Consider the following 56,057-nt stretch of genomic DNA (forward strand, 5'->3'; position numbering starts at 1 on the left):
ACGTCACCGCCGGCCGTCGTCGGCACGGCCTCCGTGACCGCGTCGACGTTCGCCGTGTCCAGGGCGGTCAGGCCGCCGAGGTTCGGGGTGGCGGGCAGCCCGGCGGGCGCCGCGCTGGCGGAGCCGGCCGCACCGACCCCGGCTGCCGCTCCCGCTGCGACGAGCAGCGCTGCACGGGCGATCCGGCGGGTCAGGGGGAGGGACATGATGCTCCTGAGTGTCGGTTGACTGTTGATCGTCCGGACTCGGACGCAGTGACTACCGCTCGAAGGCCCCTGAAGGTTGCGGCGCCCCGACGTAAAGAGTTGGCAATGCGTCGCATTATCGGCTGCGGATAAAAACGGGCAAAGGCCACCCGGTCCGAAAGTCGGGTGAATCCTTGTGGCCGGTGAGAACCCTTTGTTCGCAAGGGTTCTGACGGACAGTGCGCGGATGTGGGGGCGACCCGGCGAAAACCTGCGCAGACTCCCGCCGGGACCCGTCAGGAGTAACCCTCCCGGGTGACGATCCGTACTCCTGCCCGTACTACTGGGCGGTGACGATTCGGACCGCTTCCGTGCCCTTGTCCGTGACCTTCGCCGCCTCGACCGGGCGCCACTCGCTGTCGGTGTTGCCGGCCGTCCAGCGGCGCCCCGCGTACGAGACGTTCTCGATGTGCAGCGCGGAGGCGTTGGCCACCGCCCAGTGCGCCAGCTGCCAGCCGCGCTGACGAACTGTCGTCCCGGCGGCCGTGTCGGTGTCCGAGGGCACCGGAATCGTCACGGTCCGCCGCTCGGCCGCCGTCGTCGCGTCGGGGGAGGGGGTGGGGGTGGCGGGGGACTTGAGGGTCACGGTGGCGCCGGCCGTGGTGAGCACCTCGCGGCCGAAGTCCCGTACGAGCGCTGCCCGTACGGCGTCCGGGCCGCCGGTCGGGGTGGCGCCCGGGCGCCCCTCACAGGTCAGGGTGGCCGCCGCGCGGCCGGTCAGAGCCGCCGCCAGCAGCGTGGCGTCCTGCTCGTGCTTCGCGTACGCCTGCGGATAGCCGCTGCGCTGCACGCGCTGTGCGGCCACGGTGAGGGGCAGGCGCGAATAGCCGGAGACCTTGACGAGATGGTCGTAGAACTCGCCCGCCGCGTAGGTCGGGTCCTGGATCTCCTTCGCCGTTCCCCAGCCCTGGGAGGGCCGTTGCTGGAACAGGCCCAGTGAATCCCGGTCGCCGTGGGCGATGTTGCGCAGCCCCGACTCCTGGAGAGCGGTCGCCAGCGCGATGGCCACGGCCCGCTCGGGCAATCCGCGCGCGGTACCGACCGCGGTGATCGTCGCCGCGTTGACCGCCTGCTCGGGGGTGAACTCGTACGTGGCTCCGTCGCCGCCCGCCGAGACGACCTCGCAGGCCGGATCACCGGTGCCGCCGGTGACGTACTGCACCGCGAGATAACCCGCGACGGCGAGCAGGACCAGGAAGGACGCCCCGCGACGGAGGAGGCGGCCACGACGCGTCTGGGTGGGGGACGACTCCGGCATCCGTACAAGGTACTGGAGAGTAGGGAGTGCGGCTTGCGTGTCGGGTGAGGAGAGGGGTCGGAAGAGGGTGAAAGGACGGTGTGCGATGACGCGGTGGGGCGGCGCGTTAGGGTCGTCGGCATGGCCGATACCCCGCTTGACCTCACGTTGGACGCCGCTCGCCTGACCGCGTGGCTTGTCGACTTCCCCTCGGAGAGCGGTGGCGAGAAGCCGCTCGCGGATGCGATCGAGACGGCCCTGCGTGGACTGTCGCACCTCACCGTCGAGCGGTACGGCAACAACGTCGTCGCCCGGACGAACCTGGGCCGTGCGCAGCGCGTGATCCTGGCCGGCCACATCGACACGGTCCCGATCGCCGACAACGTGCCGTCGAGGCTGGACGACGACGGGGTCCTGTGGGGCTGCGGCACCTGCGACATGAAGTCGGGGGTCGCGGTGCAGCTGCGGATCGCGGCCACGGTCCCGGAACCGAACAGGGACCTCACGTTCGTCTTCTACGACCAGGAAGAGGTCGCGGCCGAGCTGAACGGCCTCAAGCATGTGGCCGAGGCGCACCCGGAGTGGCTGGAGGGCGACTTCGCGGTACTGCTGGAGCCGTCCGACGGCCAGGTGGAGGGCGGCTGCCAGGGCACGCTGAGGGTGCTGCTGAAGACGACCGGCGAGCGGGCCCACTCGGCGCGCAGCTGGATGGGCTCCAACGCGATCCACGCGGCGGCCCCGATCCTGGCCAAGCTGGCCTCGTACAAGCCGCGTTACCCGGTCATCGACGGCCTGGAGTACCGGGAGGGCCTCAACGCGGTACGGATCGGGGGCGGAGTGGCGGGCAACGTCATCCCCGACGAGTGCGTGGTGACGGTCAACTTCCGCTACGCGCCCGACCGTTCGGAGGCCGAGGCCCTCGCGCACGTACGGGAGGTGTTCGCGGACTGCGGAGTCGCGGAGTTCGTCGTCGACGACCACAGCGGCGCCGCCCTCCCGGGTCTCTCCCATCCCGCGGCGGCGGCCTTCATCGAGGCGGTGGGCGGCACCCCGATGCCCAAGTACGGCTGGACGGACGTGTCGCGCTTCAGCGCGCTCGGCATCCCGGCGGTCAACTACGGCCCGGGAAACCCCCACTTGGCGCACAAGCGGGACGAACGGGTGGAAACCGGGAAGATTCTCTCGGGCGAGGAACGGCTGCGGGCCTGGCTGACGTCATGAACCGACACGGGGTCGCGGCGGCGCTTCACGGCGGACATGCTCACGTCCCCCGTCCGTAACCGGCGGAGATCTAGGCTGAGGTGGAACGACAGTAGGTGGAGGAAGGGAGCGGCCATGGCTAACGGCAACCCCGAGGACAAGAAGCAGCCTCCGGAGGAGCAGCGGCTCGGGCCGGTGCTGCGCAGGCGCGATCAGGTCCAGGCGAGCACCACCGATCAGCGTCTCCTCGACGCGGGCGGCCCCTCCGACTGGGTCCACACGGACCCGTGGCGGGTGCTGCGCATCCAGTCGGAGTTCATCGAGGGCTTCGGCACACTGGCCGAACTCCCGCCCGCGATCAGTGTGTTCGGCTCGGCGCGGACGAAGGCCGACTCACCGGAGTACGAGGCGGGCGTCCGTCTCGGCCGGGGCCTGGTGGAGGCCGGGTTCGCGGTGATCACGGGTGGCGGCCCAGGGGCGATGGAGGCGGCCAACAAGGGCGCTTGCGAGGCGAAGGGCGTCTCGGTGGGGCTGGGTATCGAGCTCCCCTTCGAGCAGGGGCTCAACCCCTACGTCGACATCGGCCTGAACTTCCGCTACTTCTTCGTCCGCAAGATGATGTTCGTGAAGTACGCGCAGGGCTTCGTGGTCCTGCCCGGAGGCCTCGGCACCCTGGACGAGCTCTTCGAGGCGCTGACCCTGGTCCAGACGCAGAAGGTCACGCGCTTCCCGATCGTCCTCTTCGGCAGCGAGTACTGGGGCGGCCTTGTCGACTGGCTGAAGAACACGCTGATCGCCCAGGGCAAGGCGTCGGAGAAGGACCTGATGCTGTTCCACGTCACGGACGACGTGGACGAGGCGGTGGCGTTGGTGTCGAAGGAGGCGGGGCGCTAAGCGCTTGGCTTGAGCGGACAGGTTCTCGCCGTGACTGGGGGCTGCCGCCCCCAGGCCCCCGCTTCGGCCCTGAAGGGGCCTCGTCCTCAAACGCCGGACGGGCTGAACAACTCAGCCCCTCCGGCGTTTGAGGAGCGGGGGTTCGGGGGCGGAGCCCCCGAGGATGGGACGGGTAGGGGCGGCGGGGGCGAGGAACTCCTACGCCAGCCCCCGCCGGGCCACCGCCGGAGGACGATGCCCCGCGATCGACGTCACCATGTCCAGTACCTGCCGCGTCTCCGCGACCTCGTGGACGCGGTACACCCGCGCCCCCAGCCACATCGACACCGCCGTCGTCGCCAGCGTCCCCACCAGCCGCTCCTTCACCGGCCGGTCCAGCGTCTCGCCCACGAAGTCCTTGTTGGACAGCGACACCAGCACCGGCCACCCCGTCTCCACCATCTCCTCCAGCCGCCGCGTCGCCTCCAGGCTGTGCCGCGTGTTCTTCCCGAAGTCGTGCCCGGGATCGATCATCACCGACTCCCGCGGCACCCCCAGCGCGACCGCCCGCTCGGCCAGCCCGACGGTCACGCGGAGGATGTCGGCCATGACGTCCTCGTACGCCACCCGGTGCGGACGCGTCCGCGGCTCCGCACCGCCCGCGTGCGTGCACACCAGCCCCACCCCGTACCGCCCCGCGACCTCCGCGAGCCGCGGATCCACGCCGCCCCACGCGTCGTTCAGCAGATCCGCGCCCGCCTCGCACACGGCCTCGCCGACATCGGCCCGCCAGGTGTCCACGCTGATGATCACCTCGGGGAAGCGGCGCCGTACCTCCGCCACGAAGCCGACCGTCCGCCGCGCCTCCTCCGTCGCGGTCACCTCTTCGCCCGGCCCCGCCTTCACGCCGCCGATGTCGATGATGGCGGCGCCCTCCGACACCGCCTGCTCCACGCGCGCGAGCGCCGGCTCGTCGCGGAAGGTGGCTCCCTGGTCGTAGAACGAGTCCGGGGTCCGGTTCACGATCGCCATGATCACCGGCTCGTGCGTGCCGAACTCACGCCTGCCCAGCCTGAGCATCCGCTGTGACCTCACCGTGTGCGTCTCCCAGTACGTTCCTGTGCCCGGCCCGGCAATCAGCCCTGTATTCGGCCGCCTGCGACCATAACTGCCAGACTCGCATGGCACGATCGGACCCTGCCGCATTCGGCACAGGCACTTCGATCAACCCGATCAACCCGATCCGTCCGAATCCCGTGGGGACCCAGCGATGTTGATGTTCTTGTTCCTGGTCGTCGCGCTCGCCGTCGTGGTCACCGCGGTGACGCTGGCCGTGGTGGGCGGCGGCGAGAGCGCCGTTCTGCCGGAGGTCGCGCCCGAGCGGCTCCAGGACCTGCTGCCGCCCGACCGCCCGGTCGGCCGCGACGACGTCGAGTCCCTCCGGTTCCCGGTCTCGGCCCGCGGCTACCGCATGTCGGACGTCGACGACGCGCTCACCCGCCTCGGCGCGGAACTCGCCGAGCGGGACGCGCGTATCGCCGACCTGGAGTCCGCGCTGGCCGGCGCCCAGGCCGCGCCCCGGATCACCATGGACAAGCCGGTCGAGAGGAACGACCAGTGAGCGACGTCGGCGTGGCCCTGGCGGGCCCCGACGGTGCGCTGCGCTGCCCCTGGGCGCTGTCCACGGAGGACTACGTGGCGTACCACGACGAGGAGTGGGGCCGCCCGGTGCACGGCGACGACGCCCTCTTCGAGCGGCTCTCCCTGGAGGCCTTCCAGTCCGGCCTCTCCTGGATCACCATCCTGCGCCGCCGCGCGGGCTTCCGGACCGCCTTCGCCGACTTCAAGATCTCGTCCGTCGCGGTCTTCACGGACGCCGACCGCGAACGGCTCCTCGCCGACGCCGGCATCATCCGCAACCGCGCGAAGGTCGACGCGACGATCGCCAACGCGCGCGTGCTGGCCGAGTGGGCCCCCGGGGAACTGGACGAGCTGATCTGGTCCCACGCCCCGGACGCGGCCTCCCGGCCTGCCCCTCGGACCCTCGCCGACGTACCGGCGGTCACCGACGCGTCGACGGCCCTGTCCAAGGCCTTGAAGAAGCGCGGGCTGCGTTTCGTGGGTCCCACGACCGCGTACGCGCTGATGCAGGCCTGCGGGCTCGTGGACGACCACTTGGAGGCATGCGTGGCGAGGAGCGCCCCGTAAGGAGCGCCCGGTGAAGGGCGCTCCCCATGGCGCTCCCGCCCCGGCTAGCGACCCAGGTACTTCGGCTTCTCCTTGTTGACGAACGCCTGCACCGCGATCCCGTGGTCCTCCGACGCGCCCGCCCGTGCCTGGAGTTCGTCCTCCTTCTCCAGGGTCTGGGCCAGGGTGTGGGTGAACCCGTAGGCCACGGACTCCTTGAGGGCCGCGTACGCCACCGTCGGGCCGTCGGCCAGGGCACGTGCCGTCTTCTCGGCCTCGGCCCGCAGCTCCGCCGCGGGGACGACCCGGTTCGCGATGCCCAGGTCGTACGCCTCCTGTGCCTTGATGCTGCGCGGGAACAGAAGCAGGTCGGCGGCGCGGCCGGGGCCCACCACGCGCGGGAGCGTCCAGGAGACGCCCGAGTCGGCGGTCAGCGCCACGCCCGCGAACGAGGTGTTGAACGCGGCAGTGTCCGCCACGACCCGGTAGTCGGCGGCGAGCGCGAAACCGAAGCCGGCCCCGGCCGCGACGCCGTTGACGCCCGCCACCACCGGCTTGGGCATGCTCGTCAGCGCCCGCACGATGGGGTTGTAGTGCTCGCGGACCGTCGTCATGGTCTGGCCCGTGCCGGCCGCGCGGTCGGCGGCCAGGAGCCCGATGTGCTCCTTGAGGTCCTGGCCCACGCAGAACGCCCGGTCACCGGCGGCGGTCAGCAGGACCGCCCGTACGGCGTCGTCCGTGGCCGCCGCCTGCACCGCCTCGCGGAGCGCGACCTTGGTCGCGATGCTCAGCGCGTTCATCGCCTCGGGGCGGTTCAGCGTGATCGTCGCCAGCCCGTCGTGCACCTCGTAGAGCACGGTGTCGGCCATGGGGGTCCCCTCCGGTGTCGCGGCTGCGTCGTCCTGCGTACTGATCGGTACGTAGTCGTCCCATGACAGCATGGCGGAGATCACGCGCCGAGGAGAGGACCGGTCATGTGACCTGCGTCAAAGAATTCCGGTCCGGTCGCGGTCGGCCGAGAGCACGCGCGGCGGCGAAGTATCGCAGTCGCACCGCCGAATTGGGTGGTTTTGATCGCGCGCGTTGCCCAAGCGATGCCGACTGATGTTGGTCATAGGGTCCTGAGATGCGGGATAATGGCTGGGAAGCAATGTGTTCGATGCCGGTGACGTGCCTCTCATGAGGGGAAGCGCGTGCCCTCCCAAGGGGCCGTCGGCGACGATGAGCTGGTTTCAGGAAGGGGAACGAGCATGGCGGCCATGAAGCCGCGGACGGGCGATGGCCCGCTCGAGGTGACAAAGGAGGGGCGGGGCATTGTCATGCGAGTTCCGCTCGAAGGCGGCGGTCGACTCGTCGTCGAGCTGACCCCTGACGAGGCCGACGCGCTGGGCGATGCCCTCAAGAAGGTCGTCGGCTGACGCGCGGACGCGTCCATACCCTTTCAGTCGCCCCGGCACCGTGAACATACGGTGCCGGGGCACTGTTTTGCCGTTCGTACGCCGCAGGCCGCAAGGGCTCAGCGCTTGACCGCGCAGAGCAGGCCGTCGCCCACGGGCAGCAGGGACGTCACCAGTTCCTGGCTCTCGCGCACCGCGCGCAGCAGCTCCCGCAGCCGTATGACCTCGGTGGGCTGGGGCCCCGAATCGACCGTCCTGCCATTGGCGAAGACGCCCTCGAAAACCACCAGACCACCCGTACGGAGCAGACGCAACGATTCAGCTAGATAGTCCAGGCTCTCCAGCCGGTCGCCGTCGCAGAAGACCAGGTCGTAACCGGCGTCCGCGAGCCGGGGCAGCACGTCCAGGGCGCGGCCGGGGATGAAGCGGGCGCGGTTGCTGGCGAAGCCGCACGCGCGGAAGGCCTGGCGGGCGAACTGCTGGTGGTCAGGCTCGGGGTCGACCGTCGTCAGGACGCCGTCCGGGCGCATGCCGTGCAGGAGATACATCCCCGAGACGCCCGTCCCGGTCCCGATCTCCGCCACCGCCTTCGCGTCCACCGAGGCGGCCAGCAGCCGTAGCGCGGCGCCCGTGCTGGGCGCCACCGAGCGCAGCCCTGCCTCGCGGGCCCGGTCACGGGCCCAGCGCAGTGCTTCGTCCTCGGCGACAAAGGCGTCGGCGAACGCCCAGCTCGTCTGCCGGTTGCCGGTAATGACCCTCTCCTGTCCCCGCGGTTGCCTGGGCGTGACTGTATCCGTTGCGCCCGGGAACCCGCAGATGGGACCAGTCGTTTAGAGGGGTGCGGGACGAGGTGGTGCAGACAGGGCGACTACATGGGGGATCAGTGGATCAGCGGATGGGCCGGTACACGGAGCAGACGAACAACGCGGAGCGCACGAACAACACCGAGAACTCGGTGCAGGTGCTGGAACGGCCGCGTGAGCCGGGCCGGCACCCATCAATTCCAAGGAAAACCGCTTATCCGGAGCTAACGGGCGAGGTGGCTATGGTAGGGGCTCCACTGGACACCACCAGAGCCGACAGGGGAGGTGCGGCTGCGCCTGTGGATCGGGGAGGAGCGCTGCGGCGCCTTCTCGGATCAGCGGGTAGGCCGAAATCCGTGAACAACACTGCTGCTGACCCGAGCCACGCCGCTGACCGAGCCCAGACCGCGACCTTCTCCACCGACGCGGACGGGCAGGCGTGGACTCCGCCCTCGTGGGAGGAGATCGTCAGCACGCACAGCGGCCGCGTCTACCGCCTGGCCTACCGCCTGACGGGCAACCAGCACGACGCCGAGGACCTCACGCAGGAGGTTTTCGTCCGCGTCTTCCGCTCGCTGTCGACGTACACGCCCGGCACCTTCGAGGGCTGGCTGCACCGCATCACCACCAACCTCTTCCTGGACATGGTCCGCCGCAAGCAGCGCATCCGCTTCGACGCCCTCGGCGACGACGCGGCCGAGCGCCTGCCCAGCCGTGAGCCGTCCCCGCAACAGGTCTTCAACGACGCGCACTTCGACGCGGACGTCCAGCAGGCGCTGGACACGCTGGCGCCGGAGTTCCGCGCCGCCGTCGTCCTGTGCGACATCGAGGGACTGTCGTACGAGGAGATCGCCGCGACTCTCGGCGTGAAGCTCGGCACGGTCCGCTCCCGTATCCACCGAGGCCGCTCCCAGCTCCGCAAGGCCCTCGCGCACCGCTCTCCGGAGGCCCGTGCCGAGCGCCGCTTCGCGGTGCCACGGGTGGCCGCGCTGGGAGGAGGGGGCGCGACCGCGTGAGTGCATCACGGCCGTACTCTGCCGAGCGTCGTCTCGCCGAGCAGCATCTGGGAGACCGGCTCTCCGCCCTCGTGGACGGAGAACTCGGTCATGAGACGCGTGAGCGCGTCCTGGCGCACCTGGCCACCTGTGCGAAGTGCAAGGCCGAGGCCGACGCGCAACGCCGTCTGAAGAACGTCTTCGCGGAGATGGCCCCGCCACCGCCCTCCGAGAGCTTCCTGGCCCGACTTCAGGGCCTACCCGGAGGCGGTGATCCCGGCTCCGGCGGCTCCCCGCTGGGCGGAGGAGGATTCACCGACGGACTCTCCGGATACCCCGGAAGCCCAGGAGCCGGCTCAGGAGTCTTCGGGGTGAGGGGGGAGGGGTTCGGGTACGTTCCCGCCCGGCCGCACACCTCCGTGCTCCCGCCCGCTCCCGGCCGGGGCTTCCGTATCCACGACGTCGGCCGTCACTATGCCGACCGGTCGTCCTCACGCAGTCTGCGGTTCGCGTTCGCCGCCGCCGGTGCGGTGTCGCTGGCCGCGATCGCGCTGGGCGGGGTGTCGACGGGCGTTCCCGGTGACACGGCGGACGCCCGGGGCGCCACCGGGGGCAGCAATGTGACGCCGATGCGTCCGCAGGGCGGTGGGACCTCCACCGCTCCCGACAGCCAGCGGCGCCGGTCGGTCGGTCCGCTGTTCTCCCAGGGACTGGGACAGGGGACGTTCGGACAGACACCGGCGGCGTCGACGGAGGCGTCCGCACCCCTGCTTCCGGGCATCCCGGCACCGCCCTCCAGGGCCCGGGAGCGTGAGGCCATGCATCAGCTGACCACGCCGGTCGTGGCCGCCGCCGCAGTACTGTCCCCGCTCATACGTCCGCTGGCGGCCCCGCAGGTCGCCCTGACCTCCTGGTCGACGACGCCCGAGGCAGCGGTCCAGGGCCTGCTCATGGCACCGACGCCCGACTCGTCCCCTTCGCCGTCCTCGTCCACGTCGGACACCGTCCGCTGACCCCACGAACCTGGTTGAATCCGAGGTGCGGACCGCGCACCGGCGGTCCGCACAACAGCGGTCGGCGGAGCGGTGGTTCGCGGCGTCGGCGGTTCTCGGTCGCCGCCGACGAGCCGTCAGGCGGGCCAGGTGTGGGGAGAGCATGGACGAGGGGAAGCCCGCGAAGGCCAACAGGTGGAGTCGGCCCAGCGGGGAATCGGCGCCCGGCCAGGAGGCGCCTGTCTCCGGCCGCGAGGCCTCGGCCTCCGCTCCGGCTCCTGGTGAGGGAGCGGCCGTGGAGAGCCCGGCCGGGGCGGGTACTGGAACCGACGCCGGGGGCGACTTCGAGTTGGAACGGCCCCGGACGGTGCCCGGTCGGGCCGAGGGCGGTGCCGATGGGGACGTCGGCGGCGAGGGGGACTTCGAGCTCCCGCTGCCCCTGGCGGCACCCGAGCCCGTGTCCGCCGTCGAGGCGGACCCCGCGCCCCTGCACGACCCCGATCCCTACAGCACCCCGCCGTACGGCCATCCCGGCCCCTGGGCGCCCGCTCCGCCGGTCCAGCACCCCGCGGTGACCCCGGCGCACGGTACGGCCGTACCGGAGCCCCTGGCGCCCGCCGAAGACCCCTGGCGCCGTTACGACCCATGGGCGCCCGTCGCCTCCCCCCTCCAGCAGAACGGGGCCGCTCCCGCCGACGGCCGGCCGGGAGCGCGCAGGCGCGGGCTGGTCGTCGGCGCCGTGCTGCTCGCGCTGCTCTCCGGGGGCATAGGCGGGGCCGTCGGGTCCTATCTGGAGCGCCATGACGGGGACGGCGACCGTATTCAGCTGTCGCAGGCGGGAAAGGACGAGTCCGTCGGCCGGGCACCGGACAGCGTGGCCGGGATCGCCGCGCGGGCGCTGCCCAGCGTGGTGACCCTGCATGTGCGCGGCGGCGGCGCGGAGGGCACCGGCACCGGGTTCGTGCTCGACGGCCGGGGGCACATCCTCACCAACAACCATGTCGTCGAGGCCGCCGGTGCCGACGGCAAGGTGACGGTGACGTTCAGCGGCGGCGAGACCGCCGAGGCCGAGATCGTCGGACGTGACGGCGGCTACGACCTCGCCGTCGTCAGGGTGACCGGCGTCGACGGTCTCAGGCCCGTGGTCCTCGGGAACTCCGACAACGTGGCCGTCGGTGATCCCGTCGTCGCCATCGGAGCCCCTTTCGACCTCGCCAACACCGTCACCTCCGGCATCATCAGCGCCAAGGAACGGCCCATCACCGCCGGGGGCGACGGCGCAGACAGCAGCGACGTGTCGTACGTCGACGCGCTCCAGACCGACGCGTCCATCAACCCGGGCAACTCCGGCGGGCCGCTGCTCGACGCCGAGGCGAGGGTCGTCGGCATCAACTCCGCGATCCGTTCCGCCGACAGCGGCTCGGGGCTGGACGGCACACAGGCCGGTTCGATCGGGCTCGGGTTCGCCATCCCCATCAACCAGGGCAAGCGCGTCGCCGAGGAACTGATCAACACCGGCAGGGCGACCCATCCCGTCATCGGCGTCACCCTCGACATGGACTACACCGGCGACGGCGCGCGCGTGGGCACGCAGGGCAACGACGGCGGGGCTTCGGTCACCAAGGGCGGCCCCGGCGACCGGGCGGGCCTGCGGGCCGGCGACATCATCACCGGGGTCGACGGACGGCGTGTCCACTCCGGCGAGGAACTGATCGTCAGGATCCGCGCCCACCGACCCGGCGACCGGCTGGAACTGTCCCTGCTGCGCGGTGGCGGGCAACGGACGGTCTCCCTCGTCCTGGGCTCCTCCGGCGGCAAGTGACAGAAACTTCACAGGCGGTGGGCTCTCACCGGCCCCCACTAGGCAAACATCCCGGAAAACCGGTCGCGTACACCCACTCTTGGGCTCCAGGACGGTACCGGTGGGACAGGATGGCCGGGTACCGTGGAACCGGCCCGGACCACGGAAGACCGCGAAGACCGCACGGACCACCGAGGGCCGAGGACCGAGGACATCGCAAGGAGCTTCAGGTGTTCAATGACATAGGACCGCTCGAGCTGGTGACGCTCGTGCTCCTCGCCGTGCTCGTCTTCGGTCCGGAGAAGCTTCCGAAGATGATCCAGGACGTCACGCGCACCATCCGTAAGATCCGGGAGTTCTCGGAGGGTGCGAAGGAAGACATCCGTTCGGAGCTGGGCCCCGAGTTCAAGGACTTCGAGTTCGAGGACCTGAACCCCAAGACGTTCATCCGCAAGCACCTGGACAACGACGAGCTGGGGCTCAAGGAGATCCGCAACGGCTTCGACCTGAAGAAGGAGATGGCCGAGGTCACGGACGCGGTCCACGGCCGCGAGTCGGACACGTCGTCGTCCGGGTCGTCCTCCTCCTCCTCCTCCGGTACGTCGGGCTCCTCCGGTGGCACCGTCGACATGACGAAGAAGCCCGAGCCGGACGAGCGCCCGCCCTTCGACGCGGACGCCACCTGACCGTCGTAGGTCCGCACGTGACGTGTTTCATACTCCGACCGGGCCTCTGAAGGCCCGATCCGGACGTCTGCGCGGCCCGCGCGCCGGGCGCTTTCCCTGCTGCTCGGAACGGTGTGGCTATGCTGCCGAGTTGTTGTGGGGCCGTACATGGGCGAACAACGCCGCCCGAAGGGGGGCGGGCCGCTCCGGTCCGACGAGAACGAGGAGGCGTCCGGGTACATGGAGACGACAAGTCGGGTGGGCGCGCAGGCGCCGGCCGCGGAGGGCGGACAACAGGTCCCCTCCGCCCGGCGCACGGTCGACGGCTATCTGCTGGCGCCCTTCCCGTGGTACGGCCTCGACGAGGCCTTCACGGGACCGCGCTGGCTGATGCAGGTGGGTACGGCGGCCGACGGCGCCGTCGAGCACGGTTCGATCGGGCACGGCGACGAACCCTCCGTACGGCACGAGGCCATGGGGGAGGACAGGGAGCGGTTCGCGGTGGTGGTCACCGTGGCCGCGAACCCCGTACGGCGCAGTGCGGACGGCACCGGGCTGCTGGAGGCCACCTCGGTCTCGTCGGCGGCCTGGCTGGCCGGTGTGGGGCTGCTGTCCTTCACCTGGCCCGGCCAGATGGACCACACCCTGCGCGACGACTGGCTCGACCAGCAGACGGAGACGGCGTGGGTCCTCGCGGACGATCTCGGCGGCGATGACTGGTCCACCCTCTCCCTGCCGGTCGACGGGGTGCCTACGCCCTTCCACTACCGGGAGTCCGAGTTCGGCTGGGTTCTCGCGGGGTCGACCCAGGAGGGCGTGCACGTGGGTGCGTACGGGCGGGGGATGAGCGCGTACGGGCTCGGCTTCGCCGTGATCAAGGATATTGGTGTGTACGCGTGAGTGAAGGGGCGCCGTTTGTTTTCGGCGCCCCTTCGTTGTGGGGCTTCAGGTACGTGAGCGACTGCGGGCCCGGTGGGGGCTGGTCGCGCAGTTCCCCGCGCCCCTCAAGGCAAAAAGCCCCGGCTGACCTCCGTCAGAACTTGTTCCTCGGGGTGATTCCCAGGGACATGCCCGACAGGCCTCGTGCCCTGCCTCCCAGCTTGCCCGCGATCGCGCGCAGCGCGGTGCCCGCCGGGGAGTCCGGGTCCGTCAGGACGACCGGCCTGCCGTCGTCGCCGCCCTCGCGCAGGCGGACGTCGATCGGGATGGAGCCGAGGACCGGCACCGTCGCTCCCGTCGTCCTGGTGAGGCCGTCCGCGACGCTCTGGCCGCCGCCCGTGCCGAAGACGTCGACCATCTCGCCGCAGTGCGGGCAGGGCAGGCCGGCCATGTTCTCGACCACGCCGACGATCTTCTGGTGGGTCTGCACGGCGATGGCGCCCGCGCGCTCGGCCACCTCGGCCGCCGCCTGCTGAGGCGTCGTCACGACCAGGATCTCGGCGTTCGGGACCAACTGGGCCACCGAGATCGCGATGTCGCCCGTGCCCGGCGGGAGGTCCAGCAGAAGCACGTCCAGGTCGCCCCAGTACACGTCCGCCAGGAACTGCTGGAGGGCCCTGTGGAGCATCGGGCCACGCCAGACGACCGGGGCGTTGCCCGGGGTGAACATGCCGATGGAGATGACCTTCACGCCGTGTGAGGACGGCGGCATGATCATGTTCTCGACCTGGGTGGGACGCCCTTCGACACCCAGCATGCGCGGCACGCTGTGGCCGTAGATGTCGGCGTCGACCACGCCCACCTTGAGGCCGTCCGCCGCCATCGCCGCCGCCAGGTTGACGGTCACCGACGACTTGCCGACGCCGCCCTTGCCGGACGCGACCGCGTACACGCGCGTGAGGGAGCCCGGTTTCGCGAAGGGGACCTCGCGTTCGGCCTGGCCGCCGCGCAGGGCGGACGCCAGGTCCTTGCGCTGGTTGTCGCTCATGACGTCGAGTTCGACGTCGACGCGCGTGACGCCCTCGACCCGCGAGACCGCCTCCGTCACGCTCTTCGTGATCGTGTCGCGCATCGGGCAGCCGGAGACCGTCAGGTACACCGCGACCGCGACCGCCCCGTCCGCGCCGATGACCACCGACTTCACCATCCCCAGCTCGGTGATGGGTCGCTGGATCTCGGGGTCGTTCACCGTCGCCAGTGCTTCACGCACCGCGTCTTCCGTAGCCATGTCCCCGATGGTACGGGGCCGCACAGGGCCTCCGGAAAGCCCGTCACCGGTCTTCTACGTCACGCACCCGCGGCCGTTCTGTCAGGAATGTGGCAGTTTTGTCGGAGTGGTGCCCGTTCTCGTGCCGTTCCGCGTACCGCTCCTCCAGCTCCTTGACCAGGTCCTGGAGCTCGGATCGGATCCAGTCCCGCGTCGCGACCTCGCCGAGCCCGGCGCGCAGTGAGGCGATCTCGCGGGTCAGATACTCGGTGTCGGCGATCGACCGCTCGTTCTGTTTGCGGTCCTGTTCGAGGTTGACGCGGTCCCGGTCGTCCTGCCGGTTCTGCGCGAGCAGGATCAGCGGGGCCGCGTAGGAGGCCTGGAGCGACAGCATCAGCGTCAGGAAGATGAACGGGTAGTGGTCGAAGCGCAGGTCGGCCGGCGCGGACACGTTCCACACCACCCACAGGATGATGACGACCGTCATCCAGACGATGAACCGTCCGGTCCCGAGGAAACGCGCGATGCGTTCGGACATCCGCCCGAACGCCTCCGGGTCGTACTCGGGCCACAGCCGGCGCCTGGGCGCACGCGGCTGGTCGAGGCGCACCCGTGGACGGGAGGCCGCCGTGGCGCCGCTCACCGCGCGCTCGCGGGTGCCGGTCTCACGCTCAGGAGTCATGGCCACCCGCTCTCTCGGACTCGCTCTCGTCATCGTCGTCGATCTCACCGTCGGGTTCGCTCTCGGCGAGGTGGAACTCCGTCTCCCGCCAGTCCTCGGGCAGCATGTGGTCGAGTACGTCGTCCACGGTCACCGCGCCGAGCAGCGACCCGCTCTCGTCGACCACCGGTGCCGCCACCATGTCGTACGTCGCGAAGAAACCGGCGACGACCGGCAGTTCGGCGTCCGGGGAGAGCGGTTGCAGATCGTCGTCGACGAGCGAGCCGACCAGCGTGTACGGCGGGTCGCGCAGCAGTCGCTGGAAGTGGACGGCGCCCAGGTACTTGCCCGTCGGCGTCTCGTCCGGCGGACGGCACACGTACACCTGGGCGGCGAGCGCGGGGGAGAGATCGGGGTTGCGGACCCGGGCGAGCGCGTCGGCGACGGTCGCGTCGGGGCGCAGCACGATCGGCTCGGTCGTCATCAGACCGCCCGCCGTGTCCTCCCGGTACGCCATCAGCCGGCGCATGTCGGCCGCGTCGCCGGGCTGCATCAGGCTCAGCAGCCGCTCCTGGTCGTCCTCGGGCAGTTCACCGAGCAGGTCGGCGGCGTCGTCCGGGTCCATCGCCTCCAGGACGTCGGCGGCGCGCTCCTCCTTGAGCTTGCCGAGGATCTCGATCTGGTCGTCCTCGGGCAGCTCTTCGAGTACGTCGGCCAGCCGGTCGTCGTCGAGGGCGGCGGCCACCTCGGCGCGCCGCTTGGGGGAGAGGTGGTGCAGGACGTTGGCGAGGTCGGCGGGGCGCAGCTGCTCGAAGGTGGCGAGGAGGCTCTCGGCGCCCTGTCCGTCCTCCTCCAGGGAGAAGCCGGTGACGGCGGACCAGTCGACGGTCAGTGTCTCGCCGGTGTTGCGCCGGAAGGCACCGCCGCGGCCCTTCCTCCGTACGAAGACCCGCTCGATCTCCCAGTCGCGGCGGGCCGGCAGCTGTCGTACCGCCACATCCAGGACGGTGACCTCCTCGCCGGTCTCGCCGAGGGTGACGCGCCGGTCGAGGAGTTCGCCGAGGACGAGTCGCTCGGTGGGGCGCTGTTCGAAGCGCCGGACGTTCAGCACGCCCGTCGTGATGACCTGGCCGGACTCGATGCCGGTGACGCGGGTCATGGGCATGAAGACGCGGCGCCGGGTGGTGAGTTCGACGACGAGGCCGAGCAGCCGTGGCGGACGGTTGCCGACGCGCAGCATCGCGATGAGGTCGCGCACGCGGCCCACCTGGTCGCCGTTCGGGTCGAAGACGGCCATACCGGCGAGGTGCGAGACGAAGACACGGGGTGAGGCTGCCGCCATGCCATGCCTCCTGCTTCGGTGTGCGCTGCGGGGAGCGCGTCGGATTGCGTCCTGGGGTTCCGAATTGCCTGCTCGGGTGCGCTTCAGGCTAGCCCGTCCGGTTCGGCCGTGCCTTGGTGGGGGGTCCGGACGGACTGGCTCCGCCGGGGGCCGACGGCACCGGTACGCTGCCGTCCACACTCCTCAGGACACTCGTACGAGAGGCAGCCCCACCTGTGTCTGCGAATCCCCGTGGCCGTACCCGCAGCGCCGGCCTGGTGAGCGCGATGTGCGCACTGCTCGTGACGGGGACCGGGCTGACAGGATGCGGCGCCGACCCGGACGAGGGCACGAACGGGGTCGGCAAACTGCCCGCCGACACCATCCAGACGAAGACCCGCACGGCCGCCCGGTCCGCCGACGCCGTACGCCTCTCCGGGACCGTGGTGACCAGCGGGACCACGTACACCCTCGACATGAGCCTCAAGGACGACGGCGGCACCGGCTCGGTCACCGCGAAGGGGTCGACGTTCCGGCTGCTGCGGGTCGGGGAGCACCTGTTCCTGAAGGCCGACGCGGCGTTCTGGAGCCACGAGGACGGCGGCAAGGGCAAGGGCGGCGAGTCGGACGCGGCAGCCGCCGCGAAGCTCGGGGGCCTCTTCGTGAAGGTGCCGACCGGCGACCCCTCGTACAAGAAGTTCAGCGGCTTCACCGACAAGGACGTGCTCCTGGACGGACTGCTCACCCTGCACGGCAGCCTCGCCACGGACGGCCACCACGAGCAGTCGGGCGTCCGCACGATCCGCATCACCGGCGACAAGGGCGACGGCGGCACCCTGGACGTCTCCCTGGAGGGATCCCCCTACCCCCTGCGTCTGGTCCGCGCGGGCGGCGCGGGCACGCTGCTGCTGAGCGACTGGGGCAAGGACTTCCCCCTGGAGGAACCGGCGAAGAACGAGACGGTGGACTACGGCCAGCAGCTCCCGTCGTCCTGAAGAGGCGGAGCCCCTCTCAGGGGCGCGGGGCTGTGCCGGATCTGCGGCTCCGCCGCGGGGCGCGACCAGCCCCCACCGGGCCTGCGGTGAACGAACCACCTACCCCACAGACCGCCTGCGTTTCTTGAACAGCAGCCGAGGCAACCCCTCCGGGATCGGCTCCCTGGTAGTCGCCGACGTAGGCAACGGCGGCGCAGCCAACGACCCCTCCGGCAGGGGGCGCGAGCCCCCCGCGCGCGGCACCAACCGCACCACCCTGCATTCCCGTGCCCACCGATCCGTCATCGCCTCACCGTCCGGCGCGTTCAACCGCTTCCCCTTCAGCTCGGCGACCGCGGCCTCCCACTCCGGGGAGTGCGGGGCCAGCTCCACCACCGTCGCCGGCCAGGTGACGAGCCGCCCGCCCTTGTCCTTGCTGCGGACGGTGACCTCCGCGTCTGCTCCCTCGACCAGGCCGGGCAACGGCTGCTCCCCGGGCCCGTCGCCGACCAGGACGGCCGCGCCCTCGTGCCAGACGTGCCACATCGCACGGGCCGGGATGCCATGGCCCGCGACGTGCAGCGCGGGCACACCGTTGCCCTTGACCCAGATGAGGCCGGACTTCTTGGTGGCCTCCTCGACGAGGGCCCGGTCGAGCAGCGTGTCAGTCATGGGCAGAAGGGTAGCGATGCCGTCCGCCGCCCCGGGCGCCGTCAGAGCCAGCCGTTGCGCTTCAGCGTGCGGTGGATGCCCACACACATGCCGATCATGGCCGTCATGACCACGGGGTAGCCGAACTTCCAGTGCAGCTCCGGCATGTAGTCGAAGTTCATGCCGTAGACACCGCACACCATCGTCGGAACGGCGATGATCGCCGCCCAGGACGTGATCTTCCGCATGTCCTCGTTCTGCGCGACGGACGCCTGGGCGAGGTTGGCCTGGAGGATCGAGTTGAGCAGTTCGTCGAAGCCGATCACCTGCTCCTGGACCCGGGCCAGGTGGTCGGCGACGTCACGGAAGTACTTCTGGATGTCGGGGTCGATCAGCCGCATCGGACGCTCGCTCAGCAGCTGCATGGGCCGCAGGAGCGGCGAGACGGCCCGCTTGAACTCCAGGACCTCACGCTTGAGCTGGTAGATCCGGCCGGCGTCCGTACCGCGCGGGGTGCCCTTGCGGCCCGGCGAGAACACCTCCGTCTCGACCTCGTCGATGTCGTCCTGCATGGCGTCCGCGACCGCGACATAGCCGTCGACGACGTGGTCGGCGATGGCGTGCAGCACGGCGGAGGGGCCCTTGGCGAGCAGCTCGGGGTCGTCCTGGAGACGGTGGCGCAGCGCACGCAGGGAGCCCTGGCCGCCGTGCCGGACAGTGATGAGGAAGTCCCGCCCGGTGAAGCACATCACCTCGCCGGTCTCCACGACCTCGCTGTTCGCGGTGAGTTCGGTGTGGTCGACGTAGTGGATGGTCTTGAAGACGGTGAAGAGCGTGTCGTCGTACCGCTCCAGCTTGGGTCGCTGGTGGGCCTGGATCGCGTCCTCGACGGCGAGCGGGTGGAGCCCGAACTCGCTGGCGATACCGGAGAACTCGCCCTCCGTCGGCTCGTGCAGCCCGATCCACACGAAGCCGCCGTCGCGGCGCACCTTGCGCATCGCCTCGTGCGGGGTCAGCGCCCTCGGGGTTTCGACCCGGGCGCCGTCGCGGTAGACGGCGCAGTCGACGACGGCGGAGGGCGTCGAGGGGTCGCGGGTGGTGTCGTAGCCGCTGCCGTCCTTGCGCAGGGAGGGACGGGACGGACGGACGGCGGCACGCAGGTTGTTGATCATCGACATTGGCAGGTTCCTTCGCTACAGGCAACGAAAGACCGCCGACGACGGTTGGAACTGCCCGGAATGGGGACGTCCTGGCTGAGGATGTTTGGCACGTCCACAAAGCGGGGAGCACCGCACCGTCGCGGTGGTGAGCTTTCGCTGCTGATTCAGAACTGACGCAGATCACATGGATCAGGCAAAACGAAACCAAGTGCTCTTCCGCGATGACGCGAATGCGAGAGGTGACAACCAGCCGGAGAAGACCGGAGCAACTACATCAACGGGCGGAAGAGCGGGTGCTACTGCACGGATGACTTCGATCCATTGCAGCCCCACCTCCTCCGGCCGGTCCCTCGTGAGGGACGATCCATTCCCCTTCAAGGGGAGCCCCCTAGGGGGAACTTCAGCGGTGCCGGGACTCGATCGCTACTCCCCCAGTGCCTTAAAGGCCTGGGTGGTACCCCCATCTGCGTGCTGCCCCGGACCCGGCCTAGGGTAACAGCCGACCGAACTGTCAAGGTGCGCGTTTGCCCGTAACTGACGAGTTCTATGCTCGGCGCATGTCTGATGTTCTTCCTCTGGTCGAGGCCCGGCTGTGTACGGCGCTGGGCGAACCGGACGCGCGCGCCGCGGTCACCTTCCTCGGTACGGACCGCGTCGAGGTACTGCGTTTCCAGGGCCAGGACCGGGACGGAGAGGACGGGGAGATCGTCCGCTACGCCACCCTCGGCATGTCCGCGCTGCCGATGGCGGACCCCACCGCGGTGCTCGCCGACCCGGTGAAGGGCCCGCGCGCCGAGCTGATCATCTCCGTCCGGGCCGGCGTGGCCGACACCGACAAGGTGCTGCGCCCGCTCGCGGTTCTCGCCGCGTCCCCGCAGGTCGAGGGTGTGATCGTGGCCCCCGGTGCCTCGCTCGACGTCGGTGAGCCGCTGTGGCCGGGGGCGTCCTTCACCTCGGTCCTGGTCGCGGAGCCGGGCGGCCTGGTCGAGGACCTGGAGCTCGACGCGCCCCTGGACCCGGTGCGCTTCCTGCCCCTGCTCCCGATGACCCCGAACGAGGCAGCCTGGAAGCGCGTCCACGGCGCACAGGCCCTCCAGGAACGCTGGCTCACGAACGGGACGGACCTACGGGACCCGGCCCGCAGGTCCGTCCCGCTGGACTGACCCCAGTACATTCCCGCGGAGTGACTGATATCACCAACCGGCCCCAGAAAGAAGCCAGTTGGGCAGCGCCCCCTTAGGGGCGCGGGGAACTGCGCGACAAGCCCCCACCGGCCCGCAGGCAGGCCACCGCGCTCAACTCGCGAAGACACCGACACTGTCCTCCGCGGCGTGCCGAACCTCCAGCTCCTCCACCTCGTGGGTGAGCGACTTCCGCCGCACGACAACCACCACCGCGCCGAGCACGGCGGTCACCGCCGCGACCACGAACGGCATGTGGATGTCGCTCCACTCCTCGATCTTCGGCGCGAAGTACGGGGCCGCGGCAGCCGCGAACCAGCGCACGAAGTTGTAGCCGGCGCTCGCCACCGGGCGCGGCGCGTCCGAGACGCCCAGCGCCAGCTCCGTGTACACCGTGTTGTTCACACCGATGAACGCACCGGACAGGACTGTGCAGACGACGGCGACGGTGTGGCTGCCGTAGCCGAGGACCAGCACGTCCGCGGCGAGCAGCACCAGCGAGCCACCCAGCACCGTCAGCGATCCGAACCGCCGCTGCAACCGCGGAGCGACCAGCACCGACGAGACGGCCAGCAGCAGACCCCACGCGAAGAACACGGCCCCGGACCTGTACGGAGTCATGTCGAGCACGAACGGGGTGAAGGCCAGCACGGTGAAGAACGTGTAGTTGTAGAAGAAGGACGAGACCGCGGCGGAGGCCAGGCCCCCGTGGCCGAGCGCCTTGATCGGGTCGAGCAGTGACGTCTTCCGGGCCGGCTTCGGCTGTTCCTTCAGGAACACCGTGATGCAGAGGAAACCGACGGCCATCAGGAACGCGGTGCCGAAGAAGGGATAGCGCCAGCTGGCGTTGCCGAGCAGCGCGCCCAGCAGGGGACCGCACGCCATGCCGAGGCCCAGGGCGGACTCGTACAGCAGGATCGCGGCGGCGCTGCCGCCGGCCGCGGCCCCGACGATGACCGCGAGGGCCGTCGAGACGAAGAGCGCGTTGCCCAGGCCCCAGCCGGCCCGGAAGCCGACCAGTTCGGCGACCGAGCCCGAGGTGCCGGCCAGGCCCGCGAAGAGCACGACGAACGCGAGGCCGAGCAGCAGGGTCTTCTTGCCGCCGATCCGGCTGGAGACGAATCCGGTGACCAGCATCGCCACGGCGGTGATCAGGAAGTACGACGTGAAGAGCAGGGAGACCTGGCCGGCCGTGGCGTCCAGGCCCTTGGCGATGGAGGGGAGGATCGGGTCGACGAGTCCGATGCCCATGAAGGCGACGACGGACGCGCCGGCGGTCGCCCAGACGGCCTTCGGCTGCCGGAGGAGTCCGCCGGCTCCCATGTCGAAGGGGTCCGCTTCGGCCGGGCCTCCCGTGCTTCCCGGGCCGGTGCTCGTTGCGCTGCTGTGCATGCCTGCTCCTTCACGACTCGCGGGCTCAACCCGCGGAGAGGTCGTTGGTGTATGCACATAGTAAGTTAGCTCAGCTAATTAATGCAAGCTACATCTAATTTCACCTGATGGAAAGGACGGAGGTGTGTCACTCCGGACGGGTGATCGTCCTTGACGGGAGGGGGGACGGGGAGGACCGTGGGGCTTTATGAGGGGCGAACCCAGTTGCCCGAAGTGTGGTGGCCGGGTCAGGGCTCCCGGACTCTTTGCCGACTCCTGGCAGTGCGATGCGCACGGGACGGTGCATCCGCTGCAGCCCGTGATCCCGCCCAGTGTCGACGCCCTCAGTGTCGTGGTGCATCGCACTCAGGTGCCGGTGTGGATGCCGTGGCCGCTGCCGGTCGGCTGGCTCTTCACGGGCGTGGGCTGTGCGGGCGACGACCGCAGTGGCGGCCGTGCGACGGCGGTGGCCTGTACCGGTCCCGGTCCGCTCGGCGGTATGGGTGAGCTGATCCTGGTCGCCGAGGAACTCGGCGTCGGCCTCGGTGCGCGGTACGCGGGCATCGACGGGCCCGATCCGGGGCCGTACATGAACGTCGAGAAGCCGGCCGAGGCGAAGGTGCTGGCGGCGGGGCGGCCCACTCCGTTGTGGCATGTCGCGGGTGGGCCCGACGACCGCGCGGTGTTCGCCGGTGAGGCGCTCGGGTTGTGGTTGTGGGCGGTGGTGTGGCCCGAGCAGTCCGGGCTGCTGATGTACGACGAGCTGGTGCTCACGGATCTGCGGGATGCGGGGGCCGAGCTGGAGCTGGTTCCCTGCGGGGCGTTGTCGCCCCGGCTGCTCCAGCCGTAGCGCTCGGCTGGGTCGAGGGTGTCTGGTTCGTTGTTGTGCGCGGGTCCGCGGAGGTCGGTCGTGCGGTTCCCCGCGCCCCTGGGTGGGCTTCCGTAAGGGTTGGTCAAGGGTTTCAGGTGTGACAGGTTGCCCTCTGGGGCCGCTATGCTTGGCGCGTCTTGCTCGTTCCCGTTCCCGTTCTCGTCGTCGCCTGGAGTCCGCATCGTGCGCATAGATCTGCACTGCCACTCCACCGCCTCCGACGGTACGGACACGCCTGCCGAGCTGGTGCGCAACGCTGCCGCTGCCGGGCTCGACGTCGTCGCGCTGACCGACCACGACACGACCCGTGGGTACGCCGAGGCGATCGCCGCGCTGCCCGCCGGGCTCACGCTGGTCACCGGGGCCGAGCTGTCCTGCCGGCTCGACGGGGTCAGCATGCACATGTTGGCCTACCTGTTCGATCCCGAGGAGCCCGCGCTGTTCGCGGAGCGAGAGCTGGTGCGGGACGACCGGGTGCCGCGCGCCCAGGGGATGGTGGCCAAGCTTCAGGAGCTGGGCGTGCCCATCACCTGGGAGCAGGTCGCGCGGATCGCCGGTGACGGATCCGTGGGCCGGCCCCATGTCGCCACCGCGCTGGTGGAGCTGGGTGTCGTACCGACCGTGAACGACGCCTTCACCGGGGACTGGCTGGCCGACGGCGCCCGGGCCTACGTACCGAAGCACGAGACCGACCCCTTCGAGGCGCTGCGGCTGATCAAGGGGGCCGGTGGAGTCGCCGTGTTCGCGCACCCCGCCGCGAGCAAGCGGGGGCTGACGGTTCCCGAGTCCGCGATCGCCGAGCTGGCCGCCGCCGGGCTCGACGGCATCGAGGTCGACCACATGGACCACGAACCGGCGACCCGGGCGCGACTGCGCGGCCTCGCGGCGGAGCTGGGGCTGCTGGGCACCGGTTCCTCCGACTATCACGGCAGCCGCAAGACCTGCGTGCTCGGGGAGTACACGACGGATCCCGAGGTGTACGGCGAGATCACGCGGCGGGCCACCGGGGCGTTCCCGGTGCCGGGGACCGGCGGAGCCTGAGCGCTCGGCGCAGGCGCCTCTGCCCCTCCCCGCTCACCGTCTCTCCTCCCCGCCTCCCCTCCTCGTATCTACGCAAGGCTCGCTCACCCATGTTCGACATCGCCGTCTTCGGCTCGCTCTTTCTCACCCTTTTCGTGATCATGGATCCCCCCGGGATCACGCCGATCTTCCTCGCGCTCACCGCAGGCCGGCCCGCCCGTGTGCAGAAGCGGATGGCGTTCCAGGCCGTGTGTGTGGCCGGCGGTGTGATCACCGTGTTCGGGCTGCTCGGGCACCAGATCCTGGACTATCTGCACGTCTCCGTGCCGGCCCTGATGATCGCCGGTGGGCTGCTGCTCCTGCTGATCGCACTCGACCTGCTCACCGGCAAGACGGACGAGCCCAAGCAGACCAAGGACGTGAACGTCGCCCTCGTCCCGCTCGGCATGCCCCTGCTTGCCGGGCCCGGTGCGATCGTCTCGGTCATCCTGGCCGTCCAGAAGGCGGACGGCGTGGCCATGCAGGTGTCGGTGTGGGCGGCGATCCTGGCCGTCCATGTCGTGCTGTGGGTGGTCATGCGGTACTCGCTGCTGATCATCCGCGTCATCAAGGACGGCGGCGTGGTCCTGGTGACCCGGCTCGCGGGGATGATGCTGTCCGCGATCGCCGTGCAGCAGATCATCAACGGCGTCACCCAGGTGGTCCAGCAGAGCTGACGGCTGTGGCACACGCCCGGGGGCTCACCTCGGCGGTCCATGAGCGGTGGTCCACAAGCAGAACCCCCGTACGGCATGGTTGCCGTACGGGGGTTCTGAAGTCTGCTCGTCGTGGGCGAGCGTCGTCCGCGCGTTATGAGGCCGAGGTGTCGGCCGGGCGGATCCAGAGGCGCTGCCCTATCGAGGCTGCTTGCTGCACGATCCGGTTGACGGAGGCGGCGTCCACGACCGTACTGTCAACGGGGGTTCCGTCGACGTCGTCAAGACGCATGATTTCGAAGCGCATGGGCTTCTCCCTTCGTCTGGTCATCCTCCTGAGGAGAACTACTCGGGACTGCTTGGTTACGTATCAAGTCAACTACCCGCATGTTACAAACATTCCCTACGCTAAGGAAATTTTTCGAACGTCTAACTACCGCCCGGTTAACGCGGACGTCCCGAAGGGGTCGCAGGAGACTGACCGGGACCGGTTGTGTTCGAAGCGTGACCGCCGAGACAATGGAGGTATATGAACAACGACGACCACGCGGAGCTGAGCGCCCGCATCGACCGCACGAACGAACTGCTCCACCGCATGCTCACCGAGGTCGCGAAGACACCCTCGACGCACGCGATCTTCGTCGACGCGGGATATCTGTACGCGGCGGCGGGACGGCTCGTCGCCGGAACCGAGGACCGCCGCTCCTACGAGCTGGACGCGGAAGGTCTCATCGAAGCGCTCATCGACAAGGCTCGCACGATCTTCGCGGACAGTCGGCTGCTGCGGGTCTACTGGTACGACGGTGCCCGGCGCCGCATCCACACCATCGAGCAGCAGTCCATCGCGGAACTCCCCGATGTGAAGGTCCGCCTGGGCAACCTCAACGCCAACAACCAGCAGAAGGGCGTCGACTCGCTGATCCGCACCGACCTGGAGTCCCTGGCCCGGCACCGCGCGATCAGCGACGCCGCGCTCATCGGCGGCGACGAGGACCTGGTGTCGGCGGTCGAGGCCGCGCAGGGCTACGGGGCACGCGTCCACCTGTGGGGCATCGAGGCGCCCGAGGGTCGCAACCAGGCCGAGCCGCTGCTCTGGGAGGTCGACAGCCAGCGCACCTTCGACCTCGACTTCTTCAAGCCGTACGTCGTCCGTCGCACGGTCACGTCGTACGAGTCGTCGTCGGGGACGCGTCCCACGCGCGAGGACGTGCGGTTCGTGGGCGCCCAGGTGGCGGCGAAGTGGCTGGCCGCGCGGGGGCGCGAGGCGCTCGTCGAGCTGCTGCCCGGGCATCCCTACCTGCCCGGGTCCGTCGATCAGGACCTGCTGGTCGAGGCGGAGGGGCTGCTCCAGTACTCGCTGCGAGGACAGGCCGAGCTGCGGCGGGCGCTGCGGGACGGCTTCTGGGAGCACCTGCAGACGCAGTACTGAACGATCAGTGCGCGAGGGTGTCCCAGAAGTCGGCAAGGGCGCGGGCGGTCTCCAGCGGGCGATCCGTGTTGGGGGAGTGCTCGGCTCCGGCGATGACCGTCCGGTGCGCGTGCAGTCGTACGGCCATGTCGTCGAGGAGGGGAACGGCCCAGGTGCCGTCCTCCGTGCCGGACAGCACATGGAAGGGCAGCGGTACGGCGGCGAGTTCCGCGACCCGGTCCGGCTCGGAGCACAACTGGCGCCCCGTGGCGACGAGTTGGGCCGGACTGTTGCCCATCCAGCGACGGCGCAGATCCTCGTGGTCGTCGAGTCCGGCGTCCAGGGCGTCCACCGAGTCGAGGTCGCCGCCGGCCTGGGGGTCGTCCATGGCCTGGATGGCCTCCCAGACGTCGGCCATGCTCATCACGGCGAGCGCGTCCCGCAGCAGTTTCGCGCGCTGCTGCTGCGCCTCGGAGATCTCGGCGGGGCCCGAGGAGATGAGGGTCAGCGAGAGGAACGGGGAGTGGTCCAGGAGGACGGCGGCCCGGGCGATCTGCCCGCCGAGCGAGTGCCCGACGAGATGTACGGGGGTGCCGACGGCCGCCGCCTGCGCGAGCACGTCCTGCGCCAACTCGGCCTGTGCGTAAGCAGATTCGTCGTCCCGGGGGCCGGGCGACTCGAACTGTCCGCGCCCGTCCACGGCGACGGTACGGTACCCGCGCGCGGCCAGCGGTTCGTGCGTCGAGATGAAGTCCTCCTTGCTGCCGGTGAACCCCGGCAGCAGCAGAACGGTCCCCTTCGGCTCGACGCCGGCCGCCACGGAGGCATCGACGACGGCGAACTCGCCACGCGCGGTACGCAGGGCGTACGCACGGGCGCCGGGGGGCGGGGCGAAGGTCGAAGGCCTGCTCATGTGCCGAGGTTATCCGGCGCACCTGAGAAAACGGGCGGTGAGGGCCCTTGGGTCGGGCCGAGGGCGCGGCTGAGACCGGCCCTGGGGATCCGGCCGAAGGAAGTCGGCGGCGCAGCTTCGGCGCGGGGGAGCGGGGTGCGGTGCGTGCGGCCGAGGACCGCGGGAGCCGCCGGCGGTGGGCGGTGGGGCGTCCGCCGCCGGTGAGGGCCAGGGTGAGCGTCCACGGCCGGCCACCTGGACCGGCGTGCCGGGTGTGGTGCGGGCAGTCGCACGCCGGGGAGACGCGACTTCCGTAGCTGCCGTGGTGGGCGACAGGCGTGAGCATGGGCCGAGGTCTGCGACCGGTCGGGCCGCGGTGGAACGCCGACGGCCCGGCCACCTGGTGGGGTGGGCCGGGCCGTCCGGGTTCGGCCGGTGGTGCCGAGGGCCGGGGCCCTCGGGGTGATCAGGCCTCCACGGAGTCCGCGGTCGGCGCGGTGACCGTGGCCTTGCGGGTGGCGCGGCGCCTGGGCTTCGCCTCGGCGGCCACCGGTGCCGCCTCCACGACGACCACCGGTTCGGCGGCCTTGCGTGCCGTCCGGCGGCGCGGCTTGGCCTCCGCCTCGTCCGCCGCCTGGGCGGGGATGTCGGCGACGACCTCGACGGCCTTGCGTGCCGTGCGGCGGCGGGGCTTGGCCTCGGTCGCCTCGGCGGTGTCGACGGCGGCTTCCGCGGCCGGTGCGGCTGCGGTCGCCTTGCGGGTGGCGGTCCGACGCGTCGGCTTGGCCTCGACGGTGTCGACAGCGGCCTCCGCGGCCGTCGTCGTCGCCTTGCGGGCCGTACGGCGCGGCTTCGGCTCCGTGGCTTCCGGCTCCGCGACGACCGGGGCCTCGGCGGCCTTGCGTGCCGTCCGGCGGCGCGGCTTGGCCTCGACGCCTTCCGCGGTGTCCAGGGCGGCTTCCGCGGCCGGGGCCGTCACCTTGCGCGTCGCACGGCGCTTCGGCTCCGGGGTCTCGGCCGGCGTCGGCTGGGCCGGGATGCCGGCCGTCTCCGCCACGACCGCCGGTTCGGCGGCCTTGCGGGCACGCCGACGCGGCTTCGCCTCGACCGCCTCGGCGGTGTCGAGAGCTGCCTCGGCGGCCGGTGCGGTCGCTGCCGTGGCCTTGCGGGTCGCCCGACGCGGCTTGGCCTCGGTCGCCTCGGCCGTCTCCACGGCGGCCACCGCGGCCTTGCGCGTCCGGCGGGGCTTCGTGGCCTCGGCCTCCGGAGCCTCCGGGGCGGCCTCGACCACGGCCACCACGGGCTCGGCGGCCTTGCGTGCCGTGCGGCGGCGCGGCTTGGCCTCGGTCGTCTCGGCCGTGTCGACGGCGGCTTCCGCGGCCGGTGCGGCTGCGGTCGCCTTGCGGGTGGCGGTCCGACGCGTCGGCTTGGCCTCGACGCCTTCCGCCGTGTCCACGACGGCTTCGGCAGTCACCGTCGCCGCCGGTGCCGTGGCCTTGCGGGGGGCGCGGCGCGGCTTGGTCTCCGTGACGACCGGGGCCTCGACGGTGTCGACGACCGGCTCCGCCGTCCTGCGGGTACGGCGACGACGCGGCTGCTCCTCCGGCGCCTGGGCCTCGGGGGTCGCCGGGGCCTCGGCCGGGACGACCTCGACCGGGGTGACCGGCGTGAGCTCCGCCGTCCTGCGGGTGCGGCGGCGGCGCGACCTCTCCGTGGCCTCGGGGGCCGGGGCCGTGCCCTCCGCCGTCGCTACGGTGGCCTCGGCCGCCGGCTCGACGAACGTCGTCGTGGGGGCCGTCACCGGCTCCGGGGCGGCACCGCGCGTACGGCGACGACGGCGCGGCGTACGGCGCTCGGTGGGCTGCTCGGACGAGGCGAGTGCCTCGCTGACCGGAGTGGTCGACGCGACCGGAGTCGTCGTCGCGTCCGCGGCGGCACCGCCACGGGTACGGCGGCGACTGCGCGGCGTACGTGCCGGGCGCTCACGCTCCGCCGCCGGGGCAGCGGCAGCCGCCGGGCCGGAGGAGTGGCCGCCGCGGCCGCCACGACCGCGCGGGCCACCGCGTCCGCCCGTCTCACCGAGGTCTTCGACCTCTTCGGCGCCCAGGCCGGCGCGCGTGCGCTCCGAGCGCGGCAGGACACCCTTGGTGCCGGCCGGGATGCTCAGTTCCTCGAAGAGGTGCGGAGAGGTGGAGTACGTCTCCGGCGGGTCGTTGAAGTTCAGCTCCAGCGCCTTGTTGATCAGCTGCCAGCGCGGGATGTCGTCCCAGTCGACCAGCGTGATCGCGATGCCCTTGGCACCCGCGCGGCCCGTACGGCCGATGCGGTGCAGGTACGTCTTCTCCTCTTCGGGAGACTGGTAGTTGATGACGTGCGTGACGCCCTCGACGTCGATACCGCGCGCGGCCACGTCCGTGCAGACGAGGACGTCGACCTTGCCGTTGCGGAAGGCGCGCAGCGCCTGCTCGCGGGCGCCCTGGCCGAGGTCGCCGTGGACGGCGCCGGAGGCGAAACCGCGCTGCGCGAGCTGGTCGGCGAGGTCCGCGGCCGTGCGCTTCGTACGGCAGAAGACCATGGCCAGTCCCCGGTCGTCGGCCTGCAGTATGCGCGCCACCAGTTCGGGCTTGTCCATGTTGTGCGCGCGGTACACGTACTGCGCGGTGTTCGCGACCGTCTTGCCCTCGTCGTCCGGCGCGGCGGCGCGGATGTGCGTGGGCTGCGACATGTAGCGGCGCGCCAGCCCGATGACCGCGCCCGGCATGGTCGCCGAGAACAGCATCGTCTGACGGCGGGCCGGCAGCATGTTCATGATCTTCTCGACGTCGGGCAGGAAGCCCAGGTCGAGCATCTCGTCGGCCTCGTCGAGGACGAGCGCGCGGACGTGGCCCAGGTTGAGCTTCTTCTGGCCCGCGAGGTCGAGAAGGCGCCCGGGAGTGCCGACGACGACGTCGACGCCCTTCTTGAGGGCCTCGACCTGCGGTTCGTACGCCCGGCCGCCGTAGATGGCGAGAACGCGCACGTTACGGACCTTGCCGGCCGTCAGCAGGTCGTTCGTCACCTGCTGGCACAGCTCTCGCGTCGGGACGACGACGAGGGCCTGCGGGGCCTCGGTGAGCTGCTCGGGCTTGGCGCGGCCGGCCTCGACGTCGGCGGGGACGGTCACGCGCTCAAGGAGCGGGAGGCCGAAACCGAGCGTCTTGCCGGTGCCGGTCTTGGCCTGGCCGATGACGTCCGTGCCGGTGAGGGCGACGGGGAGCGTCATCTCCTGGATGGGAAAGGGGGTGATGATGCCGACGGCTTCGAGCGCCTCGGCGGTCTCGGGAAGAATTCCGAGATCCCGGAAAGTCGTAGTCAGGGCAATGCCTCTTCTGTGTACGCGGTGCGAGGCGAGCGTGGGGGTCGTGTCGGGACCGGGCCGGGAACTTCGGCCGCCTCACGGGCGGGCCGAGTGGCACGGGACCACTGCCGACGCTCGAGCGCTCGTACCGCTGAGGGTCCCTCCGAATTCCGTACGCATCGTGCCGTACGGACGAGGAGAGCTGTCGGGTCGGAGCCGATCGGGCCACCGACCGGGCATCCTCATTCGTGTGGCCCGTCGAGCTACGTCTTTCAACTCAGCGGGCGCATTACCACCATACCCCGGAATCGCGCACATGCGATGGCCGATTCGGTCACGTAGTGGTCGTCACACTGATTGAGCAGGGACTTCCGCCTTGCGGTCAGCGGGCTATTGTGCGCTTCATGACGACGCCTGACAATGCCTCCGGTACCCCCGCGACCGCCGACGAAAGCGCGACAGAGACGGCGGCCGACGCCGCTCCCGTACCCACCGGAATCGCCGCCCAGGACTGGGCACAGGCCGCCACCGACCCGCAGTACCGTGCCGCGGTCGTGGACCTGCTCGGCGCGCTGGCGTACGGCGAACTGGCCGCGTTCGAGCGGCTCGCCGAGGACGCCAAGCTTGCGCCGACCCTCGTGGACAAGTCGGAACTGGCCAAGATGGCGTCGGCGGAGTTCCACCACTTCGAGCAGATCAGGGACCGTCTCACCGAGATCGGCGCCGACGCGACGCAGGCGATGGAGCCGTTCGTCGCCGCGCTCGACGGCTTCCACAAGCAGACGGCGCCCTCCGACTGGCTGGAGGGACTCGTCAAGGCGTACGTCGGCGACTCGATCGCCAGTGACTTCTACCGTGAGGTCGCGGCGCGCCTCGACTCGGACACCCGCAAGCTGGTGCTCGCGGTCCTCGACGACACGGGGCACGCGAGCTTCGCCATCGAGAAGGTGCGCGCGGCGATCGACGCGGAGCCGCGTGTGGGCGGGCGGCTCGCGCTGTGGGCGCGGCGGCTGATGGGCGAGGCCCTGTCACAGTCGCAGCGGGTCGTGGCCGACCGGGACGCGCTGTCGACGATGCTCGTCGGCGGCGTCGCGGACGGGTTCGACCTCGCGGAGGTCGGCCGGATGTTCTCCCGGATCACCGAGGCGCACACGAAGCGGATGGCCGCGCTGGGCTTGGCCGCATAGTTGTCGCGCAGTTCCCCAGGGCCCCTGCAGGGGCCCTGCAGCTACGCCGTCGCCGATGACCGGCGGAGTCTCGCCTTAGGGCGGAGCAGCAGGGAGAGGGAGGCGGCCGAGACGGCCGCCGCGCCCAGCAGGATCAGCACGAAGTGGCCGGAACTCAGCGCGCTGTGCGTGATCAGGGCCCCGAGAAGGGCTCCGGCCGCACCGGTCGACAGCACCAGGGGGCGTGCCGGGAGGCGGTCGGGCAGCCGGTGGGCCGCCGCCCATGCCAGGGCGAGGCCGAGGATCGCGGAGCCGAGTGCTTCCAAGAACATGTCGGGGTCCCTCCCACAGCCTGCCTGCGCGTGACGTTCTCAGCCCGTCATACCCGTGACCTGCGCAGGGCAACCCATTTGTAAGGGTGACGTGTGGTCAACCTGTGAATTCGGAACACGGGCGCGGACGTTGGTACGGGCATGGTGGCGGACACGGGGACGGGCACCGGGACGGACATGGGTGGGGCCCGACGGTTCGAAACCGCCGGGCCCCACCCGCATGCATGTCCTTACGTGTCCTACAGCGCGCTGAAGCCCACCTTGCGGACCGTCGGCTCGCCCAGCTCGACGTACGCGAGACGGTCTGCGGGGACCAGGACCTTGCGGCCGTGGTCGTCCACGAGGCTCAGCAGTGCCGACTTGCCGGCCAGCGCCTCGGACACGGCCCGCTCGACCTCCTCGGCGCTCTGACCGCTCTCCAGAACGATCTCGCGGGGCGCGTGCTGCACGCCGATCTTGACCTCCACGGCTATGTCCCTCCGACGGTCAGTGAAGTGCGCGGGCGTCCGCGCTGTACCCAGCACACATTAGCCCGGTGAGGGGACGTACATGTTCCGCCCGGGAACGCCAGGAGCGAACAGCCGACGGGAACAAACGGGCGGTCAGTGGTGATCGGTGCCGTGCAGCGGGAAACCGGCGATGCCGCGCCAGGCCAGTGAGGCCAGCAACTGGACCGCCTGATCGCGCGGCACACTGCGGTCGCTGTGCAGCCAGGACCGCGCCACCACCTGGGAGAGGCCGCCCAGACCGGAGGCCAGCAGCATCGACTCCGAGGGCGAGAGACCGGTGTCCTCGGCGATGACCTCGGAGATCGCCTCCGCGCACTCGTTCGTGACCTTGTCGACGCGTTCGCGCACGGCGGGTTCGTTCGTCAGGTCGGACTCGAAGACCAGACGGAAGGCACCGCCGTCGTCCTCCACATACGCGAAGTACGCGTCCATCGTCGCCCGGACGCGCTGCTTGTTGTCCGAGGTCGACGCCAGGGCGGCGCGGACGGACTCGATCAGTGCCTCGCAGTGCTGGTCCAGCAGCGCGAGGTAGAGGTCGAGCTTGCCCGGGAAGTGCTGGTAGAGCACCGGCTTGCTGACGCCGGCCCGTTCGGCGATGTCGTCCATCGCGGCGGAGTGGTAGCCCTGCGCCACGAACACTTCCTGGGCGGCGCCCAGCAGCTGGTTCCGTCGGGCGCGACGCGGCAACCGCGTGCCCCGCGGGCGTGCCGCCTCAGTTTGCTCGATGGCTGTCACGCCGCCTCCCAATTTCGTCCACATGCGGTGTGCGCCGCGCCGCCATCGTACTTTTCGGTAACCCTGGTGTGCGCGGTGCGAGCATAGAAATTCCTCGACCGAGCGACTGTATGTTCCGGGCTATCTGCTCAAATAGCAACAAATCCTGTGCTCGGTGCGGAGTGCGGTGGCGGCTATCGGTAGTCGTCCTCGTCCAGTTTCACGACGCGGGCCTGTTCCACGAGGTCGGCCTCATCGGCGCGGTCGGTGTTCTCGCCGGTCAGTGGGGCGTCGTGCTGCGGGGTGACGTCCGTGCGCTGCTCGGTGGCGTCGGCCTCGGGGGTTTCGACGTCGAACTCGGCGCTGTCCTCGCCCTCGTAATCCTCAGGGTCCTTGATTTCCTCGAAGATCTCGGGGTCGGTGGGGTCGACGGCCATGCTGGGCTCCCTTCCCGGGGTTCGGTTTACTGCGGGTGCCCTGTTACGAGCGTAGGAGACACGGGATCGGGACGCCATGTGATGGGAGTGCCGGATGAACGGGACACCGGCCCTGTGATGCCGAACACACGAACCACTGCGTGATCGTCTCGTAACATTGCCGCATGTCTTCGACCGAGCCGCCGTTCGTGCCGGCCACCAATGTGCTTCCGAAGGTGGCTCCTGTCAGGGTCGCGGAGGGCGAGCGGCTGCGCTCGGTCGGTCTGCCGGGGATCACCCTGACCGTGCGTTCGCGGCCCCCCGCGCGCGAAGGACTGCCGCCCGCGCTGTACGTCCATGGCCTGGGCGGTTCCTCGCAGAACTGGTCGGCGCTCATGCAGCTGCACGACGAGCTCGTCGACAGCGAGGCCCTCGACCTGCCGGGCTTCGGCGACTCCCCGCCGCCGGACGACGGCGACTACTCGGTCACCGGGCACGCGCGTGCCGTCATCCGGTACCTCGACGCCTCCGGGCGCGGTCCCGTGCACCTGTTCGGCAACTCGCTGGGCGGCGCGGTCTCGACCCGTGTCGCGGCGGTGCGGCCCGACCTCGTCAGGACGCTCACGCTCGTCTCGCCCGCGCTGCCGGAGATCCGTGTGCAGCGCAACGCGGTGCCGACCGGGCTGCTCGCCCTGCCCGGTGTGGCCCGTCTGTTCACCCGGTTGACCGCGGACTGGAGCGCCGAACAGCGCGTCCGCGGGGTCACGGCGCTCTGTTACGGGGATCCTGGGCAGGTGACGCCAGAGGGATTCCGCAACGCGGTCGAAGAGATGGAAAGACGGCTGCAACTGCCGTACTTCTGGGACGCGATGGCGCGTTCCGCGCGCGGGATCGTGAACGCGTACACGCTCGGCGGACAGCACGGGCTGTGGCGCCAGGCCGAGCGCGTGCTCGCTCCGACGCTCCTCGTCTACGGCGGCCGGGACCAGCTGGTCTCCTACCGCATGGCCCAGCGTGCGGCGCGCACCTTCCGCGACTCGCGGCTGCTCTCGCTGCCCGACGCCGGGCACGTGGCGATGATGGAGTACCCGGAGACGGTCGCGTCGGCCTTCCGTGAACTGCTTGAGGACAAAGGTGAGTTGCAGGCGGATGCCGGTACTGTGGCGGCGAGGACGGTCGGCAGTCGGGCCGACGCCGCGAACGCGGGGAGCTGAGACGCGAGGTGGGACGTCACAGCCGCCGCGGACGAACCGGCGGCAGCGCCGGTACGGGCGACAAGGCGAACATCCCTGTGGTGCCACAGGGGAAGCAACCTCAACAGGGCCGGAGCCAGGGACAACAGGGGCAGGGCGCGCCCCGTTTCACCGTTCCTGAGGGCACGCCCGCTCATGGGTTCCCGCGTCTCCCGGAGGGCACCCCCGTTCATGGTTTTCCCCGTGTACGGGGAGGCGGGCACCCCGAGCAGCGTGAAACCGGCGGTGGCTGGGGCGAGTTCGGCGGGCGGGCCGGAGTCGGTCCGGCCATACCGCGTCAGCGTCCCGCGCCTCCGAACGCTTCCGGGCCCCGGCAGGCGTATGTCGATGCCTTCGACGGAGCCGGTCTGCCCGGCACCGCCGTCGAGGACGTCGGCCGCTTCGCGCCCCGCGCCCGGACACCGCATCCCGCCGGCCCGGCGGACACGTACGCCCCGCCCGCCGAGGTGGCGGTCAAGGGCAAGGGCGGCAAGGGGCGGGCGTTCACCGGGGTCGCGGCTGCCGCCGTCACCACCGTGCTGGCGGTCGTCGTGGCCGGGCAGGTCACCAACGGTCAGGACGACGAAGGCGGTGTGCGGACGCAGACCGCGATCGGCTCGGGCCAGGACGTCCAGGGCTCCGGGGACTCCGCGGCGCGCAGTGACGGCCTCCCCGCCGCGTCCGACGCGCCGGCCGCGGTCACGACACTGACGTACGACCAGAAGATGGCCAAGACGTACGCGCTCGGGGCGGCCCTCAAGGGCTCGGGCAAGTTCGACGCGATCCGTGGATTCGCCAGGGCGCCGGGCGCGGGGCAGAAGTACAGGTACCGCGTGGACGTCGAGCAGGGGCTCGGGCTCGACGGGGAGCTGTTCGCGCAGGCGGTGCAGAAGACGCTGAACGACGACCGCAGTTGGGCCCACAACGGTGGTCGCACGTTCGAGCGGATCTCCTCCGGTAAGCCCGACTTCGTCATCACGCTCGCGAGCCCCGGCACCACCGCCTTCTGGTGCGCCAAGTCCGGACTCGACACCACCGAGGACAACGTGTCCTGCAACTCGACCGCCACCGACCGCGTGATGATCAACGCCTATCGATGGGCGCAGGGGTCCGAGACCTACGGCGACAAGAAGATCTACGCGTACCGGCAGATGCTGATCAACCACGAGGTCGGCCACCGGCTGGGCAATGGGCATGTGACCTGCGACAAGGACGGCGAGCTCGCCCCCGTGATGCAGCAGCAGACCAAGTTCCTCGACCACGACGGCATCCACTGCCGGGCCAACCCCTGGCCGTATCCGGGAAGTTGACGGCTGGGGTCGGCCGGGGCGCCCGGGTGCGCTCCGGGTCACGTTGACACCGGTGGAAACTTCGTTCATATTTCTGCACATGTGGTCTAGTCATGTTGTCGAGCGCGCCGCCATCGAGCTGGCGCTGATCGGCGTGACCCCACTCTGCGTGGCCGACATTCTCTGTCGCTGACACCCGCCTTCGCTTTTTCGGCTTTCCGGCCCGGCGCGCGTGTCCCGAGACAACCGTGCTCGTCACCTCTCGTACGACCTGACGCCCGGGCAGACGTCTGTTCACTTCTGTCTCATTCCTCGTCAATTCGTCTCATTATCCGAGACGTGTCGATGTGTTTCATCGACGTATCCATCCGAGAGGTCGTCTTCCGATGCGCCAACCGTCCGTCAGAGCGCGCCGCGTGGCAGCGGTGTCCGTCAGCCTGGTTCTGGCCGCGGGCGCCGCCGCGTGCGGTCCGAAGGACAACGATGCCAAAGGCGCGGGAAGCGGTGACTCCAAGCCGCAGAAGGGCGGCACGCTCACCGTCCTCAACCGCAACCCGCAGGAGGACTTCGACCCCGCCCGGCTGTACACCTCCGGCGGTGGCAACGTCCCCTCGCTGGTCTTCCGCACGCTCACCACGCGCAACCGCGAGAGCGGGGCGGCGGGCGCGAAGGTCGTCCCCGACCTGGCCACCGACACCGGGCGCGCGAGCGAGAACGCGACCGTCTGGACGTACACCCTGAAGGAAGGGCTCAAGTACGAGGACGGTACGGCGATCACCAGCGCCGACATCAAGTACGGCATCGAGCGCTCCTTCGCCCCCGAACTCTCCGGCGGCGCGCCCTACCTGAGGGACTGGCTGATCGGCGCCGCCGACTACCAGGGGCCCTACAAGGACAAGGGCAAGGGCCTCGACGCGATCGAGACGCCGGACGCCCGCACGATCGTCTTCCACCTGAACAAGCCCGAGGGCGAGTTCCCCTTCCTGGCCACGCAGACGCAGTTCACGCCGGTCCCGAAGGCCAAGGACACCGGCACGAAGTACGAGGAGCACCCGATCTCGTCGGGTCCCTACAAGGTCGTCAGCAACGAGGGCGACGGTGAGCGGATCGTCCTGGAGCGCAACACCTACTGGTCGGCCGCCACGGACGCGGAGCGCAAGGCGTACCCGGACAAGATCGACGTACGGTCCGGGCTCGACTCCTCGGTGATCAACCAGCGGCTGTCGGCGTCCCAAGGGGCGGACGCCGCGTCCGTCACCACGGACACCAACCTCGGCCCGGCGGAGCTGGCCAAGGTCTCCGGCGACAAGGAACTGGCCGCGCGCGTCGGCACCGGGCACTTCGGATACATCAACTACATAGCGTTCAACCCGAAGATCAAGCCGTTCGACAACATCAAGGTGCGCGAGGCGATCTCGTACGCCATCGACCGTACGAGCGTCATCAACGCGGCCGGCGGCTCGTCGCTCGCCGAGCCGGCCACCACCTACCTGCCGAACCAGAAGTCCTTCGGGTACACGCCGTACGACCACTTCCCGGCAGGTGCCTCCGGGAACCCGGCCAAGGCCAAGGAGGTGCTGAAGGAAGCCGGCTACCCGAACGGGCTGACCGTCACCCTCACCCACTCCAACGCCAAGGACTTCGAGACCAGCCCGGAGATCGCGACCGCCGTCCAGGACGCGCTCAAGAAGGCCGGCATCACGGTGAAGCTGGACGGGCTGGAGGACAACGACTACTCCGACACCATCCACGACGTGAACAAGGAGCCCGGGTTCTTCCTCGCCCACTGGGGTGCCGACTGGCCCTCCGGCGGTCCGTTCCTCGCCCCGATCTTCGACGGCCGGCAGATCGTCAAGGACGGTGCGAACTTCAACACCGGCTTCCTCGACGACAAGTCGGTCAATGCCGAGATTGACGCGATCAACAAGTTGACCGATCTTGACGCCGCCGCCAAGAGGTGGGGCGCACTGGACGAGAAGATCGGCGAGCAGGCGCTGACCGTGCCGCTGTTCTACCCGGTCTACAAGCGGCTGTACGGCAAGGACGTCAAGAACATCGTGATCAGCGACTGGACGGGTGTCCTGGACATCTCCCAGGTCGCGGTGAAGTGACGACGCCGTGAGCGAGGTCCTTCTCGCCTCCCGGGCCGCCGGGACGGGTACGACGCCCGTCCCGGCGGCCTCGGGGGCCCGTCAGTTCTGGCGGCGGCTGCGTGCGCAGCGCGCCGCCCTCGTCGCGGCTTCCGTCGTCGCGCTGCTCGTCCTGGTCGCGCTCGCCGCGCCGCTGCTCACCGCGCTCGCCGGCCAGGACCCGACCACCTACCACCCCGCCCTCGTCGACTCCGCGCGTGGAGGCGTGCCGATCGGTTCTTTCGGCGGGATCAGCGCTGACCACTGGCTCGGCGTCGAACCGCAGACGGGGCGCGATCTGTTCGCCCGGCTCGTCTACGGGGCCCGGGTCTCGCTGGGCGTCGCGCTCGCGGCGACCCTCGTCCAGGTGTTGATCGGCGTCGTGGTCGGCATCGCGTCCGCCCTCGGCGGTCAATGGGTTGATCAACTGTTGAGCCGTCTCACCGATGTCATCATCGCCCTGCCACTCATGATCATGTCGCTGGCCCTGCTGGCGATCGTGCCCGGCAGCTTCCCGCGACCCGTTCTCGTCGCCCTGGTCATCGGGCTGATCGCCTGGGGCGGGATCGCCAAGATCGTGCGCGCCCGGACGCTGACTCTCAAACAGCTCGACCATGTGGCCGCGGCCCGGCTCAGCGGCTGGGGCTCCTGGCGGATCGCCCGCCGGGAACTGCTTCCCGGCCTCGCCGCGCCCGTCATCACGTACGCCGCGCTCCTCGTCCCGTCGAACATCACGGTCGAGGCCGCCCTGTCCTTCCTCGGCGTCGGTGTGAAGCCGCCGACGCCCTCCTGGGGGCAGATGATCACCGCCGCCGACGTCTGGTACCAGGCGGCACCGCAGTACCTGCTGCTGCCCGCGGGCGCTCTCTTCGTGACCGTCCTCGCCCTCACCGTCCTCGGCGACGGCATCCGCACCGCCCTCGACCCGCGCGCGGCCTCCCGCCTGCGCATCGGGACGGGCCGCCGACGCGAGGCCAAGGCCGCGACGGTCGCGCCGGAGGAGAAAGCCGACGCCACGACCGGGAAGACGGGGGCCGGCGCATGAACATCTCCGGTTTCGGCGGGTTCGTCGCCCGCCGCGTCGTCGGCGCGATCGTCACCCTCTTCGCCATCTCGGTGATCATCTACGCCGTCTTCTACGTCGCCCCCGGCAACGTCGCCCAGATCACCTGCGGCCCGCGCTGTTCCCCCGCCCAGGTGCACCAGGTCGCCGAGCAACTGCGCCTCGACGACCCGCTGTACCTGCGCTACTGGCACTTCCTGCAGGGCGTCTTCGTCGGCCAGGACTACTCGACCGGTACGTCCGTCGAGCACTGCTCGGCGCCCTGCCTCGGCCTGTCCTACCAGAGCGACCAGCAGGTCACCGAGCTGATCCTGGCGAAGCTGCCGGTCACCGGTTCGCTCGCGCTCGGCGCGATGGTGCTGTGGCTGCTCATCGGTGTCGGCACCGGAGTGCTCTCCGCCTGGCGGCGCGGCCGGCCCACCGAGCGCATCCTGACCGGCCTCACGCTGGCGGGCACGGCCACGCCCGTGTTCGTCATCGGACTGATCCTGATGATCGTGGTCTGCGGCCAGCTGGAGCTGCTGCCGTTCCCGCAGTACGTGCCCTTCGCCGACGATCCCGAGCAGTGGGCCTGGAACCTGCTGCTGCCCTGGCTGTCGCTGGCCCTCATCGAATCCGCCAAGTACGCCCGCCTGACCAGGGCGTCGATGCTGGAGACACTCGCCGAGGACCATGTACGCACCTTCCGCGCGTACGGCGTCGGGGAGCCGTCCATCATCGGGCGGCACGCGCTGCGCGGGGCGGTGGCGCCCCTGATCGCTCTGACCGCCACTGACTTCGGGTCGATGTTCGGCGGAGCGGTGCTCACCGAGACGCTCTTCGGGCTGCCCGGCCTCGGACAGGAACTCGTCGAGGCGGTCAAGGTCGTCGACCTGCCGGTGGTCGTCGGCATGGTCCTGGTCACCGGTTTCTTCGTGGTCATCGCCAACGCCGTCGCGGATGTGCTGTACGCGGTGGCCGACCGACGGGTGGTGCTCGTATGAGCTTGGACAAGGCCTCAATCGAGGCTCCCGTGGAGATCGCCGGGGGCAGGGCTCTCGTGGAGGTCGACGACCTCACGGTCGCCTTCGGCTCCCTGCGGGCCGTGGACGGGCTGTCGTTCCGGCTCGCGAAGGGCGCCGCGCTCGGTCTGGTCGGCGAATCCGGGTCCGGCAAGTCCACTGTCGCGTCCGCCCTGCTGGGGCTGCACCGCGGTACGGGAGCGGAGGTCAGCGGTGCGATCCGGGTCGCCGGAACCGACGTACAGCAGGCGTCCGAGGCCGAACTGCGGCGGCTGCGCGGGGCGAGGGCGGCGATGGTCTTCCAGGACCCGCTCTCCTCCCTCGACCCGTACTACGCGGTCGGCGACCAGATCGCCGAGGTGTACCGCGTGCACACGAAGGCGTCCCGGCGCGCAGCACGCGCGCGTGCCGTCGACGTACTGGACCGGGTCGGAATTCCGGACGCGGTACGGCGGTCTCGGTCCCGGCCGCACGAGTTCAGCGGCGGGATGCGTCAGCGCGCGCTGATCGCCATGGCGCTCGCCTGCGAACCCGACCTCCTGATCGCGGACGAACCGACGACCGCGCTGGACGTGACCGTCCAGGCCCAGATCCTCGACCTGCTGCACATGCTGCGCCAGGAGACCGGCATGGGCCTGCTGCTCGTCACGCACGACGTGGGCGTCGCGGCGGAGAGCGTCGACGACGTGCTGGTGATGCGGCACGGTCGCGCGGTCGAGCACGGCCCGGTCGCCGCCGTACTCGGGGCGCCCGCACAGGCGTACACCCGCGAACTGCTGGCCGCGGTACCGCGGGTGGACGCGCGGCGGGTCCCCGGGGATGCCTCCGGCTCCGATGAGGTCGTCCTGGAGGCCGCCGGCCTGCGGCGCGAGTTCGGGCGCGGCAAGCGGGCGTTCGTGGCCGTGGACGATGTGTCGCTGACCGTGCGCAGGGGCGAGACCCTCGGGATCGTCGGCGAGAGCGGCAGCGGCAAGACGACCCTCGGGCGGATGCTGGTCGGGCTGCTGGAGCCGACGGACGGCGAGGTGCGTTACGAGGGGCGCGTGCGGTCCGGGGTCGGGCCGGCCGTGCAGATGGTGTTCCAGGATCCCGTCTCCTCCCTCAACCCCCGCCGCAGCGTGGGCGAGTCGATCGCCGATCCGCTGCGGGCGCGCGGCGACGGTGACGAGGGCCGCGTCCGGGCGCGTGTGGGGGAGCTGCTGGAGCGCGTGGGGCTCGACCCGGCTCACTTCGGCCGCTATCCGCACGAGTTCAGTGGTGGCCAACGCCAACGCGTGGGCATCGCACGGGCGCTGGCCGCCGAACCCCGCGTCATCGTCTGCGACGAGCCGGTCTCGGCGCTCGATGTCACGACCCAGGCCCAGGTGGTCGCGCTGCTCGGCGAGTTGCAGCGCGAACTCGGCCTCGCGCTGGTGTTCGTCGCTCACGATCTCGCCGTCGTGCGCCAGGTCAGTGACCGCGTCGCGGTGATGCGGCGGGGACGGATCGTCGAGGCGGGCCCCGCCGACGAGGTGTACGACAACCCGCGCGACCCGTACACCCGGCGGTTGCTGGCCGCCGTGCCCTCTCTCGACCCGGACGTGGCGGCCCGGCGCCGCGTTGCCCGACAGGAGTTGACCCCGGCGTGACCGCACGCGTGTTCGTAACCATGCGTGCTCGAATGATCTCTTAGCGCGACAGAACGCGAGCCGCACGGGAAAGTTACGACCGTTCACCCCTTTTGGTGGTGCGACGGACAACCGTCCATCGCACCACCGTCATGTCCGCATACGTTCGTCCCGCTGCGAGCCGCCGGGTCAACGGCGGCTCCCCATACGGGAGATCGGGGGTGTGCTCGTGCGCATCGGACTGCTGACGGAGGGTGGCTATCCGTATGTGAGCGGTGACGCCAGACTCTGGTGCGACCGGCTCGTGCGCGGGCTCGGCGGGCACGAGTTCGACATCTACGCGCTCAGCCGCAGTGAGCGGCAGGAGGACGAGGGCTGGATCGAACTGCCGCCGCAGGTCAGCCGGGTCCGGACCGCCCCACTGTGGACGGCCGAGGATGACGGCGTGGTCTACGGCCGCCGCGCACGACGGCGATTCGAGGAGGCCTACGGCGAACTGGCCGCAGCCCTGTGCGGTGGGCCCGACGCGGGCAACGCGTCGGACGGACCGGACCCGGCCACCGCTGAGGCGGACCGTTTCGGCAGTGCGCTGTACGGGCTCGCCGACCTCGCCCGGGACGAGGGCGGCCTGGTGGGAGCGCTCCGCTCCGAGGCCGCGGTACGAGCACTGGAGCGCGCCTGTCGTGCGCCCGGCGCACAGGGGGCGGCGCGCGAGGCGCGCGTCCCGGACCTGCTCGCCGTCGCCGCGCACCTGGAACGCGCCCTGCGCCCCCTCTCGCTCGACTGGTACGAGGACGACGGGCTCGGCTCGGTCGACCTCTGCCATGCCGCGGCCGGCGGCCCGGCGGCGCTCCCCGGACTGCTCGCCCACCACTTCTCCGAAGTCCCCCTGCTGGTCACCGAGTACGGGGTCCCGCTGCGGGCGCACTACCTGGCCTCGGGCGCCGACGACAGCGCCCCGGCCGTACGGTCCCTGCTCGCGGCCTTCCACGGCCGGCTGGCCTCGGAGGTCTACCGGCGGGCCGCGCTCGTCACCCCCGGCAACACGCACACCCGCCGCTGGCAGGAGAGATGCGGGGCCGACCGGGAGAAGCTGCGGACCGTGTACCCCGGCATGGACGCGTCCCACTTCGCGGAGGTGGGCGAGTCCCCGGAGACCGCGGACCCCGACACGCTGATCTGGGTCGGCCGTATCGAGCCCGCCAAGGACCTGATCTCCCTTCTGCACGCCTTCGCGGAGGTCCGCAAGGAGGAACCGAAGACGCGCCTGCGCATCATCGGCGCGGCCACGGGAGCCGAGAGCGAGGCATATCTCGGTCACTGCCGGGCGCTCGCCGCGCAGCTCTTCCCCGACGAGGCCGAGGGCATTCACGCGGTCGGCGACAACCCCGTGTCGTTCGAGGAGATCGGCGGCCCGGAGGCACCGACGCTCGCGGAGGCGTACGCGGCCGGTGCGGTCGTCGTCCTGTCGAGCGTGGTCGAGGGCTTCCCGATCAGCCTGGTCGAGGCGATGTTCTGCGGCCGGGCGACCGTGTCGACGGACGTGGGAGCGGTGGTCGAGATCATCGGCGGTACGGGGCTCGTGGTGCCCCCGCGCAACCCGCGGGCGCTCGCGGAGGCGTGCGTGGCGCTGCTGCGCGACCCGGCGCGCCGCGAACGCCTGGGCGCCGCCGCCCGCGCCCGTGCCCTCGAACTGTTCACCGTCGAGCAGAACGTCGAGGCATTTCACGGCATTTACCTGGAGGTCGTCTCGCGTTCCCCCGTCCACAAGGTGGTCCTCGACCACGCCGGCGAACCGCTCCCGTTCGCCGTCCCGGCGGAGGCACACGTCGCCGGCCGCTGGACGCATGCCGACATACGCGTGGTGGCCCGGGGCGGGCCCAGCTGGGCGACAGGACGCGCTTCCGCACCGGTACAGGCGACCGCCGTACCCGCCGGGGAGGGAGCGCGATGAGCGAGCTGGGAGAACTGGACCGCCCGGGGACACCGAACAACTCCGGAGCCTGGGACGAACACTCGGAGGAGTGGCTCATGGGCGCCGCGGAGACGAACGTGCGGGAGACGCCGGGGCAGTCGCCGACGACCACACCCTCCGCGCCCTCCGCCCGTGCCGCGCGCCGAGGGACCGGAGACCCCGTGAAGGCGCTCATGCACAGACACCGTGAACTGTGCGAGCGGGCGGTGGACCCCCTGGAGATCGCCGCCGGTCTGGAGGCCCACGGCGTGACCGACCGGACGGCCGCCCGCTTCCGCCACCGTGACGTGTTCTCGCTGGCCGAGGAGATGTACGCCCGGGTCTCCCGGGACACGGAAACGGCACCACGGCCCACCCCTTCGCCCGCACCCCGCGTACGGGCCGACTGGGCACTGCTCTCCCTGCTCCCGGGCGCCCTGTGCGCGGCGGCGGTGGCCGGTCTGCACCTCACCGAGGGCCGGGTCCGGCTGGCCGTGGCGACACTGGGCGCCCTGGCCGTGGCGCTGGCCGTACGCGCGGCACTGGGCCGGGGGCCACTGGGCCCCAGGTCCCACCCGGCGCCCCCCGGCACGTACCCGAGCCAGACCCCGGGCTCCACGCGTGCGTGGACCTACTGGCTCCTCGCGTACGCGCTCCTGGGCGACGGCCTGATCACCGCCGCGCTGACGGGCGGCCCCGACGGATTCCCGGCCGCCGTCCGGGACCTGTCCACCGCCCCTGTCCTCGCCCTCACCCTGGCCTGTGCGCCGGCGGCCTGGTGCGCCCACCTCTTCGCCGCGGGAGCCCGTCGCAAGCTGGCCGCCAGCCGTGGCCTGGCGGACTTCACGGCAGCCGTGAAACCCCTCCTCCTGGGCGCGTTCGCCCTGTTCCTCTGCACGTCGGCGGCGCTCGTGGCGATCTCCGCGACGGTCCTGCACGAACCGGCGGCCTACACCACGACGGTCACCCTGGGCGCCCTGCTCCTTCTGGCCCGTCTCCTCACGGCACACGGCTTCACCCACGCCCCGGCGGTGGTCCTCGGCGCGGCAGCCGCGACGGAGGCAGCGGCTCTGGCCACCGCCTTCGCGTCCCACCTGCCCGGCTGCGCCTTCCTGGCCACCCCGGTGGACACGGTCGTGGCCGTCTGGAGTCCGGCGGGCATCCCGGCCGCGGCCTGCGGAGCGGCCGCGCTGATCCTCCTGTTCCACGCCACCCGCACGCTGACCAGAGCCTCGGCGCACGCGATTCCGGGTGAGCCCGGATGACGTCCAGGACCCACGACCACGGCAGGCGACCGGTTCCGCAACGCCCGGCCCTCCCACACGAACGAACCCGCAACCCCCGAAGGAGTACACCGATGATCACCTCCCGACCCGGAGCCGGAGAATCCGCCGAGGGAGCCGTCCGATGAGGGTTCTGCTGATCGGAGCCAACGGCTATCTCGGCCGCTTCGTCGCCGACCGACTGCTCGCCGACCCCGCCGTGCAGCTCACCGCCCTCGGCCGCGGCGACGACGCCGACGTCCGATTCGACCTCGCGTCCGGCAGCCCCGGCGCACTCACCCGCTTCCTCGACGCCGTCCACCCCGGAGTCGTCGTCAACTGCGCCGGCGCCACCCGCGGCGGGGCCCGTGAACTCACCCGCCACAACACGGTCGCCGTCGCCACCGTCTGCGAGGCCCTGCGACGCAGCGGCTGCGGCGCCCGTCTGGTCCAGCTCGGCTGCGGCGCCGAGTACGGCCCCAGCCAGCCCGGTTCCTCCACGGCCGAGGACGCCGTCCCCCGCCCCGGCGGCCCGTACGGCGTCAGCAAGCTCGCCGCCACCGAACTGGTTCTCGGGTCCGGCCTCGACGCCGTCGTCCTGCGGGTCTTCTCGCCGGCCGGGCCCGGCACGCCCGCCGGTTCCCCGCTCGGCCGCCTAGCCGAGGCGATGCGCCGCGCGATGCAGTCCGGCGACGGCGAGCTCAAACTCGGCGGCCTGGGCGCGCAGCGCGACTTCATCGACGTACGTGACGTGGCACGGGCCGTCCACGCGGCCTCGCTCTCGGCCGCACAGGGCGTCATCAACATCGGCTCCGGCCGCGCCGTGCGCCTGCGTGACGCCGCCTCCATCCTCGCCCGCGTGGCCGGGTACGGCGGCGCGCTGCACGAGCTGGACGGTCCGCCCGGCCCCCTGAGGTCGTCCATCGGCCATCCCCGCACCGACCCGGACCACGCCGGTCCGGTCGCGTACCCGTACCCGGACGGCTGCGGCAGCTGGCAGCAGGCCGATGTACGCACCGCACGCGACCGGCTCGGCTGGCGGCCCCGGATCAATCTGGAGGAGTCCCTCGCCGACATCTGGATGGAGGCGGCATGCCGCATCTGACCAGTGCCAAGGCGGGCACCGCGAGCACCGGCGTACGTACCGGCTTCGGCATCCCGGGCTTCGCGCACCCCCTCGTGGCCCCGGCCGAGTGGGGCGAACTCACCCGACCGGGCACGCCTCTGCACTGGGTCGTCCTCAACGTCGCCGACGGCCCGGGCAGTCGCCCCGATCCACACTGTCTGGAGGCTGTCGGCCGTCTGCGCAACGCGGGCGTCCGCGTCCTGGGCCACCTCGACACGGCCCACGGTGCCCGTACGCACGGTGAGTTGATCACCGAGGCGCAGCGGTACCGCGACTGGTACAGGACCGACGGCTTCCTCCTGGACCGCTGCCCCACCGACCGGACCGCGCTCCCCGGGATCCGCCGCACGATCGGCACGCTCCGCGAGGCGGACGGCGACGCGCACATGGTCCTGGGCCACGGCACCCATCCGCATCCGGACTACGCCGAGCACGGCGACCAGCTCGTCACGTTCTCCGGCCACTGGAGCGACTACCGCTGGTCGCAGGTGGCCGAGTGGACCGCCGACCATCCGCCCGAGCGCTTCTGCCACTTCGTGCACGGACTGCCGCTCGGCCATCTCGACGAGGCGCTGCGCGTCGCCCGTTGGCAGGGCGCCGCCACGATCTACTTCACCGACCGCACGGACCGCGGTGGCCGCGCCGACCCCTGGGAGACGATGCCCGGCTACTGGGACGACATCGTCTCGCGCCTCGGAACGGGTGTCTCGGAATGAAGAAGGGCGTGGCAGTGTTACGGGGAGAACAACTGTAGTGATTGACCGACCAACGGAGTCCCCGTGTCGCTGCCACCCCTGGTTGAGCCCGCTGCCGAGCTCACCGTAGACGAGGTCCGCAGGTACTCCCGCCACCTGATCATCCCCGATGTCGGGATGGACGGGCAGAAGCGGCTGAAGAACGCCAAGGTGCTCTGTGTGGGCGCCGGCGGCCTGGGTTCGCCGGCGCTGATGTACCTGGCCGCGGCGGGCGTGGGCACGCTCGGCATCGTGGAGTTCGACGAGGTCGACGAGTCGAACCTGCAGCGCCAGATCATCCACAGCCAGGCGGACATCGGCCGCTCCAAGGCCGCGTCGGCCCGCGACTCGGTGCTGGGCATCAACCCGTACGTCGACGTGGTCCTTCACGAAGAGCGGCTCGAAGCCGAGAACGTGATGGAGATCTTCAGCCAGTACGACCTGATCGTCGACGGCACGGACAACTTCGCGACCCGCTACCTGGTCAACGACGCGTGCGTGCTGCTGAACAAGCCGTACGTGTGGGGCTCGATCTACCGTTTCGACGGCCAGGCCTCCGTCTTCTGGTCCGAGCACGGACCGTGCTACCGCTGCCTGTACCCGGAGCCCCCGCCGCCGGGCATGGTTCCCTCCTGCGCCGAGGGCGGCGTCCTGGGCGTGCTGTGCGCGTCCATCGGTTCCATCCAGGTCAACGAGGCCATCAAGCTCCTCGCGGGCATCGGCGAGCCCCTCCTTGGCCGTCTGATGATCTACGACGCCCTGGAGATGCAGTACCGCCAGGTCAAGGTCCGCAAGGACCCGAACTGCGCGGTCTGCGGCGAGAACCCGACCGTCACCGAGCTCATCGACTACGAGGCCTTCTGCGGTGTCGTGTCCGAGGAGGCCCAGGAGGCGGCGGCCGGCTCGACGATCACTCCCAAGCAGCTCAAGGAGTGGATCGACGACGGCGAGAACATCGAGATCATCGACGTCCGCGAGATCAACGAGTACGAGATCGTCTCGATCCCCGGCGCCAAGCTGATCCCGAAGAACGAGTTCCTCATGGGCACCGCCCTGGCGACCCTCCCGCAGGACAAGAAGATCGTCCTGCACTGCAAGACGGGTGTCCGCAGCGCGGAAGTCCTCGCGGTCCTGAAGTCCGCAGGTTTCGCGGACGCGGTCCACGTCGGCGGCGGTGTGATCGGCTGGGTCAACCAGATCGAGCCGCACAAGCCGGTCTACTGACCCACGGTTCACCAACCTGTTCGTCCTGTTCGGCCGGCGGGGGTCTCGAGCACCACCGGTGCCCGGGGCCCCCGCCGCCGTCATGAACAGACCTTGCCGTCCTGCGGCACCGTCCCGTCCAGCAGATACGCGTTCACCGCGGAGTCGACGCACTCGCTCCCACTGCCGTACGCCCCGTGGCCCTCGCCCTTCCAGGTCAGCACCACGCCGACGCCCTTGCCCAGCTCGTCCGCCATCTTGCGCGCGCCCTCGTAGGGCGTGGCCGGGTCCCCGGTGTTGCCGACGACCAGGACGGGCGCCGAGCCGGGCGCGCCGACCTCCGGTGTGTCGTACTGGCCGGCCACCGGCCAGTCGTGGCACCAGCCAGCCGTGTCCCAGCCCATGAACTCCCCGAACACGGGCGAGATCCTCCGGAATTCGGGCAGCAGCTTTCTGGTCTGGTCCGCGGTCGGCCGCTGCTTGTCGTCCAAGCACGATATGACCCGTTGGGCATGCGTTGTCGTGCCGTAGTGGCCCGACGCGTCGCGGTCGTTGTAGCCGTCGGAGAGCGCCAGCAGGTCCGATCCGTCACCCTGCTCGGCCGCGTCCAGGGCGCTGGTGAGCGCCGGCCAGCTCTGCTTGCTGTACAGCGGCAGGACGAGGCCGGTGACGGCCAGGCCCTGGGTCAGCTTCCGCCCTGAGGACGTGGGCAGCGGCGCGGCGTCGATCCGCTTCAGCAGCGCCGAGATCTTCCGCGATCCCTGGTCCGGGTCCTGGCCCGTCGACCTCAGGTAGTCGTCGAGGGCGCGCTGGAAGCCCCGGGCCTGGTTCTTCGCGTGTCCCACCGTGTCGGCGCTCGGGTCGACGACGGCGTCGAGGATCAGCCGCCCCACGTTCTTCGGGAACAAGTGGGCGTACACACCGCCGAGTTCGGTGCCGTACGAAATGCCGAAGTAGTGCGTCTTCGTGTCGCCGAGGACCTGGCGCATCAGGTCCATGTCGCGGGCGGAGTCGGTCGTCGAGACATGCGCGAGGAGCTTTCCGGCGGACTTCTCGCAGCCCTTCCCGAAGTCGGCGGCGTCCTGGAAGTAGGCCTTCTCCTCGGCCGCGTCGTCCGGCGACGGGTCCACCGACTCGGCGGCCTGGATCTCCTTGTCGCTCCGGCAGCGCACGCCCTCGCTGGCCCCGACCCCGCGCGGGTCCCAGCTCACCAGGTCGTAGCGCTCGCGGAGGGCGGAGACCGTGCCGGCGTAGGAGGGCATCACGGAGATGCCCGACTGGCCCGGTCCGCCGAAGTTGAACAGGAGAGAACCGATGCGGTTGCCTCCGGTGGCCTTGGCGCGGATGAGCGCCAGGCCGATGGTCTCGCCGTCCGGCTTCGCGTAGTCCAGCGGCACCTTGAGCGTCGCGCACTGCCAGTCGCTGCCCGGCGTGGGCGAGTCCGCCGTGCCCTCGCAGCGGCTCCAGTCGAGCTTCTGCGAGGTCAGCGAGGCGGGCAGCTCCGGCGAGGCCCGGGACGAGGACGTCGCCGACGAGGGCGTGGCGGCGCCGGACCCCTTGCCGTCACCGCTCGCGGATGTGCCGTTGCTGCAGCCGGCCACCAGCAGTACGGCGGCCGTGGCGGCCGTCCAGCGTACGAAACGAGACATGTGTACTTTCCCCCCTGCGAGCCGTCCGCTCGGATCGGCGGATGGCGTTCCGGCCATAGTAGGCGGATCGCCCCGAGGCCGTATCAGCCTGTGGATAACGCTCTGACCTGCGTTTTCCTAGGAGCATACGGTCGCTGCAGCCGGTACCTTCCCGTTCAGCAGATAGCCGTTCACCGCCGTGCGCACGCAGCGGTTCCCGCTGTCGTACGCGCCGTGTCCCTGTCCCTTGTACGTCAGCTGGACGCCCACACCCTCACCCAGCGCCCCCACCATTTTCCGTGCGCCCTCGTACGGTGTGGCCGGGTCGCCGGTGTTACCGATGACGAGGATCGGCGCCGATCCGGTCGCGCTGACGTCGGGGTGGTCGGCGGCGCCCCGCACCGCCCAGTCGGTGCAGCTCACCATGGACCAGGCCAGGAAGTCGCCGAACAGGGGCGAGGCGGCGCGGAACTCGGGCAGCCTGGCCTCGACGTCCGCGACGGTGTAACGCGGCTTCTGGTCGGAGCAGTTGATGGCGGTGTTCGCCGCGGTGATGTTGCTGTACTCACCGTTCTGGTTGCGCCCGTTCATCGAGTCGGACAGCAGCATCAGGACCGTGCCGTCACCGTCGTACGCCCGGTCGAGGCCCTCGGTGAGGTAGGGCCAGAAGTCCTGGGAGTACAGCGCCTGCGTGATGCCGTTGGCGGCCGTGCTCTGGGTCAGCTCGCGAGGGAAGATGCCTGGGATCGGCTCGGCGTCGAGGTCCTTGAGGAGCTTGGTGATCCGGTCCTCGACGTCCTGTGCGGTGTCGCCGACCGGGCAGATCTCGGTCTTGGAGGTGCAGTCCTCGGCGAAGTTACCGAGTGCGAGCTGGAAGCCCTCGGCCTGCCCGAGCGAGCCCTGTTCAGGTGTCCGGGTGGGGTCGATGACCGCGTCGAAGACGGCACGGCCCACCTTCTTGGGGAACAGATGTGCGTAGACGCCGCCGAGTTCGGTGCCGTACGAGATGCCGAAGTAGTACAGCTTGTCGTCGCCGAGGACCTGGCGCATCAGATCCAGGTCGCGGGCCGCGTCGGTGGTGCGCACATGCGGGAGCATCCCTTTGGAGTTCTTCTCGCAGGCCGCGTTGAACTTCCTGGTGTTGTCCAGCAGTTCGGAGCGTTCGGCGGCGTTGTCGGGCGTCGCGTCCTGCTGGAAGTACGCGTCGAGCTGTTCGTCGTCCTCGCACCGGACACCGGCGCTGCGGCCGACTCCGCGCGGGTCGAAACTCACCAGGTCGTAGCGCGTGCGCAGGCTCGTGTAGTCCGTGCCGAACGCGGGGAGCGTGGCGACTCCCGAGCCCCCGGGCCCGCCGAAGTTGAAGATCAGGGACCCGATGCGCTTGCTCGTGCCGCCGCTGGTCTTCGCGCGGATCAGCGCGAGTCCGATCGTCCCGCCCTTCGGTTCGGCCCAGTCCAGAGGCGCCTTCATGGTGGCGCACTGCCAGGCGTCACCGCCCGGCAGCGGGGACGGTGCCTCGCCGCCGCCCTCCGACTCGGACGGCGCGGGACAGTCCTGCCAACTGAGCGTCTGGTCCGACAGATCCGCTTCCGTGGAGGCGGCATCGCCGCTGCACCCCGCCAGCAGGGACGTCAGCAGGAGGGCGGTGGCCGTCAGAGCAGTGGCACGCGGCCGGAAGGGGGTGGGCATGTCCCCATCCTGCGGTCGTACCCGGCGGGGCGCTCGGGGCGCGAGCCGTACGAGGTACCGCGCATGCCCCGGGGAGCAGCGGCGTGAGGCCGCATCCCTCAGAGGGAGCCCTTCCGGGTCAGGTGGTTGAAGAACAGCCAGCCCGGCAGCACCGGGATCCAGAGGGTGAGCAGCCGGTAGAGCAGCACGGCGGGGGCGGCGACCTCCTTGGGGAGGCCTACGGCGATCAGACCGACCGTCAGGGTCGCCTCGACCGCGCCCACACCGCCGGGGGTCGGTGCCGCGGAGCCCAGTGCGTTGCCGGCGAGGAAGACGACGGCGACGCTGGCGAGGCTGAGCGAGGTCGACTCGTCGCCGAACGCCCGGATCGACGCGTCCAGGCACATCACGAAGCACGCGGTCAGCAGCAGCATGCCGCCGATACCGGTGACCAGCTTCTGGGGCCGCTGAAGAACGTCCAGCATGCGCGGTACGACACCGGCGAACAGCGACCTCACGCGCGTGACGACGAACTTCCGCAGGAACGGCACCGAGGTCACCACGAGGACGAGCACCGCGACGGTCAGCAGGCCCGCGATGACCGTCCGGGACGGTGACAGCGACGGTGTCTTCTCGGTGCCTGTCAGATAGCCGAACGACAGCAGCATCAGGATGTGGCAGCCGAGCCCGAACAGCTGCGACGCGCCGACACTGGCCACCGCGAGCCCCGGCCGTACGCCCGCGCGTTGCAGGAAACGTGTGTTGAGGGCCACACCGCCGACCGCCGCGGGCGCCACGATCTTCACGAACGACCCGGCGACCTGCGCGGCCACGGTCCGCATGAACGGCACCCGCTCCGGGACGAAACCGAGCAGACTCATCGCCGCGGCGAAGTAGCTCAGCGCCGAGAACAGCACGGCCGCGATGACCCAGCCCCACTCCGCCTCGTCGAACAGGGTGGCGAACTCGATGTGGGTGAGCTGGGAGAGCAGGAAGTACGCGCCGAACGCGCCCGCGATGAAACTGATCAGGGTGCGCGGTCTCACCCGTTCCAGCCGGGCCGGTTCGACCGGTGCCTGCGGTCTGATCAGCAGCACCTGGTGGCGGATCTGGGCGAGCAGATCCTCCTCGCGGGCACCCTCCAGAGCCTCGTCGATGGCTCGCTTCTCGGCCCGCTGTTCGGCCCGCACGGCCTTTTTGCCGGACTTCTCCAGGACGACCGGCCCGGGGTCGGGGTGGGCCGCCTCCAGCCGGGCCTGCTTGGCCAGCTGGGACGCCTCCAGGACCGCCTCGCGTTGACGCTGGGCGCGCTCGCGGGCGAGTTTGCGCAGCGTCCCCCGTGTGGAGCGCGACAGTGCGATGGGCTGGAGCATCGGCAGACAGTCCGCCACCGCGTCCGGGCCGAGCACTCCCACCGCTGACGTCACCGCGCGTTCGGCACCCACGCGCAGGCCCAGTGTCGACACCAGCTGGGCGATGTCCATGCGCAGCAGGAGATCGCCGGCCGCGATCTCGCCGACCCGGAGGTCGGTGAGGATCACCTTGCCGGAACGATCCACCAGAATGGCGTCGGCGACGAGCCTGCGATGCGCGATGCGCCGCGACTGCAGCGCCTTCACCTGATGCCAGGTGCTGCGCAGCAGGTCGTCGGTGATCTCCTCGTCCTCCAGCGAGTCGAGCGTGCGGCCTCCGGTGTGCTCGTAGACGAGCATCACGGCATCGGGGCCGAGCTCCGAGGTCGCGATCAGCTTGGGGGCGTTGGCCCCGGCGGCGATCGCCGCGTACGCGAGGAGAGCCTCCTGCTCCAGTGCCTGGCGCAGCGACTGGAGGCTGCTGCGGGTGGCCAGACCGCGCAGCGTGATGTTGCGCCACATGCGGTAGAAGAAGCCCTGCGCCTGCTGCTCGCGGTCGACCACGGTGACGTCCAGTGGGGGCCCGTCCTCCAGGGTGACGAAGTAGCGCCGACCGCGGTCACCGCTGTCCGTGGCCTCCGGCACCTCCTCACGGGCCGCGCTCACCGGGCGGAAACCGACGTGCCGCAGGCCCGCCATCAGGTTGCGTCCGGTGGGACGCACGTTCGGCGAGCCGACCGCGTAGAGGGTTCCGTACGCGACCGACCAGCCGATCAGCACCGTCAGGATGATCGAGAACGGTGTCGTGTAGCCGGTGACCAGCATCGAGAAGGCGTCGAGCATCAGCACCACCCACAGCACGGCGCGCCAGCGCGGCCGACGGGACATGCCGACAGCCGTCATGTACGCGATGACCGGGGCGAGATAGCCGTGCACCGGGTCGGTGAGCGCGTGGATGTCGCCGGGGGAGGGCTGGGTCAGCGCCTCCTGGATGGAGTCCGGGGCGGCCTTGGCGACCCACAGGTCGGTGGCGAGGGTCACCCCGTGCGCGAGGACCGCCGCGAGCACACCGTCGGCGATGCGCAGCCCGTCCCGCTTGATCAGCCGCTCGATCGCGAAGGCGACCGGCACCAGGAGGATGGCGATGCTCGATGCCAGCCCCGCGATCTTGATCAGCAGGTCGGGAGCCTGGCCGGTGCCCTTGTTGATGTCCTGTTCGAGTCCTGAGGTGGTGCCGTGCGCGAACGCGGCGATCGCGAGCAGGACGACGATCGCGAAGACGCCCGCCAGGAGCCGCATGAGATCGGAGGGGCGGTGCACGCGCGCGGGGAGCAGTGGTTCGTCGCCCTCGACCTCCTCCGCGTGCGCCTCGTCGTCGGCGCAGTCGGCGGCCGATTCTGCCGGTGTCCGCTCGTGCTCGTGGCCGGTGTCGTCCGCACCGGGACGCGACGAGACCTCAGAGGTGTCCTCCGTGCCTTCGGGGTGCACGCCCTGCTGCTTCATGGTCTCTTCTTGGTCTCGTATCACCGGTCACCGCCCGCACGATGGTGGCATGCCCCACTGACACACAGGGGCATCAGGGTGCAATGCGGGGGCGCACAGTCTGCCGCAAGCGCCGCTCCGGGGCGAGGGATACCCACGGTCGCCGTCTCGTCACACTGTCGGTGGGGTGGGGCAGGATGGGTCGGATGAGCGACGAGAGCCGTCCGGCGGACGCCCTGCCGGAGTACGCCGAGCGGGCCCTGGAGGCCGCCGAACTGATCCCGCCCGGGCGTGTCATGACGTACGGGGATGTGGCCGAGTGGCTGGAGGAGGGCGGACCGCGCCAGGTCGGGCGTGTGATGGCCCTCTACGGAGGGGCTGTTCCGTGGTGGCGGGTCGTCCGCGCGGACGGCGTCCTGCTCCCGGGTCACGAACTTGAGGCCCTCGACCACTATCGCGCCGAGGGCACGCCCCTGAAGGAGGCGAGCAGGGCCACCGAGGGACATCTGCCGCGCCTCGACATGAGACGGGCGCGGTGGGACGGCGGCGAGCGGACGGAGGGTCACACCTGACAGCTTCCGCCATCGGGCGGACATCAGGGGGACCTGTGGCCCGTACGGGGTAAAGCGGGCACGTCCGTGCCATGGCGTACGTTCGTGGGACGAGGGGCCCGGGTGACGCTCGGGGCGGGAGGGAACAAGCGGAAGCCCTGCTTCCGAACCGCCCGTCGGCGTACCGTCGGCTGCACCCACCCCCCTCACCTCCCGGCCACCGTCCTCCACGCGGTCAGCCAACCAGCACACCCACCAGGACCGGCGAACCACGTGAGCTCCTCTTCCTCCACCAGGCGCCTGTCGCACCCCCAGGGTCGACAGGGGAACCGTGGCGCTTACCGACTGGTGCGTACTCCGCCCTCGCGGCAGGATCCCCCTCGTCTGGACGCCGCACAGCGTGCGGTGGTTGATCACACGCGGGGCCCACTGCTCGTCCTCGCGGGTCCGGGTACCGGGAAAACCACCACTCTCGTCGAGTCCGTGGCGGCCCGGATCGCCCGGGGCGGGGACCCCGAGCGGATCCTCGTGCTGACGTTCAGCCGCAAGGCGGCCGTCGAACTGCGCGACCGCATGGCCCTGCGCATCGGAGCCGCCCGCGCTCCCCGCGCGACCACCTTCCACTCCTTCTGCTACGCCCTGGTCCGCGCCCACCAGGACAGCGACCTGTTCGCGGAACCCCTGCGGCTGCTCTCCGGCCCCGAACAGGACGTCGCCGTACGCGGACTGCTCGCCGGTCAGCCCGACCTGGAGCGGCTCGGCCTCGCCCATGTGCGCTGGCCGGACGAACTGCGCGCCTGCCTCACCACCCGGGGCTTCGCCGACGAGGTCCGCGCGGTTCTCGCCCGCAGTCGCGAACTGGGCCTCGGCCCGGACGCCCTGGACGCCTTCGCCCGGCGCATCGGCCGCCCCGACTGGCGTGCGGCCGCCGCCTTTCTCGCCGAGTACCTCGACGTGCTCGACATGCAAGGAGTGCTCGACTACGCGGAACTCGTGCACCGCGCGGTACTCCTCGCGAGCCGCCCCGACACCGCCGGGCAGCTCGCCGCCCGCTACGACGCCGTCTACGTGGACGAGTACCAGGACACCGACCCGGCCCAGGTACGGCTGCTGCACGCGCTCGCGGGGGGCGGCCGGACACTCGTCGCCCTCGGCGACCCCGACCAGTCGATCTACGCGTTCCGCGGCGCGGACGTCAACGGCATCCTGGACTTCCCGGACGCCTTCCCGCGCGCGGACGGCCGCCCTGCCCCGGTCGAGGTCCTCAGGACGTCCCGCCGCTCAGCCGCCGTTCCGCTGACCGCCACCCGCCTCCTCACCCAGCGCATGCCTCTGACCCGCCTCCCGGCCGAGAAGGTCCGCGCCCACCGCGGACTCGCTTCCGTCCGTGACGGAGGCCGCGTCGAGGTCTGTACGTACCCGACGTCCGGTACGGAACTGGAGAACATCGCCGACATCCTCCGTCGCGCACACCTGGAGGACGGTGTCCCCTGGGGCGAGATGGCCGTCCTGGTGCGCGCCGGCGGCCGTACGATCCCGACGGTCCGGCGTGCCCT

General features: G+C 70.8%; 52 protein-coding genes (2 of these 52 only partly in view). 31 read left to right on the forward strand and 21 right to left on the reverse strand.

Features of this window, described 5'->3' with window-relative positions; all coding sequences use genetic code 11:
- Nucleotides 1–206, reverse strand: partial view of an ATP-binding protein gene (locus OHN74_RS28910; protein WP_327697513.1) — the 5' portion only. The gene continues 115 nt to the left of window position 1, outside the view; only the first 206 of its 321 coding nucleotides appear in the window; its start codon is at nt 204–206; its stop codon lies beyond the left edge, outside the window.
- 319 nt (nt 207–525) lie between these two features.
- Nucleotides 526–1,503: a heavy metal transporter gene (locus OHN74_RS28915; protein WP_327697514.1), complete on the reverse strand. Its 978-nt coding sequence runs from the start codon at nt 1,501–1,503 to the stop codon at nt 526–528.
- Nucleotides 1,504–1,623: 120 nt separating this feature from the next.
- Here OHN74_RS28915 and dapE point away from each other — a divergent pair, with 120 nt between their 5' ends.
- Complete coding sequence (dapE, locus tag OHN74_RS28920) at nt 1,624–2,703, forward strand: succinyl-diaminopimelate desuccinylase (protein WP_327697515.1); 1,080 nt, start codon at nt 1,624–1,626, stop codon at nt 2,701–2,703.
- Between the two features lie 114 nt (nt 2,704–2,817).
- Complete coding sequence (locus OHN74_RS28925) at nt 2,818–3,576, forward strand: TIGR00730 family Rossman fold protein (protein WP_327697516.1); 759 nt, start codon at nt 2,818–2,820, stop codon at nt 3,574–3,576.
- A gap of 198 nt (nt 3,577–3,774) precedes the next feature.
- On the opposite strand, the gene folP is transcribed toward OHN74_RS28925, so the two are convergent.
- Nucleotides 3,775–4,635 (reverse strand): dihydropteroate synthase, encoded by an 861-nt coding sequence (gene folP / locus OHN74_RS28930; protein WP_327700317.1) that lies wholly within the window; start codon nt 4,633–4,635, stop codon nt 3,775–3,777.
- Between the two features lie 190 nt (nt 4,636–4,825).
- Between folP and OHN74_RS28935 the strand changes: the two genes are divergently transcribed.
- Both OHN74_RS28935 and OHN74_RS28940 read left to right on the forward strand, forming a co-directional pair.
- Nucleotides 4,826–5,176, forward strand: a complete 351-nt coding sequence (locus OHN74_RS28935; RefSeq protein WP_327697517.1) for a DivIVA domain-containing protein — start codon at nt 4,826–4,828, stop codon at nt 5,174–5,176.
- On the forward strand, nt 5,173–5,763 hold the full coding sequence (locus tag OHN74_RS28940; RefSeq protein WP_327697518.1) for a DNA-3-methyladenine glycosylase I: 591 nt from the start codon (nt 5,173–5,175) through the stop codon (nt 5,761–5,763). The genes OHN74_RS28935 and OHN74_RS28940 overlap by 4 nt, the downstream gene beginning before the upstream one ends.
- A 44-nt stretch (nt 5,764–5,807) precedes the next feature.
- Here the strand turns inward: OHN74_RS28940 and OHN74_RS28945 are convergent, their stop codons facing one another.
- Nucleotides 5,808–6,611, reverse strand: a complete 804-nt coding sequence (locus OHN74_RS28945; RefSeq protein ID WP_327700318.1) for an enoyl-CoA hydratase/isomerase family protein — start codon at nt 6,609–6,611, stop codon at nt 5,808–5,810.
- 381 nt (nt 6,612–6,992) lie between these two features.
- Between OHN74_RS28945 and OHN74_RS28950 the strand changes: the two genes are divergently transcribed.
- Complete coding sequence (locus OHN74_RS28950) at nt 6,993–7,160, forward strand: DUF3117 domain-containing protein (RefSeq protein WP_003966491.1); 168 nt, start codon at nt 6,993–6,995, stop codon at nt 7,158–7,160.
- Nucleotides 7,161–7,258: 98 nt separating this feature from the next.
- Here the strand turns inward: OHN74_RS28950 and OHN74_RS28955 are convergent, their stop codons facing one another.
- The gene (locus OHN74_RS28955) at nt 7,259–7,957 is read right to left on the reverse strand and encodes an O-methyltransferase (protein WP_327700319.1); all 699 of its coding nucleotides are present in this window, start codon (nt 7,955–7,957) and stop codon (nt 7,259–7,261) included.
- Between the two features lie 227 nt (nt 7,958–8,184).
- Here OHN74_RS28955 and sigE point away from each other — a divergent pair, with 227 nt between their 5' ends.
- The 5 genes from sigE to OHN74_RS28980 all read left to right on the forward strand — a co-directional run bounded on the left by sigE (nt 8,185) and on the right by OHN74_RS28980 (nt 13,295).
- Nucleotides 8,185–8,958 (forward strand): RNA polymerase sigma factor SigE, encoded by a 774-nt coding sequence (sigE, locus tag OHN74_RS28960; protein WP_327697519.1) that lies wholly within the window; start codon nt 8,185–8,187, stop codon nt 8,956–8,958.
- Nucleotides 8,955–9,950, forward strand: coding sequence for an anti-sigma factor family protein (locus OHN74_RS28965; RefSeq protein ID WP_327697520.1), 996 nt, complete (start codon nt 8,955–8,957; stop codon nt 9,948–9,950). The genes sigE and OHN74_RS28965 overlap by 4 nt, the downstream gene beginning before the upstream one ends.
- 142 nt (nt 9,951–10,092) lie before the next feature.
- A complete protein-coding gene (locus tag OHN74_RS28970) occupies nt 10,093–11,751 on the forward strand; it encodes a trypsin-like peptidase domain-containing protein (protein WP_327697521.1) in 1,659 nt (552 codons plus the stop codon).
- Nucleotides 11,752–11,960: 209 nt separating this feature from the next.
- The gene (locus tag OHN74_RS28975; RefSeq protein ID WP_327697522.1) at nt 11,961–12,416 is read left to right on the forward strand and encodes a sec-independent translocase; all 456 of its coding nucleotides are present in this window, start codon (nt 11,961–11,963) and stop codon (nt 12,414–12,416) included.
- A 219-nt stretch (nt 12,417–12,635) separates the two neighbouring features.
- Nucleotides 12,636–13,295: a hypothetical protein gene (locus tag OHN74_RS28980; RefSeq protein WP_327697523.1), complete on the forward strand. Its 660-nt coding sequence runs from the start codon at nt 12,636–12,638 to the stop codon at nt 13,293–13,295.
- Between the two features lie 133 nt (nt 13,296–13,428).
- On the opposite strand, the gene OHN74_RS28985 is transcribed toward OHN74_RS28980, so the two are convergent.
- The 3 genes from OHN74_RS28985 to OHN74_RS28995 are packed head-to-tail and all read right to left on the reverse strand — an operon-like array spanning nt 13,429 to nt 16,544.
- Nucleotides 13,429–14,562, reverse strand: coding sequence for an Mrp/NBP35 family ATP-binding protein (locus OHN74_RS28985; protein ID WP_327697524.1), 1,134 nt, complete (start codon nt 14,560–14,562; stop codon nt 13,429–13,431).
- Between the two features lie 43 nt (nt 14,563–14,605).
- Entirely contained in the window at nt 14,606–15,223 is a 618-nt protein-coding gene (locus OHN74_RS28990; RefSeq protein ID WP_327697525.1) for a DUF1003 domain-containing protein, read from the reverse strand.
- On the reverse strand, nt 15,213–16,544 hold the full coding sequence (locus OHN74_RS28995; RefSeq protein WP_327697526.1) for a magnesium transporter MgtE N-terminal domain-containing protein: 1,332 nt from the start codon (nt 16,542–16,544) through the stop codon (nt 15,213–15,215). Before OHN74_RS28995 ends, OHN74_RS28990 begins: the two co-directional genes overlap by 11 nt.
- Nucleotides 16,545–16,810: 266 nt before the next feature.
- Between OHN74_RS28995 and OHN74_RS29000 the strand changes: the two genes are divergently transcribed.
- Entirely contained in the window at nt 16,811–17,518 is a 708-nt protein-coding gene (locus tag OHN74_RS29000; RefSeq protein ID WP_327700320.1) for a hypothetical protein, read from the forward strand.
- Nucleotides 17,519–17,617: 99 nt separating this feature from the next.
- Here the strand turns inward: OHN74_RS29000 and OHN74_RS29005 are convergent, their stop codons facing one another.
- Together OHN74_RS29005 and OHN74_RS29010 are read right to left on the reverse strand one after the other, a co-directional pair.
- Nucleotides 17,618–18,169, reverse strand: coding sequence for a hypothetical protein (locus OHN74_RS29005; RefSeq protein ID WP_327697527.1), 552 nt, complete (start codon nt 18,167–18,169; stop codon nt 17,618–17,620).
- Nucleotides 18,170–18,210: 41 nt separating this feature from the next.
- The gene (locus tag OHN74_RS29010; protein ID WP_327697528.1) at nt 18,211–19,326 is read right to left on the reverse strand and encodes a magnesium and cobalt transport protein CorA; all 1,116 of its coding nucleotides are present in this window, start codon (nt 19,324–19,326) and stop codon (nt 18,211–18,213) included.
- Nucleotides 19,327–19,865: 539 nt separating this feature from the next.
- On the opposite strand from OHN74_RS29010, the gene OHN74_RS29015 reads away from it, so the two are divergent.
- Nucleotides 19,866–20,471 (forward strand): suppressor of fused domain protein, encoded by a 606-nt coding sequence (locus OHN74_RS29015; protein ID WP_327697529.1) that lies wholly within the window; start codon nt 19,866–19,868, stop codon nt 20,469–20,471.
- Nucleotides 20,472–20,603: 132 nt separating this feature from the next.
- Here the strand turns inward: OHN74_RS29015 and OHN74_RS29020 are convergent, their stop codons facing one another.
- A complete protein-coding gene (locus OHN74_RS29020; RefSeq protein ID WP_327697530.1) occupies nt 20,604–21,881 on the reverse strand; it encodes an MFS transporter in 1,278 nt (425 codons plus the stop codon).
- A 187-nt stretch (nt 21,882–22,068) separates the two neighbouring features.
- On the opposite strand from OHN74_RS29020, the gene OHN74_RS29025 reads away from it, so the two are divergent.
- The 3 genes from OHN74_RS29025 to OHN74_RS29035 all read left to right on the forward strand — a co-directional run bounded on the left by OHN74_RS29025 (nt 22,069) and on the right by OHN74_RS29035 (nt 24,467).
- Nucleotides 22,069–22,710, forward strand: a complete 642-nt coding sequence (locus tag OHN74_RS29025) for a DUF6758 family protein (protein ID WP_327697531.1) — start codon at nt 22,069–22,071, stop codon at nt 22,708–22,710.
- Nucleotides 22,711–22,914: 204 nt separating this feature from the next.
- A complete protein-coding gene (locus tag OHN74_RS29030; protein ID WP_327697532.1) occupies nt 22,915–23,772 on the forward strand; it encodes a PHP domain-containing protein in 858 nt (285 codons plus the stop codon).
- A gap of 89 nt (nt 23,773–23,861) precedes the next feature.
- Nucleotides 23,862–24,467, forward strand: a complete 606-nt coding sequence (locus OHN74_RS29035) for a MarC family protein (protein WP_327697533.1) — start codon at nt 23,862–23,864, stop codon at nt 24,465–24,467.
- 133 nt (nt 24,468–24,600) lie between these two features.
- On the opposite strand, the gene OHN74_RS29040 is transcribed toward OHN74_RS29035, so the two are convergent.
- On the reverse strand, nt 24,601–24,753 hold the full coding sequence (locus tag OHN74_RS29040) for a hypothetical protein (RefSeq protein ID WP_006374340.1): 153 nt from the start codon (nt 24,751–24,753) through the stop codon (nt 24,601–24,603).
- Nucleotides 24,754–24,975: 222 nt separating this feature from the next.
- Here OHN74_RS29040 and OHN74_RS29045 point away from each other — a divergent pair, with 222 nt between their 5' ends.
- Nucleotides 24,976–25,875, forward strand: a complete 900-nt coding sequence (locus OHN74_RS29045) for an NYN domain-containing protein (RefSeq protein WP_327697534.1) — start codon at nt 24,976–24,978, stop codon at nt 25,873–25,875.
- Nucleotides 25,876–25,879: 4 nt separating this feature from the next.
- Here OHN74_RS29045 and OHN74_RS29050 read toward each other — a convergent pair whose 3' ends face one another.
- Both OHN74_RS29050 and OHN74_RS29055 read right to left on the reverse strand, forming a co-directional pair.
- On the reverse strand, nt 25,880–26,767 hold the full coding sequence (locus OHN74_RS29050) for an alpha/beta fold hydrolase (protein WP_327697535.1): 888 nt from the start codon (nt 26,765–26,767) through the stop codon (nt 25,880–25,882).
- 445 nt (nt 26,768–27,212) lie between these two features.
- Entirely contained in the window at nt 27,213–30,008 is a 2,796-nt protein-coding gene (locus OHN74_RS29055) for a DEAD/DEAH box helicase (protein ID WP_327697536.1), read from the reverse strand.
- A 479-nt stretch (nt 30,009–30,487) separates the two neighbouring features.
- On the opposite strand from OHN74_RS29055, the gene OHN74_RS29060 reads away from it, so the two are divergent.
- Nucleotides 30,488–31,270, forward strand: a complete 783-nt coding sequence (locus OHN74_RS29060; RefSeq protein ID WP_327697537.1) for a ferritin-like fold-containing protein — start codon at nt 30,488–30,490, stop codon at nt 31,268–31,270.
- 41 nt (nt 31,271–31,311) lie between these two features.
- Here OHN74_RS29060 and OHN74_RS29065 read toward each other — a convergent pair whose 3' ends face one another.
- The 4 genes from OHN74_RS29065 to OHN74_RS29080 all read right to left on the reverse strand — a co-directional run bounded on the left by OHN74_RS29065 (nt 31,312) and on the right by OHN74_RS29080 (nt 33,241).
- On the reverse strand, nt 31,312–31,581 hold the full coding sequence (locus OHN74_RS29065) for a hypothetical protein (RefSeq protein ID WP_327697538.1): 270 nt from the start codon (nt 31,579–31,581) through the stop codon (nt 31,312–31,314).
- Between the two features lie 239 nt (nt 31,582–31,820).
- Nucleotides 31,821–32,048 (reverse strand): DUF3107 domain-containing protein, encoded by a 228-nt coding sequence (locus OHN74_RS29070; protein WP_164409182.1) that lies wholly within the window; start codon nt 32,046–32,048, stop codon nt 31,821–31,823.
- Nucleotides 32,049–32,183: 135 nt separating this feature from the next.
- Nucleotides 32,184–32,825, reverse strand: a complete 642-nt coding sequence (locus OHN74_RS29075; RefSeq protein WP_327697539.1) for a TetR/AcrR family transcriptional regulator — start codon at nt 32,823–32,825, stop codon at nt 32,184–32,186.
- Between the two features lie 173 nt (nt 32,826–32,998).
- Entirely contained in the window at nt 32,999–33,241 is a 243-nt protein-coding gene (locus OHN74_RS29080; protein WP_327697540.1) for a hypothetical protein, read from the reverse strand.
- 164 nt (nt 33,242–33,405) lie between these two features.
- On the opposite strand from OHN74_RS29080, the gene OHN74_RS29085 reads away from it, so the two are divergent.
- The 12 genes from OHN74_RS29085 (at nt 33,406) to moeZ (ending at nt 47,841) form a co-directional block, all read left to right on the forward strand.
- A complete protein-coding gene (locus OHN74_RS29085) occupies nt 33,406–34,434 on the forward strand; it encodes an alpha/beta fold hydrolase (protein WP_327697541.1) in 1,029 nt (342 codons plus the stop codon).
- A gap of 8 nt (nt 34,435–34,442) precedes the next feature.
- Nucleotides 34,443–35,762 carry a DUF3152 domain-containing protein gene (locus OHN74_RS29090; protein WP_327697542.1) on the forward strand — a complete coding sequence of 440 codons (1,320 nt, stop codon included), beginning with the start codon at nt 34,443–34,445 and terminating at the stop codon, nt 35,760–35,762.
- A 79-nt stretch (nt 35,763–35,841) separates the two neighbouring features.
- Entirely contained in the window at nt 35,842–35,934 is a 93-nt protein-coding gene (locus tag OHN74_RS29095; protein ID WP_327700321.1) for an Ms4533A family Cys-rich leader peptide, read from the forward strand.
- 193 nt (nt 35,935–36,127) lie between these two features.
- Nucleotides 36,128–37,852 carry an ABC transporter substrate-binding protein gene (locus tag OHN74_RS29100; RefSeq protein WP_327697543.1) on the forward strand — a complete coding sequence of 575 codons (1,725 nt, stop codon included), beginning with the start codon at nt 36,128–36,130 and terminating at the stop codon, nt 37,850–37,852.
- Nucleotides 37,853–37,859: 7 nt separating this feature from the next.
- Nucleotides 37,860–38,915 (forward strand): ABC transporter permease, encoded by a 1,056-nt coding sequence (locus OHN74_RS29105; RefSeq protein WP_327697544.1) that lies wholly within the window; start codon nt 37,860–37,862, stop codon nt 38,913–38,915.
- Nucleotides 38,916–38,917: 2 nt separating this feature from the next.
- A complete protein-coding gene (locus OHN74_RS29110; RefSeq protein ID WP_327700322.1) occupies nt 38,918–39,916 on the forward strand; it encodes an ABC transporter permease in 999 nt (332 codons plus the stop codon).
- The gene (locus OHN74_RS29115; protein WP_327697545.1) at nt 39,913–41,562 is read left to right on the forward strand and encodes an ABC transporter ATP-binding protein; all 1,650 of its coding nucleotides are present in this window, start codon (nt 39,913–39,915) and stop codon (nt 41,560–41,562) included. Before OHN74_RS29110 ends, OHN74_RS29115 begins: the two co-directional genes overlap by 4 nt.
- A 208-nt stretch (nt 41,563–41,770) precedes the next feature.
- A complete protein-coding gene (locus OHN74_RS29120) occupies nt 41,771–43,495 on the forward strand; it encodes a DUF3492 domain-containing protein (RefSeq protein WP_327700323.1) in 1,725 nt (574 codons plus the stop codon).
- On the forward strand, nt 43,492–44,760 hold the full coding sequence (locus OHN74_RS29125; protein ID WP_327697546.1) for a hypothetical protein: 1,269 nt from the start codon (nt 43,492–43,494) through the stop codon (nt 44,758–44,760). Before OHN74_RS29120 ends, OHN74_RS29125 begins: the two co-directional genes overlap by 4 nt.
- Nucleotides 44,761–44,902: 142 nt before the next feature.
- The gene (locus tag OHN74_RS29130; RefSeq protein WP_327697547.1) at nt 44,903–45,862 is read left to right on the forward strand and encodes an NAD-dependent epimerase/dehydratase family protein; all 960 of its coding nucleotides are present in this window, start codon (nt 44,903–44,905) and stop codon (nt 45,860–45,862) included.
- The gene (locus OHN74_RS29135) at nt 45,850–46,599 is read left to right on the forward strand and encodes a spherulation-specific family 4 protein (protein ID WP_327697548.1); all 750 of its coding nucleotides are present in this window, start codon (nt 45,850–45,852) and stop codon (nt 46,597–46,599) included. Before OHN74_RS29130 ends, OHN74_RS29135 begins: the two co-directional genes overlap by 13 nt.
- Before the next feature lie 63 nt (nt 46,600–46,662).
- Nucleotides 46,663–47,841: an adenylyltransferase/sulfurtransferase MoeZ gene (moeZ, locus tag OHN74_RS29140; protein WP_327697549.1), complete on the forward strand. Its 1,179-nt coding sequence runs from the start codon at nt 46,663–46,665 to the stop codon at nt 47,839–47,841.
- Between the two features lie 80 nt (nt 47,842–47,921).
- Here the strand turns inward: moeZ and OHN74_RS29145 are convergent, their stop codons facing one another.
- The 3 genes from OHN74_RS29145 to OHN74_RS29155 all read right to left on the reverse strand — a co-directional run bounded on the left by OHN74_RS29145 (nt 47,922) and on the right by OHN74_RS29155 (nt 53,971).
- Nucleotides 47,922–49,469, reverse strand: a complete 1,548-nt coding sequence (locus tag OHN74_RS29145) for an alpha/beta hydrolase (protein WP_327697550.1) — start codon at nt 49,467–49,469, stop codon at nt 47,922–47,924.
- A gap of 117 nt (nt 49,470–49,586) precedes the next feature.
- The gene (locus OHN74_RS29150) at nt 49,587–51,137 is read right to left on the reverse strand and encodes an alpha/beta hydrolase (RefSeq protein WP_327697551.1); all 1,551 of its coding nucleotides are present in this window, start codon (nt 51,135–51,137) and stop codon (nt 49,587–49,589) included.
- A 98-nt stretch (nt 51,138–51,235) separates the two neighbouring features.
- On the reverse strand, nt 51,236–53,971 hold the full coding sequence (locus OHN74_RS29155; protein ID WP_327697552.1) for a lysylphosphatidylglycerol synthase transmembrane domain-containing protein: 2,736 nt from the start codon (nt 53,969–53,971) through the stop codon (nt 51,236–51,238).
- Nucleotides 53,972–54,147: 176 nt separating this feature from the next.
- Here OHN74_RS29155 and OHN74_RS29160 point away from each other — a divergent pair, with 176 nt between their 5' ends.
- Both OHN74_RS29160 and OHN74_RS29165 read left to right on the forward strand, forming a co-directional pair.
- The gene (locus tag OHN74_RS29160; RefSeq protein WP_443060467.1) at nt 54,148–54,522 is read left to right on the forward strand and encodes an MGMT family protein; all 375 of its coding nucleotides are present in this window, start codon (nt 54,148–54,150) and stop codon (nt 54,520–54,522) included.
- A 252-nt stretch (nt 54,523–54,774) separates the two neighbouring features.
- A protein-coding gene (locus tag OHN74_RS29165; RefSeq protein WP_327697554.1) for an ATP-dependent helicase crosses the window boundary here: on the forward strand, nt 54,775–56,057 show its 5' portion. 2,083 nt of this gene lie beyond the right edge of the window; 1,283 of the gene's 3,366 nt are visible here — the first part of the coding sequence; the start codon lies at nt 54,775–54,777; its stop codon lies beyond the right edge, outside the window.

Source organism: Streptomyces sp. NBC_00459 (genome assembly GCF_036013955.1).
Taxonomy (GTDB): Bacteria; Actinomycetota; Actinomycetes; order Streptomycetales; family Streptomycetaceae; genus Streptomyces.

Excerpts from the sequence above, each read along its gene's own strand:
- OHN74_RS28915 (WP_327697514.1), bottom strand. The coding sequence starts at position 1,503 with ATGCCGGAGTCGTCCCCCACCCAGACGCGTCGTGGCCGCCTCCTCCGT.
- dapE (WP_327697515.1), top strand. The coding sequence starts at position 1,624 with ATGGCCGATACCCCGCTTGACCTCACGTTGGACGCCGCTCGCCTGACC.
- OHN74_RS28925 (WP_327697516.1), top strand. The coding sequence starts at position 2,818 with ATGGCTAACGGCAACCCCGAGGACAAGAAGCAGCCTCCGGAGGAGCAG.
- folP (WP_327700317.1), bottom strand. The coding sequence starts at position 4,635 with ATGCTCAGGCTGGGCAGGCGTGAGTTCGGCACGCACGAGCCGGTGATC.
- OHN74_RS28935 (WP_327697517.1), top strand. The coding sequence starts at position 4,826 with ATGTTGATGTTCTTGTTCCTGGTCGTCGCGCTCGCCGTCGTGGTCACC.
- OHN74_RS28945 (WP_327700318.1), bottom strand. The coding sequence starts at position 6,611 with ATGGCCGACACCGTGCTCTACGAGGTGCACGACGGGCTGGCGACGATC.
- OHN74_RS28950 (WP_003966491.1), top strand. The coding sequence starts at position 6,993 with ATGGCGGCCATGAAGCCGCGGACGGGCGATGGCCCGCTCGAGGTGACA.
- sigE (WP_327697519.1), top strand. The coding sequence starts at position 8,185 with ATGGTAGGGGCTCCACTGGACACCACCAGAGCCGACAGGGGAGGTGCG.
- OHN74_RS28970 (WP_327697521.1), top strand. The coding sequence starts at position 10,093 with ATGGACGAGGGGAAGCCCGCGAAGGCCAACAGGTGGAGTCGGCCCAGC.
- OHN74_RS28980 (WP_327697523.1), top strand. The coding sequence starts at position 12,636 with ATGGAGACGACAAGTCGGGTGGGCGCGCAGGCGCCGGCCGCGGAGGGC.
- OHN74_RS28985 (WP_327697524.1), bottom strand. The coding sequence starts at position 14,562 with ATGGCTACGGAAGACGCGGTGCGTGAAGCACTGGCGACGGTGAACGAC.
- OHN74_RS28990 (WP_327697525.1), bottom strand. The coding sequence starts at position 15,223 with ATGACTCCTGAGCGTGAGACCGGCACCCGCGAGCGCGCGGTGAGCGGC.
- OHN74_RS28995 (WP_327697526.1), bottom strand. The coding sequence starts at position 16,544 with ATGGCGGCAGCCTCACCCCGTGTCTTCGTCTCGCACCTCGCCGGTATG.
- OHN74_RS29000 (WP_327700320.1), top strand. The coding sequence starts at position 16,811 with ATGTGCGCACTGCTCGTGACGGGGACCGGGCTGACAGGATGCGGCGCC.
- OHN74_RS29005 (WP_327697527.1), bottom strand. The coding sequence starts at position 18,169 with ATGACTGACACGCTGCTCGACCGGGCCCTCGTCGAGGAGGCCACCAAG.
- OHN74_RS29010 (WP_327697528.1), bottom strand. The coding sequence starts at position 19,326 with ATGTCGATGATCAACAACCTGCGTGCCGCCGTCCGTCCGTCCCGTCCC.
- OHN74_RS29015 (WP_327697529.1), top strand. The coding sequence starts at position 19,866 with ATGTCTGATGTTCTTCCTCTGGTCGAGGCCCGGCTGTGTACGGCGCTG.
- OHN74_RS29020 (WP_327697530.1), bottom strand. The coding sequence starts at position 21,881 with ATGCACAGCAGCGCAACGAGCACCGGCCCGGGAAGCACGGGAGGCCCG.
- OHN74_RS29025 (WP_327697531.1), top strand. The coding sequence starts at position 22,069 with ATGAGGGGCGAACCCAGTTGCCCGAAGTGTGGTGGCCGGGTCAGGGCT.
- OHN74_RS29035 (WP_327697533.1), top strand. The coding sequence starts at position 23,862 with ATGTTCGACATCGCCGTCTTCGGCTCGCTCTTTCTCACCCTTTTCGTG.
- OHN74_RS29040 (WP_006374340.1), bottom strand. The coding sequence starts at position 24,753 with ATGCGCTTCGAAATCATGCGTCTTGACGACGTCGACGGAACCCCCGTT.
- OHN74_RS29045 (WP_327697534.1), top strand. The coding sequence starts at position 24,976 with ATGAACAACGACGACCACGCGGAGCTGAGCGCCCGCATCGACCGCACG.
- OHN74_RS29050 (WP_327697535.1), bottom strand. The coding sequence starts at position 26,767 with ATGAGCAGGCCTTCGACCTTCGCCCCGCCCCCCGGCGCCCGTGCGTAC.
- OHN74_RS29055 (WP_327697536.1), bottom strand. The coding sequence starts at position 30,008 with ATGACGCTCCCCGTCGCCCTCACCGGCACGGACGTCATCGGCCAGGCC.
- OHN74_RS29060 (WP_327697537.1), top strand. The coding sequence starts at position 30,488 with ATGACGACGCCTGACAATGCCTCCGGTACCCCCGCGACCGCCGACGAA.
- OHN74_RS29065 (WP_327697538.1), bottom strand. The coding sequence starts at position 31,581 with ATGTTCTTGGAAGCACTCGGCTCCGCGATCCTCGGCCTCGCCCTGGCA.
- OHN74_RS29080 (WP_327697540.1), bottom strand. The coding sequence starts at position 33,241 with ATGGCCGTCGACCCCACCGACCCCGAGATCTTCGAGGAAATCAAGGAC.
- OHN74_RS29085 (WP_327697541.1), top strand. The coding sequence starts at position 33,406 with ATGTCTTCGACCGAGCCGCCGTTCGTGCCGGCCACCAATGTGCTTCCG.
- OHN74_RS29095 (WP_327700321.1), top strand. The coding sequence starts at position 35,842 with ATGTGGTCTAGTCATGTTGTCGAGCGCGCCGCCATCGAGCTGGCGCTG.
- OHN74_RS29100 (WP_327697543.1), top strand. The coding sequence starts at position 36,128 with ATGCGCCAACCGTCCGTCAGAGCGCGCCGCGTGGCAGCGGTGTCCGTC.
- OHN74_RS29115 (WP_327697545.1), top strand. The coding sequence starts at position 39,913 with ATGAGCTTGGACAAGGCCTCAATCGAGGCTCCCGTGGAGATCGCCGGG.
- OHN74_RS29125 (WP_327697546.1), top strand. The coding sequence starts at position 43,492 with ATGAGCGAGCTGGGAGAACTGGACCGCCCGGGGACACCGAACAACTCC.
- OHN74_RS29130 (WP_327697547.1), top strand. The coding sequence starts at position 44,903 with ATGAGGGTTCTGCTGATCGGAGCCAACGGCTATCTCGGCCGCTTCGTC.
- OHN74_RS29135 (WP_327697548.1), top strand. The coding sequence starts at position 45,850 with ATGCCGCATCTGACCAGTGCCAAGGCGGGCACCGCGAGCACCGGCGTA.
- OHN74_RS29145 (WP_327697550.1), bottom strand. The coding sequence starts at position 49,469 with ATGTCTCGTTTCGTACGCTGGACGGCCGCCACGGCCGCCGTACTGCTG.
- OHN74_RS29150 (WP_327697551.1), bottom strand. The coding sequence starts at position 51,137 with ATGCCCACCCCCTTCCGGCCGCGTGCCACTGCTCTGACGGCCACCGCC.
- OHN74_RS29155 (WP_327697552.1), bottom strand. The coding sequence starts at position 53,971 with ATGAAGCAGCAGGGCGTGCACCCCGAAGGCACGGAGGACACCTCTGAG.
- OHN74_RS29160 (WP_443060467.1), top strand. The coding sequence starts at position 54,148 with ATGGGTCGGATGAGCGACGAGAGCCGTCCGGCGGACGCCCTGCCGGAG.